Source organism: Hydrogenophaga pseudoflava (assembly GCF_031020795.1).
GTDB classification, from domain to species: Bacteria; Pseudomonadota; Gammaproteobacteria; order Burkholderiales; family Burkholderiaceae_C; genus Hydrogenophaga; species Hydrogenophaga pseudoflava_A.
Map to the genome: position 1 here is coordinate 108315 of NZ_JAVHJP010000007.1, position 55322 is coordinate 163636.

At 68.1% G+C, this 55322-nt stretch carries 52 protein-coding genes (2 of these 52 cut by a window edge); 27 read left to right on the forward strand and 25 right to left on the reverse strand.

The window, feature by feature from the left end:
• Positions 1 to 267 carry the 5' portion of a sigma-54-dependent transcriptional regulator gene (locus tag RCO38_RS20690; RefSeq protein ID WP_308330335.1) on the reverse strand. 1143 nt of this gene lie to the left of the window's left edge, so 267 of the gene's 1410 nt are visible here — the first part of the coding sequence; its start codon is at positions 265 to 267; its stop codon lies off the left edge, out of view.
• A 452-nt stretch (positions 268 to 719) separates the two neighbouring features.
• On the opposite strand from RCO38_RS20690, the gene RCO38_RS20695 reads away from it, so the two are divergent.
• From RCO38_RS20695 to RCO38_RS20740, 10 genes are all read left to right on the forward strand, one after another.
• Positions 720 to 938, forward strand: coding sequence for a formate dehydrogenase (locus tag RCO38_RS20695; RefSeq protein ID WP_308330336.1), 219 nt, complete (start codon positions 720 to 722; stop codon positions 936 to 938).
• Between the two features lie 17 nt (positions 939 to 955).
• Entirely contained in the window at positions 956 to 3916 is a 2961-nt protein-coding gene (locus RCO38_RS20700) for a formate dehydrogenase subunit alpha (protein ID WP_308330337.1), read from the forward strand.
• An 11-nt stretch (positions 3917 to 3927) separates the two neighbouring features.
• On the forward strand, positions 3928 to 4533 hold the full coding sequence (fdh3B, locus tag RCO38_RS20705) for a formate dehydrogenase FDH3 subunit beta (protein WP_308330338.1): 606 nt from the start codon (positions 3928 to 3930) through the stop codon (positions 4531 to 4533).
• The gene (locus RCO38_RS20710) at positions 4533 to 4772 is read left to right on the forward strand and encodes a hypothetical protein (RefSeq protein WP_308330339.1); all 240 of its coding nucleotides are present in this window, start codon (positions 4533 to 4535) and stop codon (positions 4770 to 4772) included. Before fdh3B ends, RCO38_RS20710 begins: the two co-directional genes overlap by 1 nt.
• Before the next feature lie 10 nt (positions 4773 to 4782).
• Positions 4783 to 5991 (forward strand): formate dehydrogenase subunit gamma, encoded by a 1209-nt coding sequence (locus RCO38_RS20715; protein WP_308330340.1) that lies wholly within the window; start codon positions 4783 to 4785, stop codon positions 5989 to 5991.
• A gap of 16 nt (positions 5992 to 6007) precedes the next feature.
• On the forward strand, positions 6008 to 6361 hold the full coding sequence (locus RCO38_RS20720; RefSeq protein WP_308330341.1) for a hypothetical protein: 354 nt from the start codon (positions 6008 to 6010) through the stop codon (positions 6359 to 6361).
• Between the two features lie 39 nt (positions 6362 to 6400).
• A complete protein-coding gene (locus RCO38_RS20725; RefSeq protein ID WP_308330342.1) occupies positions 6401 to 7279 on the forward strand; it encodes a formate dehydrogenase accessory sulfurtransferase FdhD in 879 nt (292 codons plus the stop codon).
• 58 nt (positions 7280 to 7337) lie between these two features.
• The gene (gene upp, locus RCO38_RS20730) at positions 7338 to 7970 is read left to right on the forward strand and encodes a uracil phosphoribosyltransferase (RefSeq protein WP_308330343.1); all 633 of its coding nucleotides are present in this window, start codon (positions 7338 to 7340) and stop codon (positions 7968 to 7970) included.
• 182 nt (positions 7971 to 8152) lie between these two features.
• Positions 8153 to 10696 (forward strand): ABC transporter permease, encoded by a 2544-nt coding sequence (locus RCO38_RS20735; protein ID WP_308330344.1) that lies wholly within the window; start codon positions 8153 to 8155, stop codon positions 10694 to 10696.
• A gap of 11 nt (positions 10697 to 10707) precedes the next feature.
• Entirely contained in the window at positions 10708 to 11115 is a 408-nt protein-coding gene (locus RCO38_RS20740; RefSeq protein WP_308330345.1) for a group II truncated hemoglobin, read from the forward strand.
• 12 nt (positions 11116 to 11127) lie between these two features.
• Here RCO38_RS20740 and RCO38_RS20745 read toward each other — a convergent pair whose 3' ends face one another.
• Complete coding sequence (locus RCO38_RS20745) at positions 11128 to 11769, reverse strand: Smr/MutS family protein (protein ID WP_308330346.1); 642 nt, start codon at positions 11767 to 11769, stop codon at positions 11128 to 11130.
• Between the two features lie 34 nt (positions 11770 to 11803).
• Complete coding sequence (gene radC / locus RCO38_RS20750; RefSeq protein WP_308330347.1) at positions 11804 to 12496, reverse strand: RadC family protein; 693 nt, start codon at positions 12494 to 12496, stop codon at positions 11804 to 11806.
• 132 nt (positions 12497 to 12628) lie between these two features.
• Between radC and RCO38_RS20755 the strand changes: the two genes are divergently transcribed.
• The 3 genes from RCO38_RS20755 to serS are packed head-to-tail and all read left to right on the forward strand — an operon-like array spanning position 12629 to position 15373.
• Positions 12629 to 13078 carry an FKBP-type peptidyl-prolyl cis-trans isomerase gene (locus tag RCO38_RS20755; RefSeq protein ID WP_066149701.1) on the forward strand — a complete coding sequence of 150 codons (450 nt, stop codon included), beginning with the start codon at positions 12629 to 12631 and terminating at the stop codon, positions 13076 to 13078.
• On the forward strand, positions 13078 to 14034 hold the full coding sequence (ispH, locus tag RCO38_RS20760; RefSeq protein WP_308330348.1) for a 4-hydroxy-3-methylbut-2-enyl diphosphate reductase: 957 nt from the start codon (positions 13078 to 13080) through the stop codon (positions 14032 to 14034). Before RCO38_RS20755 ends, ispH begins: the two co-directional genes overlap by 1 nt.
• Before the next feature lie 22 nt (positions 14035 to 14056).
• Complete coding sequence (gene serS / locus RCO38_RS20765; protein ID WP_308330349.1) at positions 14057 to 15373, forward strand: serine--tRNA ligase; 1317 nt, start codon at positions 14057 to 14059, stop codon at positions 15371 to 15373.
• A gap of 85 nt (positions 15374 to 15458) precedes the next feature.
• Here serS and RCO38_RS20770 read toward each other — a convergent pair whose 3' ends face one another.
• From RCO38_RS20770 to RCO38_RS20785, 4 genes are all read right to left on the reverse strand, one after another.
• Positions 15459 to 15674 (reverse strand): hypothetical protein, encoded by a 216-nt coding sequence (locus RCO38_RS20770; protein ID WP_308330350.1) that lies wholly within the window; start codon positions 15672 to 15674, stop codon positions 15459 to 15461.
• A 96-nt stretch (positions 15675 to 15770) separates the two neighbouring features.
• Positions 15771 to 16634 carry a peptidoglycan DD-metalloendopeptidase family protein gene (locus RCO38_RS20775; protein WP_374694567.1) on the reverse strand — a complete coding sequence of 288 codons (864 nt, stop codon included), beginning with the start codon at positions 16632 to 16634 and terminating at the stop codon, positions 15771 to 15773.
• The gene (locus tag RCO38_RS20780) at positions 16631 to 17794 is read right to left on the reverse strand and encodes a Gfo/Idh/MocA family protein (protein WP_308330351.1); all 1164 of its coding nucleotides are present in this window, start codon (positions 17792 to 17794) and stop codon (positions 16631 to 16633) included. Before RCO38_RS20780 ends, RCO38_RS20775 begins: the two co-directional genes overlap by 4 nt.
• The gene (locus RCO38_RS20785) at positions 17791 to 18327 is read right to left on the reverse strand and encodes a DUF4399 domain-containing protein (RefSeq protein ID WP_308330352.1); all 537 of its coding nucleotides are present in this window, start codon (positions 18325 to 18327) and stop codon (positions 17791 to 17793) included. Before RCO38_RS20785 ends, RCO38_RS20780 begins: the two co-directional genes overlap by 4 nt.
• A 217-nt stretch (positions 18328 to 18544) precedes the next feature.
• Between RCO38_RS20785 and RCO38_RS20790 the strand changes: the two genes are divergently transcribed.
• Positions 18545 to 20665 carry an alpha/beta hydrolase family protein gene (locus RCO38_RS20790; RefSeq protein WP_308330353.1) on the forward strand — a complete coding sequence of 707 codons (2121 nt, stop codon included), beginning with the start codon at positions 18545 to 18547 and terminating at the stop codon, positions 20663 to 20665.
• 18 nt (positions 20666 to 20683) lie between these two features.
• Here the strand turns inward: RCO38_RS20790 and RCO38_RS20795 are convergent, their stop codons facing one another.
• Entirely contained in the window at positions 20684 to 21316 is a 633-nt protein-coding gene (locus RCO38_RS20795) for an MSMEG_1061 family FMN-dependent PPOX-type flavoprotein (RefSeq protein ID WP_308330354.1), read from the reverse strand.
• A gap of 23 nt (positions 21317 to 21339) precedes the next feature.
• On the opposite strand from RCO38_RS20795, the gene RCO38_RS20800 reads away from it, so the two are divergent.
• A complete protein-coding gene (locus RCO38_RS20800) occupies positions 21340 to 22131 on the forward strand; it encodes a tRNA-uridine aminocarboxypropyltransferase (RefSeq protein WP_308330355.1) in 792 nt (263 codons plus the stop codon).
• On the opposite strand, the gene RCO38_RS20805 is transcribed toward RCO38_RS20800, so the two are convergent.
• The 14 genes from RCO38_RS20805 to RCO38_RS20870 all read right to left on the reverse strand — a co-directional run bounded on the left by RCO38_RS20805 (position 22101) and on the right by RCO38_RS20870 (position 34961).
• Positions 22101 to 22547, reverse strand: a complete 447-nt coding sequence (locus tag RCO38_RS20805; RefSeq protein ID WP_308330356.1) for an SRPBCC family protein — start codon at positions 22545 to 22547, stop codon at positions 22101 to 22103. The genes RCO38_RS20800 and RCO38_RS20805 overlap by 31 nt on opposite strands.
• Positions 22548 to 22648: 101 nt before the next feature.
• Positions 22649 to 24136: a protein adenylyltransferase SelO gene (locus RCO38_RS20810; RefSeq protein WP_308330357.1), complete on the reverse strand. Its 1488-nt coding sequence runs from the start codon at positions 24134 to 24136 to the stop codon at positions 22649 to 22651.
• A gap of 180 nt (positions 24137 to 24316) precedes the next feature.
• On the reverse strand, positions 24317 to 25384 hold the full coding sequence (leuB, locus tag RCO38_RS20815; RefSeq protein WP_308330358.1) for a 3-isopropylmalate dehydrogenase: 1068 nt from the start codon (positions 25382 to 25384) through the stop codon (positions 24317 to 24319).
• A gap of 110 nt (positions 25385 to 25494) precedes the next feature.
• Positions 25495 to 26142 (reverse strand): 3-isopropylmalate dehydratase small subunit, encoded by a 648-nt coding sequence (gene leuD / locus RCO38_RS20820; RefSeq protein WP_308330359.1) that lies wholly within the window; start codon positions 26140 to 26142, stop codon positions 25495 to 25497.
• A gap of 11 nt (positions 26143 to 26153) precedes the next feature.
• Entirely contained in the window at positions 26154 to 26408 is a 255-nt protein-coding gene (locus RCO38_RS20825; RefSeq protein ID WP_308330360.1) for a hypothetical protein, read from the reverse strand.
• Between the two features lie 37 nt (positions 26409 to 26445).
• A complete protein-coding gene (leuC, locus tag RCO38_RS20830; protein WP_308330361.1) occupies positions 26446 to 27867 on the reverse strand; it encodes a 3-isopropylmalate dehydratase large subunit in 1422 nt (473 codons plus the stop codon).
• Between the two features lie 31 nt (positions 27868 to 27898).
• The gene (locus RCO38_RS20835; RefSeq protein WP_308330362.1) at positions 27899 to 28837 is read right to left on the reverse strand and encodes a LysR substrate-binding domain-containing protein; all 939 of its coding nucleotides are present in this window, start codon (positions 28835 to 28837) and stop codon (positions 27899 to 27901) included.
• A gap of 135 nt (positions 28838 to 28972) precedes the next feature.
• Positions 28973 to 30283 (reverse strand): citrate synthase, encoded by a 1311-nt coding sequence (locus tag RCO38_RS20840; protein WP_308330363.1) that lies wholly within the window; start codon positions 30281 to 30283, stop codon positions 28973 to 28975.
• 18 nt (positions 30284 to 30301) lie between these two features.
• Positions 30302 to 30592, reverse strand: a complete 291-nt coding sequence (locus RCO38_RS20845; protein WP_308330364.1) for an FAD assembly factor SdhE — start codon at positions 30590 to 30592, stop codon at positions 30302 to 30304.
• Positions 30593 to 30609: 17 nt separating this feature from the next.
• A complete protein-coding gene (locus tag RCO38_RS20850) occupies positions 30610 to 31314 on the reverse strand; it encodes a succinate dehydrogenase iron-sulfur subunit (protein WP_308330365.1) in 705 nt (234 codons plus the stop codon).
• 31 nt (positions 31315 to 31345) lie between these two features.
• The gene (gene sdhA / locus RCO38_RS20855; protein WP_308330366.1) at positions 31346 to 33157 is read right to left on the reverse strand and encodes a succinate dehydrogenase flavoprotein subunit; all 1812 of its coding nucleotides are present in this window, start codon (positions 33155 to 33157) and stop codon (positions 31346 to 31348) included.
• 3 nt (positions 33158 to 33160) lie between these two features.
• On the reverse strand, positions 33161 to 33526 hold the full coding sequence (sdhD, locus tag RCO38_RS20860; protein ID WP_308330367.1) for a succinate dehydrogenase, hydrophobic membrane anchor protein: 366 nt from the start codon (positions 33524 to 33526) through the stop codon (positions 33161 to 33163).
• A 24-nt stretch (positions 33527 to 33550) separates the two neighbouring features.
• The gene (gene sdhC, locus RCO38_RS20865) at positions 33551 to 33982 is read right to left on the reverse strand and encodes a succinate dehydrogenase, cytochrome b556 subunit (protein WP_308330368.1); all 432 of its coding nucleotides are present in this window, start codon (positions 33980 to 33982) and stop codon (positions 33551 to 33553) included.
• Positions 33983 to 34133: 151 nt separating this feature from the next.
• Positions 34134 to 34961, reverse strand: a complete 828-nt coding sequence (locus tag RCO38_RS20870; protein WP_374694568.1) for a GntR family transcriptional regulator — start codon at positions 34959 to 34961, stop codon at positions 34134 to 34136.
• Between the two features lie 188 nt (positions 34962 to 35149).
• Between RCO38_RS20870 and RCO38_RS20875 the strand changes: the two genes are divergently transcribed.
• From RCO38_RS20875 to RCO38_RS20895, 5 genes are all read left to right on the forward strand, one after another.
• Entirely contained in the window at positions 35150 to 36136 is a 987-nt protein-coding gene (locus tag RCO38_RS20875) for a malate dehydrogenase (protein WP_308330369.1), read from the forward strand.
• Positions 36137 to 36159: 23 nt separating this feature from the next.
• Entirely contained in the window at positions 36160 to 37143 is a 984-nt protein-coding gene (locus tag RCO38_RS20880) for an HpcH/HpaI aldolase/citrate lyase family protein (protein WP_308330370.1), read from the forward strand.
• Between the two features lie 43 nt (positions 37144 to 37186).
• A complete protein-coding gene (gene acnB, locus RCO38_RS20885) occupies positions 37187 to 39784 on the forward strand; it encodes a bifunctional aconitate hydratase 2/2-methylisocitrate dehydratase (RefSeq protein ID WP_308330371.1) in 2598 nt (865 codons plus the stop codon).
• A gap of 178 nt (positions 39785 to 39962) precedes the next feature.
• On the forward strand, positions 39963 to 42779 hold the full coding sequence (locus RCO38_RS20890) for a hypothetical protein (protein WP_308330372.1): 2817 nt from the start codon (positions 39963 to 39965) through the stop codon (positions 42777 to 42779).
• 183 nt (positions 42780 to 42962) lie between these two features.
• On the forward strand, positions 42963 to 43559 hold the full coding sequence (locus RCO38_RS20895) for a hypothetical protein (RefSeq protein ID WP_308330373.1): 597 nt from the start codon (positions 42963 to 42965) through the stop codon (positions 43557 to 43559).
• Between the two features lie 13 nt (positions 43560 to 43572).
• Here RCO38_RS20895 and RCO38_RS20900 read toward each other — a convergent pair whose 3' ends face one another.
• Together RCO38_RS20900 and RCO38_RS20905 are read right to left on the reverse strand one after the other, a co-directional pair.
• On the reverse strand, positions 43573 to 44454 hold the full coding sequence (locus RCO38_RS20900; protein ID WP_308330374.1) for a Rossmann-like domain-containing protein: 882 nt from the start codon (positions 44452 to 44454) through the stop codon (positions 43573 to 43575).
• Positions 44451 to 45278 carry a helix-turn-helix domain-containing protein gene (locus tag RCO38_RS20905; protein WP_308330375.1) on the reverse strand — a complete coding sequence of 276 codons (828 nt, stop codon included), beginning with the start codon at positions 45276 to 45278 and terminating at the stop codon, positions 44451 to 44453. Before RCO38_RS20905 ends, RCO38_RS20900 begins: the two co-directional genes overlap by 4 nt.
• A gap of 112 nt (positions 45279 to 45390) precedes the next feature.
• Here RCO38_RS20905 and RCO38_RS20910 point away from each other — a divergent pair, with 112 nt between their 5' ends.
• From RCO38_RS20910 to RCO38_RS20920, 3 genes are all read left to right on the forward strand, one after another.
• Positions 45391 to 45792 carry a hypothetical protein gene (locus RCO38_RS20910; protein WP_308330376.1) on the forward strand — a complete coding sequence of 134 codons (402 nt, stop codon included), beginning with the start codon at positions 45391 to 45393 and terminating at the stop codon, positions 45790 to 45792.
• Positions 45793 to 45894: 102 nt separating this feature from the next.
• Complete coding sequence (locus RCO38_RS20915; protein ID WP_308330377.1) at positions 45895 to 47058, forward strand: YjgN family protein; 1164 nt, start codon at positions 45895 to 45897, stop codon at positions 47056 to 47058.
• A 12-nt stretch (positions 47059 to 47070) separates the two neighbouring features.
• A complete protein-coding gene (locus RCO38_RS20920; protein ID WP_308330378.1) occupies positions 47071 to 48216 on the forward strand; it encodes a M48 family metallopeptidase in 1146 nt (381 codons plus the stop codon).
• Between the two features lie 7 nt (positions 48217 to 48223).
• Here RCO38_RS20920 and trhP read toward each other — a convergent pair whose 3' ends face one another.
• The gene (gene trhP, locus RCO38_RS20925; RefSeq protein ID WP_308330379.1) at positions 48224 to 49603 is read right to left on the reverse strand and encodes a prephenate-dependent tRNA uridine(34) hydroxylase TrhP; all 1380 of its coding nucleotides are present in this window, start codon (positions 49601 to 49603) and stop codon (positions 48224 to 48226) included.
• Between the two features lie 84 nt (positions 49604 to 49687).
• Here trhP and RCO38_RS20930 point away from each other — a divergent pair, with 84 nt between their 5' ends.
• The 4 genes from RCO38_RS20930 to RCO38_RS20945 form a co-directional block, all read left to right on the forward strand.
• Entirely contained in the window at positions 49688 to 52618 is a 2931-nt protein-coding gene (locus RCO38_RS20930; protein WP_374694569.1) for an aconitate hydratase, read from the forward strand.
• A gap of 65 nt (positions 52619 to 52683) precedes the next feature.
• Positions 52684 to 53625, forward strand: coding sequence for a S1C family serine protease (locus tag RCO38_RS20935; RefSeq protein WP_308330381.1), 942 nt, complete (start codon positions 52684 to 52686; stop codon positions 53623 to 53625).
• A gap of 16 nt (positions 53626 to 53641) precedes the next feature.
• Entirely contained in the window at positions 53642 to 54643 is a 1002-nt protein-coding gene (locus tag RCO38_RS20940; protein WP_308330382.1) for an AAA family ATPase, read from the forward strand.
• Positions 54644 to 54656: 13 nt separating this feature from the next.
• Positions 54657 to 55322, forward strand: the 5' portion of a protein-coding gene (locus RCO38_RS20945; RefSeq protein WP_308330383.1) for a DUF58 domain-containing protein. Its footprint extends 414 nt past the window's final position; only the first 666 of its 1080 coding nucleotides appear in the window; the start codon lies at positions 54657 to 54659; its stop codon lies beyond the right edge, outside the window.

A 55322-nucleotide genomic window follows, 5' to 3' on the forward strand; every position in this document is an offset into this window, starting at 1 on the left:
CTGTTCGCGCAACTCCTTGAGCCAGACCACACCGCTCTTGCCCGGCAGCGAGATGTCGAGAATGACCAGGTCCGCATGGTGGCCGCGCAGCCAGTCGGCGCCTTCTTCGGCGCTCGTGGCGCTCATCACGAAATGGCAGCGCGGAGCCAGCGTCTTGACCAGGAAGTTGAGCATGCCCTGTTCGTCGTCGACGACCAGGATGGACCAGTCGGGCCAGCCTTCGAGGCCTTTGTCGGGGGAGGGGATGGGCGCGGGGGAGGTGTCCACCCGGCCGCATTCTACGGAGGAGCTGGAGCAATTCACTCGGATATTGGCGCCGATCCGACACCGCGAGCCGGAGAAGCGACGGTGACAGGAGGTTTCGCGTCGCGACAATTTGTCGCGATGGGTGTCGACAGCTTGTCGCAGTGGAGGCGTGTGGGGGGGGCCTCTGTTGGGGTATTCCCTCGAAAACACCGACCGTACGGGTGAATCGGCCAGCGGTGCATCCCATCGGTCCATGTGCCCGGGCTGGCACGCTTCTGGCTGTCCCTTGGCCATGATCGGAGGTGGCGAGGCCGTGATCGCGGCCCCTGCTGTCAAGCGGTGGCGAGAAGGATGGAACGCGCGCGGATCCGGCTTGCGCCGTCACAGGGCCTTGGATAGATTCCACTTATGCAAAAAGCCCACAAGGTGTGTTCGTGCATGCCTTCCGGGTGTTGTTCCCACAGGAGACACGCATGAGCAAGCCCCAACCCGAATCCCGCGGCCGTCTGAGCCGCCGCACCCTGTTTGCGGGCGCCGGCACCGCCGGTGCGCTGGCCGCGGCGGCCAGTCTGCTGCCCGCCGCGCCGGACACCACCGAACCCGAGGCTGCTGCCCGGCCCACCCCCGAGCGGGGCGGCGGCTACACCCTGAGCGATCACGTCCAGCAGTACTACAAGACCACCCGGATCTGACCCCGAGGAGCCCCACGATGTTGCTCACCAAAAAATCCCCGGGCGCGGCCGCCGCTGGCCGCAGCCACGCCTTTGTTCACAGCCTGCAGCGCGGCCTGGCCTCGGCGCTGCCCACCATGGACCGCCGGGCCTTCCTGCGCCGTTCGGGTCTGGGCGTGGGCGTCGGCATCGCCGCCACGCAGCTGACCCTGGTCAAGAAGGCCAAGGCCGCCTCGGGCGGCTCCATCGATGGCACCGGCAAGATCGAAGTCCGCCGCACGGTCTGCACCCACTGCTCGGTGGGCTGCGCGACCGACGCCATCGTCGAGAACGGCGTCTGGGTGCGTCAGGAGCCGGTGTTCGATTCCCCCATCAACCTGGGGTCGCACTGCGCCAAGGGCGCGGCCCTGCGCGAACACGGCCACGGCGAGTACCGCCTGCGCTATCCGATGAAGCTGGTCAACGGCAAGTACCAGAAGATCAGCTGGGACCAGGCGCTGGACGAGATCACCGCCAAGATGAAGGCGCTCAAGCAGGTCAGCGGCCCCGACTCGGTGTATTTCATCGGCTCGTCCAAGCACAACAACGAACAGGCCTACCTGTTGCGCAAGTTCGTGAGCTTCTGGGGCAGCAACAACTGCGACCACCAGGCACGCATCTGCCACTCCACCACGGTGGCCGGTGTCGCGAACACCTGGGGCTATGGTGCGATGACCAACTCGTACAACGACATGCAGAACAGCAAGTGCGCGTTGTACATCGGCTCCAACGCCGCCGAGGCGCACCCGGTGTCGATGCTGCACATGCTGCACGCCAAGGAGAATGGCTGCAAGATGATCGTGGTGGACCCGCGCTTCACCCGCACCGCGGCCAAGGCCGACGAGTACGTGCGCATCCGCTCGGGCACCGACATCCCGTTCCTGTTCGGCCTGCTGCACCACATCTTCAAGAACGGCTGGGAAGACAAGAAGTACATCAACGACCGCGTCTATGGCATGGACAAGGTGCGTGAAGAAGTGCTGGCCAAGTGGACGCCTGCGGCCGTGGAAGAGGCCTGCGGTGTCAAGGAAGAGCAGATGGCCAAGGTGGCCAAGATGCTGGCCGAGGCCAAGCCCGCCACCATCGTCTGGTGCATGGGCCAGACGCAGCACACCATTGGCAACGCCATGGTGCGCGCCTCCTGCATCCTGCAGCTGGCGCTGGGCAACGTGGGCAAGAGCGGTGGCGGCACCAACATCTTCCGCGGCCACGACAACGTGCAGGGCGCCACCGATGTGGGCCCCAACCCCGACTCGCTGCCGGGCTACTACGGCCTGGCCGCGGGTTCGTGGAAGCACTTCGCGGCCACCTGGGGCGTGGACTACGACTGGATCAAGGCCCAGTACGCCGAGGGCATGATGGAGAAGCCCGGCATCACGGTGTCCCGCTGGATCGACGGTGTGCTGGAGAAGAACGAGCTGATCGACCAGGGCCCCAACCTGCGCGGCGTGTTCTTCTGGGGCCATGCGCCCAACTCGCAGACCCGTGGTCTGGAGATGAAGCGCGCGATGGACAAGCTGGACCTGCTGGTCGTGGTCGACCCGTATCCGTCGGCCACCGCGGCCATGGCGGCCATGCCTGGCAAGCCCGAAGACCTGAATCCCGACCGCGCGGTCTACCTGCTGCCGGCCGCCACGCAGTTCGAGACCAGCGGCTCGTGCACCGCGTCCAACCGCTCCATCCAGTGGCGCGAGAAGGTGATCGAGCCGCTGTGGGAGAGCCGCACCGACCACATGATCATGTACCAGTTCGCGCAGAAGCTGGGCTTCGACAAGGAACTGGTCAAGAACTACAAGATGCAGCAGGTCAAGGGCATGGACGAGCCCGTGCCCGAGGACATCCTGCGCGAGATCAACAAGTCGGTCTGGACCATTGGCTACACCGGCCAGAGCCCCGAGCGCCTGAAGGCCCACATGCGCAACATGGGTGCCTTCGACGTGAAGACGCTCAAGTGCAAGGGCAAGGTGGTGGACAAGGAAACTGGCTACGACATGTCCGGCGACTACTTCGGTCTGCCCTGGCCCTGCTACGGCACGGCCGAGATCAAGCACCCGGGTTCGCCCAACCTGTACGACACCTCCAAGCACGTGATGGACGGCGGCGGCAATTTCCGCGCGAACTTCGGTGTGGAGAAGGACGGCGTGAGCCTGCTGGCCGAGGACGGCTCGCACTCGCTGGGCGCCGAGATCACCACCGGCTACCCCGAGTTCGACCACCTGCTGCTCAAGAAGCTGGGCTGGTGGGACGACCTGAGCGACGCCGAGAAGGCCAAGGCCGAAGGCAAGAACTGGAAGACCGACCCGACCGGCGCCATCATCCGCGTGGCCATGGCCCACGGCTGCCACCCGTTCGGCAATGCCAAGGCCCGCGCCATCGTCTGGAACTTCCCCGACGGCATCCCGCAGCACCGCGAGCCGATCTACGGCATCCGCCCCGACCTGGTCGCCAAGTACCCCAGCCACGACGACCAGAAGAACCGCTGGCGCCTGCCCATCCTCTACAAGTCGCTGCAGCAGAAGAACGTGGACGAGAAGGTCCACGAGAAATTCCCGCTGATCATGACCTCGGGTCGGCTGGTCGAGTACGAGGGCGGCGGCGAAGAGACCCGTTCGAACCCCTGGCTGGCCGAACTGCAGCAGGAGATGTTCATCGAGCTCAACCCGGCCGCTGCGGCGGCGCGCGGTATCCGCAACGGCGAGCGTGTCTGGGTCAGCACCCCCACGGGGGCCCGCCTGAACGTGCAGGCCTTGGTGACGGAGCGGGTGGACGAGCACACGGTGTTCATGCCTTTCCACTTCTCGGGTCGCTGGCAGGGCGAGGACATGAAGGCCTATTACCCGTCCGGCGCCCTGCCGGTGGTGCGTGGTGAGGCCATCAACACCTCGACCACCTACGGTTACGACATCGTGACCATGATGCAAGAAACCAAGACGACGGTCTGCAACGTCGAGAAAGCATAAGGAGACGCGCGATGGCACGAATGAAATTCATCTGTGACGCCGAGCGCTGCATCGAGTGCAACGGCTGCGTCACCGCCTGCAAGAACGAGCACGAGGTGCCCTGGGGCGTGAACCGCCGCCGTGTGGTCACGCTCAACGACGGCGTGCCCGGCGAGAAGTCGATCTCGGTGGCCTGCATGCACTGCAGCGACGCGCCGTGCATGGCCGTCTGCCCGGTCAACTGCTTCTACCGCACCGACGAAGGCGTGGTGCTGCACGACAAGGATGTGTGCATCGGCTGCGGCTACTGCAGCTACGCCTGCCCCTTCGGTGCACCCCAGTTCCCCAGCCAGGGCACCTTCGGTGTGCGCGGCAAGATGGACAAGTGCACTTTCTGCGCCGGTGGCCCGGAGGAACACGGCAGCCAGTCCGAGTTCGAGAAGTACGGCCGCAACCGTCTGGCCGAAGGCAAGCTGCCGGCCTGTGCCGAGCAGTGCTCGACCAAGGCCCTGCTGGCCGGTGACGGTGACGTGGTGGCCGACATCTTCCGCAGCCGCGTGCTGCGCCGTGGCAAGGGCGCCGAAGTCTGGGGCTGGGGCACGGCCTATGGCACCGCCCAGGGAGGGACCAAGTCGTGATGCGCAAGACCCTGATGATCTTCGGGCTGGTGGCGACCGCCGCAGCCCTCACCGCCTGTGGCGAGAAGCCGCAGGAAACCACCCGCGTGCGCCAGGACACCGCGCCCTACACCGGTGTTGGCAAGAGCCAGTACCAGCAGCCGGGCTGGACGGTGGGCGACAAGGCCAGCTGGGAACAGCAGCTCAAGGCGCGCGCCCAGTACGGCATGAACGACTACACCCGCGTCAGCACCCAGTGAGGAACCGCGCATGAGCCAACCTACCTTCGCACGACTGCGTGGCTGGGGCGTGGCGCTGTCGCTGGCCGGCACGCTGGGCCTGGCCCACGCACAGGCCACCAGCAGCCCCCCGCCCGACGACCCCGCGCCGCCCGCCGCCCAGGCGGCCCCGGCCGTCGGTGGCGTCAAGAGCGCCAACATTTTCGAGATCGCGCCCGACGCCAGCACCGACCCGAACTACGCCAGCCAGACCAACGCCCAGCGCAAGCAGGTGCAGCCCGGCAACAACGCGCCCATGTGGCGCGATGTGGGCAAGGGTGTGACCGGCTACAGCAGCCTGCCGGTGACGCAGGCGCCCGAGGCCGGCAACCTGATCCAGCCCTTCGCGCAGTACCCGGGCTCCCGCCTCACGACTGCAGGCGAGGCCTGGCGCCAGGTGCGCAACGACTGGCTGATCCCCTACGGCGGCGCGCTGCTGTTCATCGTGCTGCTCACGCTGGCGATCTTCTACAAGACCAAGGGTCCGCTGGGTGGCCACCTGCCCGACACCGGCCGCAAGATCGAGCGCTTCACCCCGTTCGAACGCGCGGCCCACTGGTCCAACGCCGGGGCCTTCGTTGCGCTGGCGGTCTCGGGCATCGTGATGGCCTTCGGCAAGTTCTTCCTGCTGCCGGTGATCGGCAGCACGCTGTTCGGCTGGCTGACCTTTGCGCTGAAGAACGTGCACAACTTCGTGGGCCCGCTGTTCGCGGTGTCGCTGCTGATCATCGTGATCACCTTCATCAAGGACAACATCGCCAACGCGGCCGACTTCGTCTGGCTCAGCAAGGCCGGCGGCATGCTGGGCGACAAGGAAGTGCCTTCGCACCGCTTCAACGCGGGCGAGAAGGGCCTTTTCTGGTGGGGTGTCACCATTCCCGGCATCGTGGTGGTGGGCTCGGGCCTGTTCCTGGACAAGCTGCTGCCAGGCATGCTGTACCTGCGTGGCGACATGCAGATCGCCCACATGCTGCACCTGGTGTGCGCGCTGCTGATGATGACGCTGATCATGGGCCACATCTACATGGGCACGGTCGGCGTGAAGGGCGCGTATGGCGCCATGAAGACCGGCTACGTGGACGAGGCCTGGGCCAAGGAGCACCACGAACTCTGGTACGACGACATCAAGGCCGGCAAGATCCCCGCCCAGCGCAGCAAGACCGGCCCGGACGCGCCGCTGCAGGCGCCCGCCAAGGCCTGACCTCGAGGACCCTTTCATGAAGAAGACATTCCTGCTGATGGCGCTGGCCGCCGTGTCCACGGCCGCGCTCTCGAAGTTGCCCGCCCCCGTGCTCGACGACGCTGCCAAGGCCAAGGCCGAAGAGGCCAAGGCCAAGACCGCGCACACGGGCAAGGTGGACGCCTACAAGCTCTGCCTGTCGATGGACAAGGCGGCGGCCAACCACCAGAAGACCCTGGCCGCAGCGGGCAAGACCGCCAAGCCGGCGACGGCCACGCCGCCCTGCGCCGATCCCGGTCCCTTCGTCTGGCCAGCTCCTGCCTCTGCCGCCGCGCCTGCCGCACCGGCGGCGCCCGCACCCACGGCGGTGGCCCCGGCCAAGAAGTCCTGAGGGCTGCGGCCGCCTGTGCGGCGGCGTATCCTTGACCGCATGAACCTGGCCGATCTGCCCCACGCCGTTGCCCCCGACCCCGCTGCTGTCCAGCGGCCGCGCCTGACCCAGGCCCGCGCCGACCTCACCCGCGAGGTGTCGGTGGTGGATGAGTCCGGCCAGACGCGCGCCATCCGCATTCCGGCCGAGCGCGACCTCACGGTCTACGTCGACAAGCGCGAGCTGGTCACGCTCATGACCCTGGGCGCCCATCCCGAATGGCTGGTGCTGGGCTACCTGCTCAACCAGCGGCTGGTGGGTGGCGTGCACGACATCGAGTCCATCACCGTGGACTGGGACGTGGGCGCGGCGGCGGTGGTGACGCGCGCCGGCATCGACCGCATCGAGGAGCGCACCGCACGCCGCGTGGTCACCACCGGCTGTGGCCAGGGCAGTGTGTTCGGCGGCCTGATGGACGATGTGGACCGCATCGTGCTGCCGCCGCAGGCCACGCTGCGTCAGTCGCAGCTGTACGACATCGTCAACACCATCCGCCTGCACGACAGCACCTACAAGACCGCCGGTTCGGTGCATGCCTGCGCCCTGTTCGTCAACGAAGACCTGCAGCTGTTCGTGGAAGACGTGGGCCGCCACAACGCGGTGGACACCATCGCGGGCTGGATGGCCCTGCAGCGGCCGCTGCCTGCGGGCGAAAAGGTGTTCTACACCACCGGCCGGCTGACCAGCGAGATGGTCATCAAGTCGGCCCAGATGGGCGTGCCGGTGGTGATCTCGCGCAGCGGCATCACCGAAATGGGGCTGCACGTGGCCCAGCGCGTGGGGCTGTGCGCCGTGGGCCGGGCCACGCACCGGCGCTTCCTGTGCTTCTCGCACCCGCAGCGCATCGTCTTCGACGACCCGCCACCCCCCGCCGCATAAACTTGCGGCAGCGCCAGCCCCCGGGCGGCTGGCCGTTCATTTTTTCGAGTCCCCGTTCATGAGCCGCGACGTTCACATCATCGATCACCCCCTGGTCCAGCACAAACTCACGCTGATGCGCAAGAAGGACACCAGCACCAAGAGCTTCCGCGAGCTGGTGCACGAGCTGTCCGCGCTGCTGGCCTACGAACTCACGCGCGACATGCCGATGCAGGAGGTGGAGATCGAGACCCCGCTGGAGAAGACGACGTCCCGCGTCATCGATGGCAAGAAGATCGTGCTGGCGTCCATCCTGCGCGCAGGGAACGGCTTTCTGGACGGCATGCTGCAGGTGATCCCCGGCGCGCGCGTGGGCCACATCGGCCTGTACCGGGACCCCGCTACGCTCCAGGCGGTGGAGTACTACTTCAAGATGCCCAGCGGCATGGAAGAGCGCGACGTGATCGTGCTGGACCCCATGCTGGCCACCGGCAACTCGGCCGTGGCCGCGGTGGACCGGCTCAAGGCGACCAAGCCGCGTTCGATCCGTTTCGTGTGCCTGGTCACCTGCCCGCAGGGCATCAAGACCTTCCACGACGCCCACCCCGACGTGCCGATCTACACCCCGGCCGTGGACCGCGAACTCAACGACCACGGTTACATCGTGCCGGGGTTGGGCGACGCGGGCGACCGGATCTTCGGCACGAAGTAAGACCCACCCCCATCGCCGGCTCACTGCGTGTAGCCGGCTCCGCCCCTCAAGGGGCAACGCCTGTGGGCCGGCGCAGCCGGACCCACGGCGTTCTCGAACAAGACACGCGCCCCGGGTCGGTGCTGAGCGGCTTCAAACCGCAGTGTTCTGCGCGGTTGATGCGGTTGCGGTAAGGTCGCCGGATGGCTGCTGCTCCTGATTCACTTCCGGTGTCGTTCTGGTCCCTGGGCTGGCGCTCGCTCTGGCGCGACTGGAGGGCGGGGGAATTGAGGCTGCTGCTGGTGGCGGTGACGCTGGCGGTGGCGGCGCTGACGGCGGTGGCGTTTTTCGCCGACCGGCTGCAGGGCGGTCTGCAGCGCGATGCGCGGGCGCTGATCGGTGGCGACGCGGTGATCCAGAGCGACCGGCTGGCGCCCCCGGCATTTGCCGCCAAGGCCGCCGATCTCGGCCTGCAGACCGTCCAGACCCTGAGTTTTCCGACCATGGGTCGGGCGCGCGAAGAAGATGGCGGGGCCGCGCGGCTGGTGGCACTCAAGGTGGTGGCGCCCGGGTATCCGCTGCGTGGCGGCCTGCGCGTGGCCGATGGACCCGAAGCGGCCGATGCGCCCACCCGCGACATTCCGGCGCCCGGCACGGCCTGGGTCGACGCCGCCCTGCTGTCGGCGCTGCAACTCAAGGTCGGCCAGCCGCTGCTGCTGGGGGATGCGAGCCTCACGCTGGCCAAGGTGATCGTGGTGGAGACCGACCGAGGCGCCGGCTTCATGAGCTTCGCGCCGCGGGTGATGATCAACGCCGCCGACCTGCCCGCCACCGGCCTGGTGCAGCCGGCCAGCCGCGTCGGCTACCGCCTCGCGGTGGCGGGCGCCGACCCCGCGGTGAAACAGTACGTGGCCTGGGCCGAAGCCGAACTCAAGAAACCCGAGATCCGCGGCCTGCGACTGGAGTCGCTGGAAGGCGGCCGGCCCGAGATGCAGCAGACGCTGGCGCGCGCTGAAAAATTCCTCAACCTGGTGGCGCTGCTGGCGGCGCTGCTGTCGGCGGTGGCCGTGGCCATCGCGGCGCGCGGCTTCGCCCAGCGCCACCTGGACGACTGCGCCATGATGCGCGTGCTCGGACTGTCCCAGGGCGCCATGGCGCGCGCCTACGCCTTCGAGTTCGCCGTGGTCGGTGTGGTCGCCAGTGGCCTGGGGGTGCTGGCGGGCTATGGCCTGCATTACGTGTTCGTGCTGCTGCTCTCGGGGCTGGTCGAGTCGGCGTTGCCGGCCGCCAGCGTCTGGCCGGTGCTGCTGGGGCTGGGCATGGGCCTGACGCTGATGATGGCCTTCGGCCTGCCGCCGGTGCTGCAGCTGGCGCAGGTGCCGCCGCTGCGCGTGATCCGGCGCGACGTCGGGCAGCTCAAGCCCGCGACACTCGCAGTGCTCGGTTTGGGCGTGGCCGGTTTTGCTGTGCTGTTGCTGGCCGCCAGCCGCGACCTCCAGCTCGGTGGTATCGCGGTCGGTGGTTTTGCCGCCGCGGTGGCGGTGTTTGCGCTGGTGAGCTGGGCCGCGGTCTGGCTGCTGCGCCGCAGCGTCAACGAGAGCACCGCGCCGCGCGCGCTGGTGCTGGCCACGCGCCAGCTCTCGGCACGGCCGGCCTATGCCGTGGTACAGATCAGTGCGCTCGCGGTGGGCCTGCTGGCCCTGGTGCTGCTGGTGCTGCTGCGCACCGACCTCATCGCCAGCTGGCGCAACGCCACGCCGCCCGACGCGCCCAACCGCTTCGTCATCAACATTCAGCCCGAGCAGGGCGAGCCGTTCAGACAGGCGCTGGGCGACGGTGGCATTGCCAAGTACGACTGGTACCCCATGATCCGCGGCCGCCTCGTGAGTGTGAACGGCACCGCGGTGCAACCGGAGAACTTCGAGAGCGACCGCGCCCAGCGCCTCGTGGAGCGCGAGTTCAACCTCTCGCACACCGCCCAGCCGCCCGCCCACAACGACATCGTCGCCGGCCGCTGGACGGCCGAGGAGACAGACGGGCTGAGCGTGGAGGAGGGCCTGGCCAAAGAGCTGGGTCTGAAGCTGGGAGACCGGCTCGGCTTCGAGATGGCGGGCATTCCGGTCGAGGGCCGCATCACCAGCCTGCGCAAGGTCGACTGGGGTTCCATGCGGGTGAACTTCTTCGTGCTGTTCCCCGTGTCGCAGCTGCCCGACCTGCCGACCACCTACATCAGCGCCTACCGGGTGCCGGACGCCAACAAGACCTTCGACAATGCCCTGGTGCGGCAGTTTCCGAACATCACCAACGTCGACATGAGCCAGACCATCGCGCAGGTGCAGCGCGTGCTGGGCCAGGTGATCCGCGCGGTGGAATTTCTGTTCGGGTTCGCGCTGGCGGCCGGGCTGGTGGTGCTGCTGGCGACCATCACCGCCACGCGCGGCGAGCGCGAGCGCGAGTTCGCCGTGCTGCGCGCGGTGGGCGCGGGTTCGAAGCTGCTGCGCGACGTGCAGCGGGTCGAATTGCTCGGTGTGGGCCTGCTGGCGGGTGTGCTGGCCTCGGTGGTGGCGATGGCGGTCGGCTGGGCGCTGGCAAAGTACGCCTTCGAGTTCAGCTGGCAGCCGTCGCCCTGGGTGCCGCTGGCCGGGGGTCTGGCGGGTGGCTTGCTGGCGCTGGCCGCTGGTTGGTGGGGCCTGCGCAGCGTATTGCGCACGCCGGTGGTCGAAACCTTGCGCCGCGCGGCGGTCTGAGTCTGGACAACATGGAAGAAACACAAGTTCCGGTGGCGCCTGCCACACCCTTCGAATGGATCGGCGGCGAAGCCCGCGTGCGCGCCCTGGTCGACCGCTTCTACGACCTGATGGACATCGAGCCGGGCTACCACGAGCTTCGAGTGGCGCACGGCAGCACGCTGGACGACGCTCGGCAGAAGCTGTTCTGGTTCCTCTGCGGCTGGCTGGGCGGCCCTTCGCACTACGAAGACCGCTTCGGCCACCCGCGCCTGCGCATGCGGCACATGCCGTTCAAGATCGGCATCGTCGAGCGCGACCAGTGGCTGGCCTGCATGGACCAGGCGATGGGCGAAACCGGCGTACCCGAAGACCTGCGGGTGCGCCTCAAGGACAGCTTCTTCAAGACGGCCGACTGGATGCGGAACACGCCGCAGTGAGTCGGCGGGGCCTCAGCGCCCCACCGGCTTGAGCAGCACCACCAGCGCCCCGGCGCCGCCCTCGGCTGGCCGTGCCTGCACGAAGGCCAGCACTTCCTTCTTCTGCACCAGCCAGCGCTGCACCCGGCCCTTGAGCACCGGCGTGCGGCCCGGCGAGCCCAGACCCTTGCCGTGCACCACGCGCACGCAGCGCAGCCCCAGCTGGTGCGCCTCGCGGATGAAGCGGCCCAGTGCCTCGCGCGCCTCGTCGGTGCGCAGACCGTGCAGGTCGATGTGCTTCTGGATGCTCCAGTGGCCTTCGCGCAGCTTGCGCGTCACGTCCGGCCCCAGACCCGGTCGGCGGTAGCTCAGCGCCTCGTCGGTGTGCAGCAGGGTTTCGACATCGAACTCGTCCGACAGCGCCTCGCGCATCACCGCGTGCTCGTCGAGCTGGCGCTGCCGGGGTTCGGTCGACACCGGCACAAGCGGATGGACCACGCGCCGGTGGTGGGGCAGGGGACGCACCGGGCCCACCGCCAGTTCGAACAGGCGCTTTTCGCGCTCGACACGCAGCGCGTGCAGGCGCTCGGCCTCGCGCGTCGCAGCCTCGGCGGCGGCCCGCTGGGCGATCACTTTCTGCAGCGTCTTGAGGTCGGCGAGGGCGCGCACTTTCATGGTGTCGCGATTCTCGCCCAGGGTGCATGACCTTTCAGACCAGGCCCATTTCGGCCATGGAGGCTGCGGCGTCGCGCGTGACGATGAAATGGTCCAGCACCCGCACGTCCACCAGCGCCAGCGAGGCCTTGAGCGACTGGGTGAGCGATTCGTCGGCGCGCGAGGGCCGGGCTTCGCCACTCGGGTGGTTGTGCGCCAGCACCACGGCGGCGGCGTGGTGGTGCAGGGCGCGCAGCACCACTTCGCGCGGATAGACCGAGGTCTGCGAGAGCGTGCCGCGGAACAGCTCCTCCAGCGCCAGCAACCGGTTCTGGCTGTCCAGGAACAGCACGCAGAACACCTCGTGCGCGCGGGCACCCAGCTGCAGCTGCAGGTAGTCGCGCACGGCCTTCGGGCTGTCGAACAGCGGCCGCTGCTGCAGCTCCTGCGCCAGCGCCCGGCGGGCCAGTTCCAGCACCGCCACCACCTCGGCGCGTTTGGCTGGCCCCAGGCCCTTGATGACCTTGAGCGCGCTGGCGTCGGTGTGCAGCAGGCCGCCGATGCCGCCGAAGCGGTCCAGCAGTTCCTGCGCCAGCTGCATCACGTGTTTGCCGGCCATGCCGGTGCGCAGCAGCAGCGCCAGCAGCTCGGCGTCGCCCAGCGCGCCGGGGCCCCGGCTGAGCAGCTTTTCGCGCGGGCGCGCGTCGGCGGGCAGGCTTTTGAGCCCGGTGGCGGCGAGACCATTCATCGTTGTGTACTCCCTGAAGCCGCCGGGGCGGTCGCCGGTTTTTACAATAGCGGCCTGTGCTCGGCGGCGTCGCCCGGGCCGTTCCGACCGCGCCGCGCGCGCCGCACCCCCTGTTTCATCCCCCATTTGTCCATGACACACGTCCAAGAAGGTTCTTTTCTCACCCTGCACTACCGCCTCTCCGGCCCGCAGGGCAAGGTGGTGATCGACACCTTCGAGCAGGGCCAGCCCGCCACGCTGAGCCTGGGCGCTGGCGAGCTCTCGCCCGCGATCGAACAGCGCCTGATCGGTCTGGAGGAGGGCACCACCACGGTGATCGACCTGGCGGCCGGCGAAGCCTTCGGCGAGCGCCAGCCCGAGATGGTGCAGTGGGTGGCGCGCAAGCTGCTCAACGAGCTGGGCGACCCGCACGAGAAATACACCGCGGGCGACGTGGTGCAGTTCCCCACACCCGACGGCCTGGGCCAGTACGCCGGCTCGGTGGTCGAGGTGCGCGAGGACGGTGCGGTGCTGTTCGACTTCAACCACCCGCTGGCGGGCCAGCCGGTGAAGTTTGAAGTCCAGCTGATCGGAGTGCTGTGATGTCTGAAATCCTGCTCGCAGAGCCCAGGGGCTTCTGCGCCGGCGTGGACCGCGCCATCGAAATCGTCGAGCGCGCGCTGGCCAAGTTCGGCCGGCCCATCTACGTGCGCCACGAGATCGTGCACAACACCTACGTGGTCAACGACCTCAAGGACAAGGGCGCGATCTTCATCGAGGAGCTGGACGAGGTGCCGCCCGGCGCCACCCTGGTGTTCTCCGCCCACGGGGTGAGCCAGGCGGTGCAGCAGGAAGCCGAACGCCGCGGCTTCCGCATCTTCGATGCCACCTGTCCGCTGGTGACCAAGGTGCACGTCGAGGTCGCCAAGCTGTTCAAGGAAGGCTACGAGTTCCTCATGATCGGCCACAAGGGGCACCCGGAGGTGGAGGGCACCATGGGCCAGCTCAGCGAGGGCATCCACCTGGTCGAGGACATCGACGGCGTCGCCAGGGTGCAGCCGAAGCAGACCGATCTGCTGGCGGTGGTGACGCAGACCACGCTGAGCGTGGACGACACGGCCGGCATCCTGGCCGCGGTGAAGGCGCGCTTTCCCAAGGTGCGGGAACCCAAGCAGCAGGACATCTGCTACGCCACGCAGAACCGGCAGGACGCGGTGAAGTTGCTGAGCCCGCAGGTGGACATCGTCATCGTTGTCGGCAGCCCGACCAGCTCCAACAGCAACCGCCTGCGCGAGGTGGCCCACCGCCTGGGCACCGAGGCCTACATGGTCGACAACGCCAGCGAGCTGAAGGCCGAATGGTTCGACGGCAAGCAGCGCGTGGGCCTGACCGCCGGCGCCTCGGCGCCCGACATCCTGGTGCAGCAGGTGATCGACCGCCTGCGCGAACTCGGCGCGATCTCGGTGCGCAAGCTCGACGGCATCACGGAGACCATCAAGTTCCCGCTGCCCAAGGGGCTGAAGATCGATGGCGAGGGTGCCATCGACCATCTGCACTGAAGCCGAAACCTACAATCGACAGATGCTAGACATCCTCCACCTCCGCAAAGACCTGGACGCCGTCGTCGCGCGCCTGGAAACCCGCAAGAACCCCCAGCCCTACCTCGACGTGTCCGCCTACCAGGCGCTGGAACACGAGCGCAAGGCACTGCAGACCCGCACCGAAGCCTTGCAGGCGCAGCGCAACAGCCTGAGCAAGCAGATCGGCATGCTCAAGGGCAAGGGCCAGCACGCCGAAGCCGATGCGGTGATGGCCCAGGTCGGCGAGATGAAGGCCGAGCTGGAAGCCTCGGCCGCCCGGCTGGACGTGATCCAGGGCGAGCTGCAGAACCTGCTGCTGGCGGTGCCTAACCTGCCGCACGAGAGCGTGCCCGTCGGCGCGAGCGAGGAGGGCAACGTGGTGGTGCGCCAGTGGGGCACGCCGCGCAGCTTCGACTTCGAGGTGCGCGACCATGTGGACATTGGCGAGAAGCTGGGCCTGGACTTCGACACCGGCACCAAGCTGGCCGGTTCGCGCTTCACCTTCATGCGCGGGCCGATTGCCCGCCTGCACCGCGCGCTCGCCCAGTTCATGCTGGACACGCAGACGCAGCAGCACGGCTACACCGAGTGCTACACGCCCTACATCGTCAACGCCGGCACCCTGCGCGGCACCGGCCAGCTGCCCAAGTTCGAGGCCGACCTGTTCGCGGCCAACAAGGGCGGCCAGGAGGGCGCGGACGAGAACCAGGCGCTGTACCTGATTCCGACCAGCGAAGTGACGCTGACCAACGTGGTGCGCGACACCGTGCTGGCCGAAGCCGAGCTGCCGATCAAGATGACGGCCCACACGCCCTGCTTCCGTTCCGAAGCCGGCAGCGCCGGGCGCGACACACGCGGCATGATCCGCCAGCACCAGTTCGACAAGGTCGAGATGGTGCAGATCGTGCACCCCGAGAAGAGCTACGAGGCGCTGGAAGAGATGACCGGCCACGCCGAGGCCATCCTGCAGGCGCTCGGCCTGCCCTACCGCGTGATGAGCCTGTGCACGGGCGACATGGGTTTTGGCGCGAGCAAGACCTACGACCTGGAAGTCTGGGTGCCGGCGCAGGGCACCTACCGCGAGATCAGCTCGGTCTCCAACTGCGAAGCCTTCCAGGCCCGCCGTCTGCAGGCGCGCTTCAAGAACGCCCAGGGCAAGAACGAACTGGTGCACACCCTCAACGGCTCCGGCCTGGCCGTGGGCCGTGCCCTGGTGGCGGTGCTGGAGAACAACCAGAACGCCGACGGCAGCGTGACCGTGCCCGAGGTGCTGCGCCCCTACATGGGTGGCGCAGAGCGCATAGGCGGCGCTGTCTGATTCGAGGATGCCGCGGAACCGGCTCCGCCGGGCCGCAGGCATCGCCCCCTGGAGGGGGTGACGCCGCAGGCGGCGCGGGGGTGGGCTAATTCAGCCGGAAACCCTTCGCCTGCATGCAGTGGCGGACCAGTTCCTCGGCTTGGTCCCCCTTGATTTTCGCCAGACCGGTCTGGAACTTGCACTCCGACTCCACGTTGGCGGTGTCGAAGGCACTCACCCCTTCCTTCTGCCATTGCCGCTTGGTGGACGAACACGCCGCCAGGACGATGAGGATGGCAATGGCGAGCGGCAAACGGTACACAGGGCCTCCGGGGCGGACATTCGGGCGACAAGGGGGAGCGCGCATTGTGCCTGCGGCGCTCCGGCCGGCCGCCATTCCCCGCCCCAGAAAACGGGATCAAGCGTGAATAAACAACGCCGGATCGACCGCGGTCCGGTTGAGCAGCACGCTCCAGTGAAGGTGCGGGCCGGTGACGCGGCCGGTGGCGCCCACCGCGCCCAGGACCTGGCCGGCCGCCAGCACATCGCCCACCCGCACCTCGATGCGGCTGAGGTGGCACAGCATGGACAGCAGCCCACCGCCGTGGTCCAGCCAGACCGTCTGGCCGTTGAAGAAGTAGTCGCCCGTGTCGACCACCCGGGCTGCGAGCGGGGCCCGCACCGGCGTGCCAGTCGCCGCCGCGATGTCCATGCCGCTGTGAGGCTGGCGCGCCTGCCCGTTGAACACACGCCGCAGTCCGAACGAGCTGGAGCGGCGCCCGTCCACCGGCGCCAGCATGCGCAGCCCGTCCGGCAGCGGTTCGCTGAACCGGGCCATGACCGCCTGCTGGTGGCTGCGCTCGCGCTCGTGCCGGGCCAGGTCCTCGGGCGAGAGTTCGACCGTGCGCGGGGCGACTTTCAGTCGCTGCTCGGCGTAGGCCTTGGGCCCGATGCGGTAGGGCAGGGCGCGCCGGGTTCCGCCGTCGGTCTCGACCTCGATCTGTGCGTCCCCGGGCACGGCCGACAGCGGAATGCCGACCAGCGCGGTCCAGCCGGCTGGGGCACCCAGCACCAGCAGGGGCACCCCTTCTGACCAGGCCCGGGGCCGGTCCGTGGCGGTTTCCAGCGCCAGCCGGGCGACACCGCCGGGCACGGCCGATGCCAGTGGCCAGTCGGTGGGTTGCAGGTCTGCGGCCTCGGCCCGGTCCGCGCTGAGCGCACCCAGACCCATGGCGGCCAGGGCGCCGAGCACCTGGCGGCGGGAGCGCGTGGGCAGCGTCATGCCGCGGTCCAGGCGCCGCCGGCCTGTGCCGAGCGGATCACCGCGTCGACAAAGCGCATGCCCATCCAGCCGTCGTGCGCGTTGGGGAAGTGCAGGGCCAGCGGGTCGGGGCTCTGGCCGGCGCGCCGCGCCGCGATGGCCTCGGCCGCGTCCGAATAGAGGTTGGCGAAGGCCTCGGGAAAGCCCTCCGGATGGCCGGCGGCCACGCGGGTGCTGCGCAACGCCAGCGGCAGGGCGCCCGGGCCGCGTGGGGTCAGGCGCTGGGCGGGCGCGTCCAGCGGCTTGAAGTCCAGCACCTGCGGATGCTCCTGCTGCCACTCGACCGTGCCGAGTGAGCCGCTGACGCGAATGCGCAGTCCGTTCTCGACCCCTGCCGCGGCCTGTGTCACCCAGAAGCTGCCGCGCGCACCACCGGGCATGCGCAGCAGCACACCGGCAAAGTCGTGCGCTTCGCGTTCGGGCACCACGCAGCCCAGCTCGGCCGCCAGTTCCGCCACCTCCAGCCCGCTGATGAAGCGCAGCAGCTGGTGGGCGTGGGTGCCGATGTCGCCCATGACCAGCGAAGGCCCGCCGCGCGCCGGATCGGCCTTCCAGGCGACGCGGCCCGGGCCGGGCTTGGCTCGCCCGCCCTGCACGTACTCCACCTGCACCAGACGGATGTCGCCGAGCTGGCCCTCGGCCACCATGGCGCGCGCCTGCCGCACCATGGGGTAGCCGCTGTAGTTGTGGGTCAGGCAGAACACCCGGCCGCTGGCCTGGACCTTCTCGTGCAGCGTCTGCGCCTCGGCCAGGGTGTTGGTCATCGGCTTGTCGCAGATCACGTCGAAGCCGTGGTCCAGCGCCGCCATCGCAGCGGGGAAGTGGCCGTCGTTGGGCGTCATGACCGCCACCGCGTCGATGCCGTCGGGGCGCTGCGATTCGGTGGCCAGCAGGGTGGCCAGGTCGGGGTGACAGCGTTCCGGCGCCAGACCCAGAGCCAGGCCGGCCGCCACCGAGCGCTGCGGGTCGGACGAAAGCACGCCGGCCACGATCTGATAGCGGTCGTCCAGCCGGGCCGCCATGCGGTGGATCGGCCCGATGAAGGAGCCCGGGCCACCGCCGATCACGGCGAGGCGGAGGCGGCGCCCGAGCAGGGCGATGACGGGGTTGAGCGCGTTCATCGGACGGTGATGGTGATGCGGTCGCTCATCACGACCGGGTGGTGGGGAATGTGGTTCTGGTCGCCCAGCACCAGCTGCAGCGTGTGCTGGCCCGGCTTGAGGTCCAGCGACACCTCGGTCTGGCCGGCGCCGAAGTGGCGGAAGTTGTCGTTGGCGGGCAGTGGCGCATTGGCGTCCCATTCGTTCACGTTCACCAGCAGGTGGTGGTGGCCGGTGCCGGCCTTCTCGACGCCGGCCGGTGCCACGCCCATGCCGCTGAGGCCGAACACGACCTTGACCGGGCTGCCCACCGTCGCACCGTCGGACAGGTTGACGAAGTACAGCCGGGCGCCCGCCGGCGCCTCGGCCTTCTTGTAGCCTCCTGCCAGCACGGGAGTGCTGGCCGTGACTTTGGGCGCTGTGGTGGCGCCCGCCGGGGAATGCACGGCGCTGTGCATGCCGCCGTGGTGGGCACGCATGGAGGCGCTGCAGGCGGACAGTGCAAGGACCGCGGCGGCGGCGCCTGCGAGGGCGAGGCGGGAAGTCAGGGACATGGGTCTCTCCTCGTGGTTGGGAGGCCAGAGCATACGCAGTTGACCACCGGGCCCGCAGGCGTTACCTGCGGATACAGGCGGCGCAGGGTTCCCGCACGGGACTCAGGGAAAACGCCCGGAACGCTGGCGCCCGGCCCTGCAGCGGCGTACAAGGGTGTGCGGTCCATCACAAACAAGGCCTCCCGGCGCCCTGGGTGGTCGCCATCAGGAGACACCCATGACGCCTTTTCATGCCCGCCCGGTCGCGGTCGTCCTGTCGCTCGCGCTGATCGCTGTTGCCGCCGGGGCGCAGACCGTGTCGGTGCGCGACGACGACACGGCCAGCCCGTTCCCGAGCAACCGCCACACGGTGCTCGACTTCGGCAACGCGACCTTCCGCCGCGTCCACCTGCCCAGGCCCGACTGTGCGGTGCGGGTGAGCGACTGCCAGGACATCGACGTCATCAACACGCTCGACGGCTTCTCGACCCAGCCGCGCATCACGGTGCCGTTCACCGGCGACATCGATGTGAACTCGGTCAGCAGCGAGACAGTGTTCCTGTTCAACCTGGGCGACACGCAGAGCCTGCGCGGCTTCGGCCAGAAGGTGGGCATCAACCAGGTGCTGTGGGACCCGGCCACGCGCACGCTGGTGTTCGAGCCCGACGAGCTGCTGACCGAGCGTTCGCGCTATGTGCTGGTGGTGACCAACGGCGTGCGCGACGCCCGGGGCCGGCGCATCGTGCCCGGCGCCGCGCAGGGTGGTGGGCGCGACGGCGCGGAGCACCACCGCGAGATGCGCGAGGGCGCGTCGGCGGCGCGGGTGGGGCGCGGGCTGGCCGTGGCGGCCGCCTCGGTGTTCACCACGCAGAGCGCCACCGGGGACCTGGTGAAGGTGATGCGCCGCATCAAGTCGACGACCCCTGCGCCGGTGGATTTCATGATCGGAAGCGCCAGTGGGGCGCCGGTGCGCGCGGTGTTTCCGCTGGCCGGCATCGCGGCGGTCGACCTGCAGCGCCAGGTCGGGGCCGCCCCGGGAGCCCTGGTGCCCCAGGCCGTGCCGCTGGCGGCGCTGTTCGCGGCGGGGAACACCGTCGGCCAGCTGGCCTACGGCCGCTTCCAGTCGCCCAACTACCTGGCCGCCGGCCAGTACATCCCGCCGACGCCGACGCTGCTGGGCCGGCCCCAGCCGCAGGGGACGAACGAGCTGGTGTTCCAGCTCTTCCTGCCGGCCGGTGCGAAACCCGCGGCGGGCTGGCCGGTGGCGATCTTCGGCCACGGCTTCACCGACAGCATGTTCGGCGCACCGTGGACCGTGGCCTCGGTGCTGGCCTCGCGCGGCATCGCGACGCTGTCGATCAACGTGGTGGGCCACGGGGGCGGTGCGGCCGGCGTGCTGAACCTGAGCACCGCGGGCGGTGTGGTGTCGGTGCCGGCGGGCGGCCGGGGCTTCGACCAGGACGGCAACGGCGCCATCGACAGCACCGAGGGGTCCAGCGCCGCACCGCCGCGCTCCGCCATCTCCAGCCGCGACGGCCTGCGCCAGACCGCCATCGACCTGATGCAGCTGGTGCGCCAGATCGAAACGGGTGTGGACGTGGACGGGGACGGCAGCGCCGACCTCGACGCCCAGCGCATCTATTACGCCGGCCAGTCCTTCGGCGGCATCTACGGCACCCTTCTGCTGGGCGTGGAGCCGTCCATCCAGGCGGGTGTGCCCAATGTGCCGGGCGGCTCCATCGCCGAGGTCGCACGGCTGGGCGCGTTCCGCGGCCTGACCGGCTTCGCGCTGGCCACCCGGGTGCCGCAGCTGCTGAACCTGCCGCCGTCGACCAGTCTGCCGGTGCCCTTCAACTTCTTCGAAAACATGCCGCTGCGCGACCAGCCACCGGGGGTGAACAACGTGCCGGGAGCGATGGAGATCGCACAGGTGATCGACCGCTGGGAATGGGTGCAGCAGGCGGGCAACCCGGTGTCCTACGCCCACCTGATCCGCCAGCAGCCGCTGCCCGGCAGTGCGGCCAAGCCGGTGATCCTGCAGATGGCCAAGGGCGACCAGACGGTGCCCAACCCGACCTCCACCGCTATCGTGCGCGCCGGTGGCCTGCAGGCCCAGACCACCTATTTCCGCAACGACCTGGCGGTCGCCGCGAACCCGGCGGTGCCGAAGAACCCGCACACCTTCCTGACCGGGCTGGCGAGCCCGGCGGGACCGACGATCGCGGTGCTGGCGCAGGTGCAGATTGCGGAGTTCTTCCGCAGCGGGGGCAGCCTGGTGATCGACCCCGACGGGCCCGGCCCGCTGTTCGAGGTGCCGCTGGTGCCGCCGCTGCCCGAGGGCCTGAACTTCCTGCCCTGAGGTGCGGCGGGAACGCCGTCAGAGCGTCTGGCGGTAGCGCTCGAGCATCTGCTCCTGCGTTTCCGCGGCGACCTCCTCGCCGCGGAATTCGCGGATCTGGTCACGCATCATCTCGGCCATGCTGGGCAGTGCGGACCGGTCGACCTGGTGGCCCGCGTCCCACAGGTGCGAGCGCATCAGCGCCTTGGCGCAGTGCAGGTAGCAGGCCTGCACTGTCACCCGGATCGCCAGCTTGGGGCTGCGTCCGGGCTCGGCGCAGCGCTGCAGTTCACCCGGATCGACGCTGAGCACGGCGCGGCCGTTCACGCGCAGGGTTTCGTCCACGCCGGGGATCAGGAACAGCAGCCCGACCGGCGCGCCCGCCTCGCCGCCGCGCACGATGTTCTCCAGCGTGTCCAGCCGGTTGTTGCCCGGTGCGTCGGGGATGAGCAGGGTGTGGGCGTCCGGCGCATGCACGAAGCCCGGTGCACCGCCGCGTGGCGAGGTGTCCAGACCGTGCGGGTCATCGCCGCTGCCGATCACCACGAAGGGCGAGAGGCCGATGAAGCGGCGCGCGTGCGCGTCGAGTTGCGGCATCTCTTTCTTGGACGAGCGCTCGCGCACCGGGTCGTAGAGCGCGCGCAGGGTGTCGATGGCGGTCAGGATGTGCATCGCAGGAAGCATACATTTGACGGATGTCCCCTGCCACCCCGGAACCCTTCGCCCTCTCCACACCCCACGCGGTCGCGCGCCAGCGCGCCCTGCGCCTGGCGGCCGCCAGCAAACCCTATGTCGCCCGCGGTGCCGGCCTGGTGCGCTGCAGCGGCTGCCGCCTGCCCGAGACCCACTGCATCTGCGCCCTGCGGCCGGTGGTGCCGTCGAACGCGGGCTTCTGCCTGCTGCTGGGCGACATCGAGGCGCTCAAGCCCACCAACACCGGCTGGCTGATCGCCGACGTGGTGCCCGACACCTGGGCCTTCGGCTGGTCGCGCACCGAGGTCGACCCGGCGCTGCTGGCCTTGCTGGCCAACCCGCAGTGGCGGCCACACGTGGTGTTCCCGACCGAGTACGCCGCGCCCTCGCGCGCGGTGACGGCGCCGGTGACGGACGACGGGCGCCGGCCGCTGTTCGTGCTGCTGGACGGCACCTGGTCCGAGGCGCGCAAGATGTTCCGCAAGAGCCCGTGGCTGGACAGTTCGCCCGTGCTGGGGCTGCAGCCGGCGCACGCCTCGCGCTACCGGCTGCGGCGCTCGGCGCAGGACCACCACTTCTGCACCGCCGAGGTTGCGGCGATGTGCCTGGACCTGGCCGGTGATGCCGCCGCCGCCGAGGCGCTGGACGCCTGGTTCGGCCTGTTCAGCGAACGCTACCTGAGCGCAAGGGGCCACCAGCCGCTGTCGGCGGGCAGCGAGGCGGAGCAGCGTGTGCGTGCGCTGACCTCAGCGTGGGGGCCTGTTCAACCCGGGATGTCGGGTTCGACCAGCTGAGCCAGCAGCGCCAGCGTCTCCTGCCAGCCGAGGTAACACATCTCCACCGGGATGGCCGCGGGAATGCCTTCCTGCACCGCGGTCAGCTCGGTGCCGCAGGAGACGGCCTTGAGGCCGATGGTGGTGATCATCTGGCCGGGCAGGTTGGGGTCGTCGAAGATGTCGGTGTTGACGATCTTCTCGTTCGGAACCAGTTCCAGGTACTTACCGCCGAAGGCGTGCGTCTGGCCGTTGCTGAAGTTGGTGAACTGCATGCGGTAGACGCCGCCGACGCGCGCGTCCATCTCCAGCACGCGGCCGGTGAAGCCGTGCGGCGGCAGGAATTTGGCCATCGCATCGGGGTCGAGGAAGGCGCGGTAGACGCGCTCGGGCGGTGCCTTGAGGACACGGTGGAAGCGGACGGTGCCGGTGCTCATGGGAGGTCTCCTTTCAGGATCGGACAGTGTGGTCGAAGTCGGGACCGCCGGGGTCCTGACAGCACGACGAAGCAGGACCGGCGTTTTCGACAACCGCCGCGTCAGGTGCCGCAGAAAGTGCGGTAGCCCTGGGTCTGTTCGGGAGTGCCGGGCAGGGCGGCCGGAGCGTCGTCGCTGCGTTCGGTGTACGGGTCGGTCACGATGGTCAGCAGGCGTTCGAAGGCCCGCAGGTCGCCTGATTCGGTGGCGGCCTCCAGCGCATTCTCGACCAGGTGGTTGCGCGGGATGAACAGCGGGTTGGTGGCGTCCATGCGCGCGGCCACGTCGTGCGCCGGCTCGCCCTGGGCGTCCACACGCTGTTGCCAGCGCGCCAGCCAGTCGCCCGTCGCTGCGTGCTGATCGCCCCAGAGCGCGAGCCAGTCCTGCAATGCGCCGCGCAGCACCGACGACAGGCGGCGGAAGCCGAGCGTGAAGTCGGCGCGGTGCCCGTGCATGAGTTGCAGCAGACTGTTGACCAGGGCGCGGTCGGCCTCGTCGTCGGCCGCATCGCCGCGCAGCCCCAGCTTGAGGCGGTGCAGGTTCAGCCAGTGCCGGTCGAAATGTCCAGCGAAGCCCTCGAGCGCTCGGGTGGCGGCGGCCAGCGCCTGTTCTTCGTCGGCGTGGAACAGCGGCAGCAGGGTTTCGGCCAGCCGCGCGAGGTTCCACTGCGCGATGCCCGGCTGGTTGCCGAAGGCGTAGCGGCCGTGGGTGTCGATGGAGCTGAAGACGGTCTGCGGGTCGTAGGGCTCCAGGAAGGCACAGGGACCGTAGTCGATGGTCTCGCCCGAGACGGTCATGTTGTCGGTGTTCATCACGCCGTGAATGAAGCCGACCGACATCCACTGCGCGACCAGCCGGGCCTGGCGCTGCACCACGGCCTCGTAGAAGGCGAGGAAACGGTCTTCACGGCCGACCAGCGCCGGGTCGTGGCGGCCGATGGCGTGGTCCGCCAGCAGGCGCACCCGTTCGGTGTCGCTGCGCGCCGCGAAGAACTGGAAGGTTCCGACACGGATGTGGCTGGCCGCGACGCGTGTGAGGACCGCACCGGGCAGCGGACGTTCGCGGCGGATGGTTTCGCCGGTCGCCACCGCCGCCAGCGCACGCGTGGTCGGGATGCCCAGCGCGTGCATGGCCTCGCTGATCAGCACCTCGCGCAGCACCGGCCCCACGGCCGCCTTGCCGTCGCCGCCGCGCGAGAACGGCGTGCGGCCCGAACCCTTGAACGCGATGTCGCGGCGCCGGCCCTGGCGGTCGATGACTTCGCCCAGCAGCAGGGCGCGGCCGTCGCCGAGCTGCGGCGAAAAGCCGCCGAACTGGTGGCCCGCGTAGGCCTGCGCCACGGGCTGGGCGCCTTCGGGCACACGGTTGCCCGCGAACACCGCCAGACCGTCGTCCGACGCCAGGGCCTCGGCATCGAGCCCGAGTTCATCGGCCAGGCCACGGTTGAGGTGCAGCCAGCGCGGCGCCGGCACCGCCGCCGGCTGCCAGGGCACGGACAGGCCGTCCAGCCGCGCGTAGGCGTTGTCGAAGGGGAAGAGGGGAGAGGACACGGAGAGGGTCTGGAGCGAGGAAGCGCCCATTGTGGGCGTGCACCAAAGACCTTGAGGAACGCGTGTCTCCGGCCGGAGCACCCGTGGAACCGGCTCCGCCGGGCCACAGGGTGCGTCCCCCCTCCCAGCGCCGCAGGCGCGCCAGAGAGGGGGGAAGCCGCGCAGCGGCGCAGGGGGGAGTTACAGAGCCCTTACCACCGCATCGCCCATCTCCACGGTGCCGACCTTGGTCGTGCCCTCGCTCCAGATGTCGCCGGTGCGCAGGCCCTGGGCCAGCACCTTCTGCACCGCAGTTTCAATGCGCTGGGCGGCTTCCTCCTGGTTGAGCGAGAAGCGCAGCATCATCGCGGCCGACAGGATGGTCGCCAGCGGGTTGGCGATGCCCTTGCCCGCGATGTCGGGCGCGCTGCCATGGCTGGGCTCGTACAGGCCCTGGTTCCGGCTGTTGAGCGAGGCCGAGGGCAGCATGCCGATGGAGCCGGTCAGCATCGAGGCTTCGTCGGACAGGATGTCGCCGAACATGTTGCCGGTGACCACCACGTCGAACGCCTTGGGGTTCTTCACCAGCTGCATGGCGGCGTTGTCCACGTACATGTGCTCCAGCGCCACGTCGGGGTACTGGGCGTGCACCTCGATCACGGTGTCCTTCCAGAACTGGAAGGTTTCCAGCACGTTGGCCTTGTCGACCGAGGTCACCTTCTTGTTGCGCTTGCGTGCGGCCTGGAAGGCGACGTGCGCGATGCGCTCGATCTCGGGCTTCGAGTAGCGCATGGTGTCGAAGGCTTCGGGCGCGCCCTTGAACTCGCCGTCCGGTGCCTCGCGGCGGCCGCGCGGCTGGCCGAAGTAGATGTCGCCGGTCAGCTCGCGGATGATCAGGATGTCCAGGCCCGCCACCAGCTCGGGCTTGAGGCTGGAGGCGCCGACCAGCTGCTCGTAGCAGATCGCGGGGCGGAAGTTGGCGAACAGGCCCAGGTTCTTGCGCAGGCCCAGGATCGCCTGCTCGGGGCGCAGCGGGCGGTCCAGCTTGTCGTACTTCCAGTCGCCGACGGCGCCGAACAGGATGGCGTCCGCCTCCTTGGCCAGCTTGAGCGTGGACTCGGGCAGCGGGTGGCCATGCGCGTCGTAGGCGGCGCCGCCCACCAGGGCCGATTCCATCTCGAACTTCAGGTCAAGTGCGTCGAGGACCTTGACCGCTTCGGCGACGATTTCGGTGCCGATGCCGTCACCGGGGAGAACTGCGATTTTCATGAGAGAGCTTCAGTGTGGGTTGGTTTGTTCGAGGTTGCCGTGGAACCGGCTTTGCCGGGCCACTGGCAACGCCCCCTTGAGGGGGTGACGCCGCAGGCGGCGCGGGGGTGTTACATCGTTTTTGCCAGCCAGGGCTTGGTCGCCAGACGCTCTTTCTCGAACGCCTCGATCTTGTCCTTGTGGCGCAGGGTCAGGCCGATGTCGTCCAGGCCGTTGATCAGGCAGTACTTGCGGAAGGCGTTGACCTCGAAGGGGATCTCCTCGCCCTGCGGCTTGACGATCACCTGGCGCTCCAGGTCGATGGTCAGTTGGTAGCCGGGGAACGCGAACACTTCGTTGAACAGCTGGTCTACCTGCGCCTCGCTCAGCACGATGGGCAGCAAGCCGTTCTTGAAGCAGTTGTTGAAGAAGATGTCGGCATAACTGGGCGCGATGATGGCGCGGAAGCCGTACTGGTCGATGGCCCAGGGCGCGTGCTCGCGGCTGGAGCCGCAGCCGAAGTTGCGGCGCGTGAGCAGCACCGAGGCACCCTTGTACCGCGGCTGGTTCAGCACGAAGTCGGGGTTGGGCTTGCGCTGGCTCTCGGGCACGCCGGGTTCGCCCGGCTGGTCCAGATAGCGCCACTCGTCGAACAGGTTGGGGCCGAAGCCGGTCTTGCGGATGGACTTGAGAAACTGCTTGGGGATGATGGCGTCGGTGTCGACGTTCTCACGGTCCATGGGGGCCACGAGGCCCTGGTGAATGGTGAATGTCTGCATGGTGTGGGTGTTCAGTTGGTCGCGCCCTTGACGGCTTCGCCGGCTTTCTCCAGCCCGGAGCCGACCGCCTGGCCGGCGGACTTGCCGCCTTCGACGGCTTTGTCCTTGATCTCGATGGCCTTGTCGACCACCACGTCCTTGACCTCGATGGCTTTGTCCTTGACGACGTGGGCGTCCTGCTTGACGCCTTGCACGGTGTTGGAGCTGCAGGCGGCCAGGGACATCAGGGCGATGGTGACGAGCAGGGTCTTGAACGAAGAAGACATGGCGGGCTCCTTGGGAAAGTGCACGGAAAACAGACCTTCAGGCAATGGTGCGGATGTCGATGAAATGGCCGTGGATCGCGGCGGCGGCGGCCATCGCGGGCGAGACCAGGTGGGTGCGGCCACCGGCGCCCTGGCGGCCCTCGAAATTGCGGTTGCTGGTGCTGGCGCAGCGCTCGCCCGGCTCCAGCCGGTCGGCGTTCATGGCCAGGCACATGGAGCAGCCGGGCTCGCGCCATTCGAAGCCGGCGGCCTTGAAGATCTCGTGCAGGCCTTCGCGCTCGGCCTGTTCCTTCACCAGGCCCGAACCCGGCACGACCATGGCCAGCTTGATGTTTTTTGCCACCTTCTGGCCCAGCTTCTTCACGACCGCAGCGGCCTCGCGCATGTCCTCGATGCGGCTGTTGGTGCAGGAACCGATGAAGACCTTGTCGACGAAGATGTCGGCCAGCGGCTTGCCGGGTTCGAGCGCCATGTAAGTCAGCGCGCGTTCCATCGCACCGCGCTTGCTGGCGTCCTTTTCCTTCTCGGGATCGGGGACGCGTGCGTCCACGCCCAGCACCATCTCGGGCGAGGTGCCCCAGGTGACCTGCGGCAGGATCTGCGTGGCGTCGAGCTCGACCACGGCGTCGAAGTGCGCGCCGTCGTCGGAGTGCAGCGTCTTCCAGTAGGCGACGGCCTGGTCCCACTCCACGCCGGTGGGCGCCAGCGGACGGCCTTTGACGTACTCGATGGTCTTCTCGTCCACGGCCACCAGACCGGCGCGCGCGCCGCCTTCGATGGCCATGTTGCAGACCGTCATGCGGCCTTCCATGGACAGCGAACGGATGGCGCTGCCGGCGAACTCGATGGTGTAGCCGGTGCCGCCGGCGGTGCCGATCTTGCCGATGATGGCCAGCACGATGTCCTTGGCGGTCACGCCCTTGGCCAGCTGGCCCTCGACCTTGACCAGCATGTTCTTCGCCTTCTTGGCCAGCAGAGTCTGCGTGGCCATCACGTGCTCGACCTCGGAGGTGCCGATGCCGTGCGCCAGTGCGCCGAAGGCGCCGTGGGTGGACGTGTGCGAATCGCCGCAGACCACGGTCATGCCGGGCAGGGTGGCACCGTTCTCGGGGCCGATCACGTGCACGATGCCCTGGCGCCTGGACATGAAGGGAAAGAAGGCCGCAGCGCCGAACTCCTTGATGTTGCTGTCCAGCGTGGTGATCTGTTCCTTGCTGATCGGGTCGGTGATGCCGTCGTAGCCCAGTTCCCAGCCGGTGGTGGGGGTGTTGTGGTCGGCGGTGGCGACCACCGAACTCACTCGCCAGACCTTGCGGCCGGCCTGGCGCAGGCCTTCGAAGGCCTGCGGGCTGGTGACTTCGTGCACCAGGTGGCGGTCGATGTAGAGCACGGACGTGCCATCTTCTTCGGTGTGGACGACGTGTTCGTCCCAGATCTTGTCGTAGAGCGTGCGGGCCATGGGGTGGGGTTCTCCTGTGGGGCTTGAAATTCTAGGTCGGGGTGGCGGACATGGCGGCCTGTGTGGACAGGTGGTCCACCAGCAGCCGGGCACTGACGGGGAGGCTGGAAAAGTCGCGTGCGACGAGGTCGATGTGGCGCGTGGCCCATTCGTCGGTGAGTTCGACCGCCTGCAGGTCGCCGACCCCCTGCATCAGTTCGAAGGCGCGGCGCGGCATCAGCCCGACGCCCAGGCCGTTGTGGATCATGCGGCACATGGCGTCCAGGCCCGAGACGCGGATGCGCAGGCGGATGTTGCGGCCCGTGGCGGTGGCGGCCGCGTGCATGGCGCGGTAAATGGAGCTGTTGGCGTGCAGGCCGACATGGTCCCAGTCGAGGCTGTCGGCGAAGGCCATGGCGGCGTGGCCGCTCAGCGGGTGCCGGCCGGGCACGATCAGCACCAGCCGGTCCTGGCGGTAGGGCTGGGTCTGCAGACCCAGGGCCTGTTCGTCACCGACATGGCAGATGCCCAGGTCGGCCGCGCCTTCCTGCACCGCCCGCAGCACCTCGGTCGAGAGGTGTTCTTCCAGGTCGATCTTGATGGCGTCGTGCGCGCGGATGAAACCGCCCAGGTCTTCGGGCAGGAACTGGACCGTGGCCGAGATGTTGGCGTGCACCCGAACATGGCCACGCACGCCGTCGGCGTACTCCGAGAGTTCGCCCTGCATCTTGTCGAGGCTGAACAGCACCGAGCGGGCGTGGTGCAGCAGGCTCTGGCCAGCCGGGGTGGGCGTGACGCCGCGCGCGTGGCGCATCAACAGGGGCGTGCCGACGGTGGATTCCAGGTCGGAGAGCCGTTTGCTGACCGCGGATGGCGCCATGAACTCGGTCTCGGCCGCTTTGCCGATGCTGCCGCGCTCGCACACCGCCACGAACAGCTGCAGCGTGGTGAGGTCGAGTCGGCGGGTGAAGGCGCGGTCGGGGGTGTTCATGGAAAAGTCATCGCATATCAAGATGACTCTTCGTATTTTCCCTTGTTTGAGTGGGGTACGGCATCGTGGTTGGCGATGTCAGGCCCCGCAAAAAACAAAACCCGCCAGAGGCGGGTTTTGTGGAACAAGGCTGGATCAGCGCTTGAAGGTTGCTGGCACGTCGCGACGGGCCGAGCCGGTGAACAGCTGGCGCGGACGGCCGATCTTGTACTCGGGGTCGGCCAGCATTTCGTTGAGCTGGGCGATCCAGCCCACGGTGCGGGCCAGCGCGAAGATACCGGTGAACAGGCTGACCGGGATGCCGATGGCGCGCTGCACGATGCCGGAGTAGAAGTCGACGTTCGGGTAGAGCTTGCGCTGCACGAAGTAGTCGTCTTCCAGGGCGATCTTTTCCAGTTCCTTGGCCAGCTTGAACAGCGGGTCGTTTTCCAGGCCCAGCTCGGCCAGCACCTCGTTGCAGGTTTCCTGCATCAGCTTGGCGCGCGGGTCGTAGTTCTTGTACACGCGGTGACCGAAGCCCATCAGCTTGACGCCGCTGTTCTTGTCCTTGACCTTCTCCATGAACTCGCCGACCTTGGCCACGCCACCCTGGCGCTGAATGTCTTCCAGCATGTTCAGGCAGGCCTCGTTGGCGCCGCCGTGGGCGGGGCCCCACAGACAGGCCACACCGGCGGCAATGGCGGCGAAGGGGTTGGTGCCCGACGAGCCGCACAGGCGGACGGTGGAGGTGGAGGCGTTCTGCTCGTGGTCGGCGTGCAGGATGAAGATGCGGTCCAGCGCCTTCTCCAGCACCGGGTTGACCTTGTAGTCCTCACAAGGCGTGCCGAACATCATGCGCAGGAAGTTGCCCGAGTAGCTCAGCTCGTTGCGCGGGTACATGTAGGGCTGGCCCACACCGTACTTGTAGGACATGGCCACCAGCGTGGGCATCTTGGCGATCAGGCGGATCGCGGCGATGCGGCGGTGCTCGGGATTGTTGATGTCGGTGCTGTCGTGATAGAAGGCCGACAGGGCGCCGATCAGGCCGGTGAGCACGGCCATGGGGTGGGCGTCGCGGCGGAAGCCGCGCAGGAAGAACTGCATCTGCTCGTTGACCATGGTGTGGTTGGTCACGAGCTTGTGGAAATCGCCGCGCTCCTTCTCATTGGGCAGTTCGCCGTTGAGCAGCAGGAAGCAGGTGTCGAGGTAGTCGGCCTGGGTGGCCAGCTGCTCGATCGGGTAGCCGCGGTACAGCAGCTCGCCCTTGTCGCCGTCGATGTAGGTGATGGCGGACTGGCAGGAGGCTGTGGACAGGAAGCCGGGGTCGTAGGTGAACATCCCGGTCTGTGCGTACAGCTTGCGGATGTCGATCACATCCGGACCGATGCTGCCGCCGTACACCGGCATCTCGACGCTGGGGCTGCCGTTGGAGAACGACAGGGTGGCTTTGTTGTCTACGAGTTTCATGCGGTTTCCTGGTAGAGGTTAATCGGGTCGTCGGGCCGCGCGCAGCATGCCCAGCACCTGAGTGACTTCGTCACGGGCCTGTTCGCCCTCGGGGTTCTTTCGGCCTAGCAACAGATCGAGCAGATCGTTGTCGGACAGGTCCATTAGAACCCCCAGAGCTTCGGCTTGCCTGACAGTCAAGCCAGACTCATGCCTGGCAAAGAACTGCTCGATGAACAGGTCGTTCTCGAGCAGTCCACGGCGGCAGCGCCAGCGCAGCTTGCTCAATGCCGGGGCATCGAGCACGGCGTCACAGGGGCTGGCATTCATGGTCATAAATGGCGGGGTCAGACGGCGCGGCGCACCATCAGTTCCTTGATCTTGCCAATGGCCTTCGTCGGGTTCAGGCTCTTGGGGCAGACGTCCACACAGTTCATGATGGTGTGGCAGCGGAACAGCCGGTACGGGTCTTCCAGGTTGTCCAGACGTTCGCTGGTGGCCTGGTCGCGGCTGTCGGCGATGAAGCGGTAGGCCTGCAGCAGGCCGGCGGGACCAACGAACTTGTCTGGGTTCCACCAGAAGCTGGGGCAGCTGGTCGAGCAGCTGGCGCACAGGATGCACTCGTACAGCCCGTTGAGCTCTTCGCGTTCTTCGGGGCTCTGCAGGCGCTCGCGCTCGGGCGCCGGCGTCTCGTTGATCAGGTAGGGCTTGATCGAGTGGTACTGCTTGAAGAACAGCGTCATGTCCACGATCAGGTCGCGCACCACCGGCAGGCCGGGAAGCGGCTTGAGCACGATGTCGCCCTTGAGCGTGTTCAGGTTGGTCAGGCAGGCCAGGCCGTTCTTGCCGTTGATGTTCATCGCATCCGAGCCGCACACGCCTTCGCGGCAGGAGCGGCGGAACGACAGGGTGGGGTCGACGGCCTTGAGCTTGACCAAGGCGTCGAGCAGCATGCGCTCGGTGCCATCCAGTTCGACCTGGATGGTCTGCATGTTCGGCTTGGCGTCCTTGTCCGGGTCGTAGCGGTAGATCTTGAAAGTGCGTTGTGCCATTTTTCAGTGTCCTTGTGTTCGCTGATTCCGGTCAGAAGGTGCGGGGCTTGGGCGGCACCGTCTCGGCCGTGAGCGGCTTCATGCGCACCGGCTTGTAGTCCAGCTTGTTGCCGTCCTGGTACCAGAGGGTGTGCTTCATCCACTCGGCGTCGTTGCGGCCCAGCGGGCAGGTCGGGTGGTTGACGTCGTGTTCGTAGTCGCGCACCAGGTGGGCGCCACGGCACTCCTTGCGCGCGGCGGCGCTGGTCATGGTGGCCTGGGCGGCTTCCATCAGGTTCTCGACTTCCAGCGCCTCGATGCGCGCGGTGTTGAACACCTTGGAGTTGTCCTTCAGGCCGATGGCCCCGACGCGCTCGCGCAGGGCATTGATCTTCTGGACACCGGCGTCCATCGATTCCTGGCTCCGGAACACGCCGGCATGCGTCTGCATGATGGCGCGCATGTCGTTGGCAACGTCCTGGGCGTACTCGCCGTTCTTGGCGCTGTCCAGGCGGGCCAGGCGGGCCAGGCGGGCCAGGGTCTTGTCGGCCGCGTCCTTGGGCAGGTCCTTGTGTTCCTGTTTGGGATTGACGTTGGCGATGATGTGGTTGCCGGCGGCCTTGCCGAACACCAGCAGGTCCAACAGCGAGTTGGTGCCCAGGCGGTTGGCGCCGTGCACCGACACGCAGGAACATTCGCCCACCGCGTACAGGCCGTTGACCGGGCGGTCTTCACCGCCCACGCGCTCCACCACCTGACCATGGATGTTGGTCGGGATGCCGCCCATCTGGTAGTGGATGGTGGGCACGACCGGGATGGGCTCGCGCGTCACATCGACGTTGGCGAAGTTCACGCCGATCTCGTACACGGAAGGCAGGCGCTTGTGGATGGTGTCGGCACCCAGGTGGTCCAGCTTCATGTGGATGTAGTCCTTGTTGGGACCACAGCCACGGCCTTCCAGGATTTCCTGGCCCATGCAGCGGGACACGAAGTCGCGCGGCGCCAGATCCTTCAGCGTGGGCGCATAGCGCTCCATGAAGCGCTCGCCGTTGCTGTTGAGCAGGATGGCGCCTTCACCGCGGCAGCCTTCGGTCAGCAGCACGCCTGCACCGGCCACGCCGGTGGGGTGGAACTGCCAGAACTCCATGTCCTGCAGCGCGATGCCGGCGCGGGCGGCCATGCCCAGGCCGTCGCCGGTGTTGATGAAGGCGTTGGTCGACGACTGGAAGATGCGGCCGGCGCCACCGGTGGCCAGCAGCACGGTCTTGGCTTCGAGCACGTAGGTGTCGCCGGTTTCCATCTCCAGCGCGGTCACGCCCACCACGTCGCCGCTGGCGTCGCGGATCAGGTCCAGCGCCATCCACTCCACGAAGAAGGTGGTGCGGGCCGACACATTGGCCTGGTACAGCGTGTGCAGCATGGCGTGGCCGGTGCGGTCGGCCGCAGCGCAGGCGCGCTGCACCGGCTTCTCGCCGTAGTTGGCGGTGTGGCCACCGAACGGGCGCTGGTAGATCGTGCCGTCGGGGTTGCGGTCGAACGGCATGCCGAAGTGTTCGAGCTCGTACACGACCTTCGGCGCTTCGCGGCACATGAACTCGATGGCGTCCTGGTCACCGAGCCAGTCGGAGCCCTTGACGGTGTCGTAGAAGTGGTATTCCCAGCTGTCTTCGCTCATGTTGCCCAGCGAGGCGGACACGCCGCCCTGAGCCGCCACGGTGTGCGAGCGGGTGGGAAAGACCTTGGAGAGCACGGCCACCTTGAGGCCGGCGCGGGCCAGCTGCAGCGAGGCACGCATGCCGGAGCCGCCGGCTCCGACGATGACCACGTCGAACTTGCGCTTGGAAAGGGATGCGGTGGTGGTCATGGATCAGAGTCTCCAGAGAACTTGAACAGCCCAGCCCAGGCAGGCGACGAGCCAGACGATGGTGAACACATGCAGGACGAGACGGATGCCCGCGGGCTTGATGTAGTCCATCCAGATATCGCGCATGCCGATCCAGATGTGATAGGCGATGGCGATGAAGACGGCGAAGGTCAGTGCCTTCATCCACTGCGGGGTGAAGATGCCGGCCCAGCCCTCGTAGCCCAGGGGGCCGCTGGTGAACAGCACCTTGGCCAGGACGATGAGGGTCAGCAGGGCGAAGAGAGCGCCGGTGATGCGCTGGGCGAGCCAGTCGCGCAGGCCATAGCGGGCGCCGGTGACGACGCGTTTGGAACCGTAATTGACGGACATGTTGTTTTCCTTCTTTCGCGCAGATCAGTACAGGCCGAACAGCTTGGCGCCGAGGATCAGCGTCAGTCCGATCGACAGCACCAGTGTCACGATGGCGGAGGACTTGCCGAACTCCTTGCTCACGGCGTGGTTGACGTCCATGTAGAGATGGCGCAGGCCGGCGATCAGGTGATGCAGGTAGGCCCAGATGAGGGCCAGCACCACCAGCTTGAACAGCCAGCCGGGAACAAAGCCGAGGCCGCCCGAGAAGGCTGCGCTGAAGCGTTCGTAGGAAATTTCGGACGACACCGAGGTGTCGAACAGCCAGACGATCAGGGGCAGCAGGATGAACATCAGGCCGCCGCTGGCGCGGTGCAGGATCGACACCCAGCCGGCCAGGGGGAGGCGGTAGGTGGTCAGGTCCTTGAAGGCGTTGATGTTGCGGAACTCGGGCCGCTTCTTGGTCAACTCGGTCATGGTGGGGACTTTCTTCCGTGGGGTTCGGGGTTGGAAGGGGGCTTGTAACTCGGTGGTAACCCGGATTACAAACCTTCAAATTCTATTGCAACGCAGCATACCCAAGCCTGACATTCGGCCATCCGGTGTCGGGCTCCGGCGCGTTGGCGACTCAGTTCAGTTCGTTGTGGTAATGCCGGGTTTCGGTGCGGTAGAGGCCGCGTCGCAGTTCCATGGGAACGTCGTTGTAGGTGTACGCCAGCCGCTCCACGCTCAGCAGCGGGTGCCCCACTTCGACGCCCAGCAACACCGCTGCATCGGCATCGGCGGCCACGGCCTTGAGCTTCTCCGTCGCGCGCACCATGCGCACGCCGAACTGCGCTTCGAACAGTGCGTACATCGGGCCCTTGTCGCTGGAAAGGGTTTCCAGGCTCAGGCCCTTGAACGGTGCGCCGGGCAGCCAGATGTCTTCGAGGATCGCGGGTGTACCCGAGAACGAAAGCACGCGCCGCACCTGCACCAGCGAGTCGCCGCCCTTGAGGTCGAGCTGCCGCGCCACTTCGGCGGGGCCTCGCAGGCGGCGGCATTCGATGATGCGGCGCTCGGCCGGACCCTGTGCCTCGGGGGCGCTCGCATCGGGGAGCACGCGCAGGAAGCGGTACTGGATGTGCTGTTCGGCGTGGGTGGCCACGAAGGTGCCCTTGCCCTGGCGGCGCACCAGCAGGTTGTCGGTGGCGAGCTCGTCGATGGCCTTGCGCACCGTGCCCTGGCTGACGCGGAAACGGGCGGCCAAGTCGAACTCGCTGGGGATCATGTCGCCCGGCTTCCACTCGCCCGCCTGCAGGCTGCGCAGGATCAGCGACTTGATCTGCTGGTACAGGGGGCTGAAGGCGGGGGTGGGAGCCAGCAGTGGCGCAGCCGGGTCGGCGCCCGCCATGTCGGCGGGCGCGCGCGAGTCCTCCGGGGACAAGTCGGGCTGCGAAGGGTGAGCGGAGGCCATGGTGTCGATGGATGAGCGGGCGAGTGACCCAGCGCCGTGGCCCGCTGTTGGATGCGCAATCATATCTTATATAAGACATAAGACAAATTGACGCATACGGGTTTACGCGGGTACACTCGCGGGCTGTCCAAGGGGTCACGCCCCGCCGATTTTTTCAACTTCCCAACGTCCCTTCTGGAGTTTTCACCATGAGCAAGAAGCCCGTCCGTGTTGCCGTCACCGGCGCCGCAGGTCAGATCGGTTACGCCCTGCTGTTCCGCATCGCCTCCGGCGAAATGCTGGGCAAGGACCAGCCCGTGATCCTGCAGCTGCTGGAAATTCCGGACGAAAAGGCCCAGAACGCTCTGAAGGGCGTGATCATGGAACTCGAAGACTGTGCCTTCCCGCTGCTGGCAGGAATCGAAGCCCACAGCGACCCGATGACCGCCTTCAAGGACACCGACTACGCCCTGCTGGTCGGCGCCCGTCCCCGTGGCCCCGGCATGGAGCGCGCCGACCTGCTGGCCGCCAACGCCCAGATCTTCACGGCCCAGGGCAAGGCCCTGAACGCGGTGGCCTCGCGCAACGTGAAGGTGCTGGTGGTCGGCAACCCCGCCAACACCAACGCCTACATCGCCATGAAGTCGGCCCCGGATCTGCCGGCCAAGAACTTCACCGCCATGCTGCGCCTGGACCACAACCGCGCCGCTTCCCAGATCGCCGCCAAGATCGGCTGCGCCGTGGGCGACATCGAGAAGCTGGCCGTGTGGGGCAACCACTCGCCCACCATGTACGCCGACTACCGTTTTGCCACCGTGAACGGCAAGTCGGTCAAGGACACCATCAACGACCACGACTGGAACGCCAACACCTTCCTGCCCACCGTGGGCAAGCGCGGCGCCGCCATCATCGCCGCCCGAGGCCTGTCGTCGGCCGCGTCGGCCGCCAATGCTGCCATCGACCACATGCGCGACTGGGCCCTGGGCACCAACGGCAAGTGGGTCACCATGGGCATCCCGTCCAAGGGCGAGTACGGCATTCCTGCTGAAGTCATGTTCGGCTACCCGGTCACCTGCGAAGGCGGCGAGTACAAGATCGTCGAAGGCCTGCCCATCGACGCCTTCTCGCAGGAGTGCATCAACAAGACCCTGGCCGAGCTCGAAGGCGAGAAGGACGGCGTCAAGCACCTGCTGTGAGTTGGTAACCGCTTGGTAACTCTGTGAAACCTCACCCGCGCGAGATCCTTGCTGGGGCCCAGGCCGGTGCATTTGCGCTGCCGGTCTGTGACCACTACAGCGGTGTCGAGGCGCGGATGAAAAAAAGCCTGCAGCTGCAGGCCGAACTGAGTGCCGAGTTCGGCGCCTGTGTCTTCGACGTCACGCTGGACTGCGAAGACGGTGCGCCCGTCGGTGGCGAGGCCGAACACGCGGCCCTGGTCACCGAACTGGTGTTGGGCGCGCCCGCAGGCGCCCGTGTTGCCGCCCGGGTCCACCCGGTCGACCACGCCCAGTTCGATGCCGATGTGGCCACCATCGCGGGCCGTGCCGGTGCGCGCCTGTGCCACCTCATGGTGCCCAAGGTCGAGTCGGTCGCCGATGTGGAGCGCGCCGTGGCCGCGATGAACGCTGCCGGCGCCACCGCGCTGCCGCTGCATGTGCTGATCGAGTCGCCCGCGGCGGTGCACCGGGCTTTCGACATCGCGGCACACCCGCGTGTGGCCTCGCTGAGCTTCGGCCTGATGGATTTTGTCTCGGCCCATGGGGGCGCGATTCCGGCGTCGGCCATGACGCTGGCGGGCCAGTTCAGCCACCCGCACGTGCTGCGGGCCAAGGTTGAGATGGCAGCGGCCTGCCACGCGCATGGCAAGGTGCCTTCGCACAACGTGGTGACCGAGTTCAGGGACCTGGCCGCGCTGCAGAACGCCGCGCGGCAGGCCGCGACCGAGCTGGGCTACACCCGCATGTGGAGCATCCATCCGGACCAGATCCGGACCATCGTCACGGCCTTTTCACCGACCGAGGCGGAAATCGAGACCGCGCTGGCCATCGTCGAGCGTGCCGCGGCCGCCGACTGGGCGCCGGTGCAGCACGAAGGGCGGCTGCATGACCGCGCCAGCTACCGCTATTACTGGCAAGTGATCGAACGCGCGCACCAGACCGGGCATGCCCTGCCCGAGACCGTGCGTGGCTGGTTTCTTGCATGATTTTTTCGAACACCAACCATCACCCACCCCACCGGAGAACGCCATGTCGACCTTCCTGACCGACTACCGCGCCCACGTCGCTGAACGCGCCGCCCTGGGCATTCCCCCGCTGCCGCTCGATGCCAAGCAGGTCGCCGCCCTGATCGAACTGATCAAGAACCCGCCCGCCGGTGAAGACGCCTTCCTGCTGGACCTGCTGACGCACCGCGTGCCGCCGGGCGTGGACGATGCGGCCAAGGTGAAAGCCTCTTTCCTGGCCGCCGTCGCCCACGGTGACGAGAAGGTGGCGCTGATCTCCAAGGCCAAGGCCACGGAGCTGCTGGGCACCATGGTGGGCGGCTACAACGTGCATCCGCTGATCGAGCTGCTGGACGACGCCGAAGTCGCGGGCGTCGCCGCCGACGGCCTGAAGAAGACCCTGCTGATGTTCGACTTCTTCAACGACGTCGCCGATAAGGCCAAGGCCGGCAACACCAAGGCCAAGGAAGTCATGCAGTCCTGGGCCGACGCCGAGTGGTTCACCACCCGCCCCGAAGTGCCCAAGAGCATCACCGTCACCGTCTTCAAGGTGCCCGGCGAGACCAACACCGACGACCTGTCGCCCGCACCCGATGCCTGGAGCCGTCCGGACATCCCGATGCACTACCTGGCGATGCTCAAGAACACCCGCCCCGACGCGGCCTTCAAGCCCGAGGAAGACGGCAAGCGTGGTCCGATGCAGTTCATCGAGGACCTGAAGAAGAAGGGCCATCTCGTGGCCTACGTGGGCGACGTGGTGGGCACCGGCTCCAGCCGCAAGTCGGCCACCAACTCGGTGATCTGGGCCACGGGCCAGGACATTCCCTTCGTGCCGAACAAGCGCTTCGGCGGCGTCACGCTGGGCGGCAAGATCGCCCCGATCTTCTTCAACACGCAGGAAGACTCCGGCGCGCTGCCGATCGAAGTGGACGTGTCCAAGCTGGAAATGGGCGATGTCATCGAGGTCATGCCCTACGACGGAAAGATCGTCAAGAACGGCGAGACCGTCACCGAGTTCAAGCTGCGCAGCGATGTGCTGTTCGACGAAGTGCGCGCCGGCGGCCGCATCAACCTGATCATCGGCCGCTCGCTGACCGCCAAGGCCCGCGAGTTCCTGGGCCTGCCCGCCTCGACCCTGTTCCGCCTGCCCACTGCACCGGTGGCCACCAAGGCCGGCTTCACGCTGGCACAGAAGATGGTCGGCCGTGCCGTCGGCCTGCCGGAAGGCCAGGGCGTGCGCCCGGGCACCTACTGCGAGCCGAAGATGACGACCGTGGGTTCGCAGGACACCACCGGCCCGATGACCCGCGACGAGCTGAAGGACCTGGCCTGCCTGGGCTTCTCGGCCGATCTGGTGATGCAGTCCTTCTGCCACACCGCGGCGTACCCGAAGCCGGTCGACGTCAAGACCCACCGCGAACTGCCCGCCTTCATCAGCAGCCGCGGCGGCGTGTCCCTGCGCCCGGGCGACGGCGTGATCCACAGCTGGCTCAACCGCCTGCTGCTGCCCGACACCGTGGGCACCGGCGGTGACTCGCACACCCGCTTCCCGATCGGCATTTCCTTCCCGGCCGGCTCCGGCCTGGTGGCCTTCGGTGCCGCCACCGGCGTGATGCCGCTGGACATGCCCGAGTCGGTGCTGGTGCGCTTCAAGGGCCAGATGCAGCCCGGCGTCACCCTGCGTGACCTGGTGCATGCCATCCCCCTGTACGCGATCAAGGCTGGCCTGTTGACGGTCGCCAAGGCCGGCAAGAAGAACATCTTCTCGGGCCGCATCCTGGAAATCGAAGGTCTGCCCGACCTGAAGGTGGAACAGGCCTTCGAGTTGTCCGACGCTTCCGCCGAGCGCTCGGCCGCCGGCTGCACGATCAAGCTCAACAAGGAGCCGGTGGCCGAGTACCTGAAGTCGAACGTGGTTCTGATGAAGAACATGATCGCCGACGGTTACGCCGACGCCAAGACCCTGGCCCGCCGCATTGAGAAGGTCGAGGCCTGGCTGGCCAAGCCCGAGCTGCTCGAAGCCGACAAGGACGCCGAATACGCCGCCGTGATCGAGATCGACCTGGCCGAGATCACCGAGCCCATCGTCTGCTGCCCGAACGACCCGGACGACGCCAAGTTCCTGTCCGAAGTTGCCGGCACCAAGATCGATGAGGCCTTCATCGGCTCGTGCATGACCAACATCGGCCACTTCCGTGCGGCAGCCACCGTGCTGGGCGGCGCGCGCGACATCCCGGTCAAGCTGTGGGTCGCCCCGCCGACCAAGATGGACGCAGCCGAGCTGACCAAGGAAGGCCACTACGCCAACTTCGGCGCCGCCGGTGCCCGCACCGAAATGCCCGGCTGCTCGCTGTGCATGGGCAACCAGGCGCAGGTGCGCGAAGGCGCGACGGTGATCTCCACCTCGACTCGCAACTTCCCGAACCGTCTGGGCAAGAACACCAACGTGTTCCTGGGCTCGGCCGAGCTGGCCGCCGTGGCGTCCAAGCTGGGCAAGCTGCCGACCAAGGAGGAGTACCTGGCCGCCACCGGCGTGGTCACCGCCAAGGCCGACCAGATCTACAAGTACATGAACTTCGACCAGATCGAAGAGTACGTGGAGACCGCGAAGACGGTGGCCTGAGCGTCATCTCTTCGATGAATGAAAGACGGCCCTTCGGGGCCGTTTTTTTTGGGGCTTCTATGATCGGGCGGAGCCGGTGAACAGGGGATGCGCAGTGATGCGGAACAGATTCATGAGGGTGGTTGTTGTTTGGGTGGTTGTGTTACCCCTGTTGTGGGCTGCGAGCACCGGAGTGGCCTTGGCCAAGGCGGTCATTCCGGGCGGTGTTGGCCACTCTTTGGCACTGGAGGGAGCGGGAGCTGCGCGATCGGGTGTGACCGAACACCAGATTCGCCAACTGCTCGCGGCGTCGCCCGACGCGCAGGAAGTGCTGTTGGCGGCGATGGCACGCCAGATCCACACCAACCTGGGTCGTCTGAAACCGTCAAGATGGGCGGTTCCTGAATCGCTGCTCGTCGGGTGGCTGAACTCCTTGCTCAAGAACAGGGTGGCTCCGGGATACTGGGCGCAGCATCTGGAAGAACGCGTTCTGTTGCATGCGGAACTTCGGCAGCGGATGGCCTCGATCGTGTCGCGTCGCGTGGGTGTCGATGACCCGCTGATTCGCGCCAATGAGGCGATCACATCGGGTGAACTCGGACGCGCCTCGGCGCTGCTGGATGGATCCGCACTGGTGGCGGTGGATCCAAACAGGCCCAGGGCCGCAAACCTGAATCTGGACAGGGCGTCACTGCTGGCTGCACGGGGGCTTGTCTTGGCGTTGCAGGAAGAGGTCGAAGGAGCCAAACGCCTGCTGCTCGAGGCGGCGGACTTGCTGGCCGTGGACGATCGGGAGAAGCCTCGCCTCTTGTTGCTGGCCGGTTCGGTGGTGGCGATCAGCCCGGCCAAACATGATCTGGCGGCGGTGTCCCGTTTGATTCAAACGCAGGCAGAGGCCGCGTTGCAGCGTCGCCCAATGGATTCGTCGTGGCGTCGGGCGCTCTGGATCGCTCACCTGTGGACAGGGATGGAAGCGGCGAGCCGCGAAGACTGGCTGGGCGCTCGACGTGCGTTTTTCGATGCGGTCCGCATTGTGCCGACCGATGACGACCGCCTGCCGGGGGATTGGGGTGGCATCTGGGTGAGCCGCTATGTGCTGGCCGTCGTGCCCGAAAGCGCAGCCTCTGCGGAACACCACACGGATGTCGCCGAGGCGCTGCGTGTGAGCCGACGCATGACCGATCTCCGGCCCGACTGGGTCGTCGGCTGGCGCTGTCGCGCGTTGTCGGACGTTGCCGCTGCCATAAGTGCCATGAACCGGGGGGAGCTTGCGTCCAGTGCGCCGTTCCTGCTGGATGCCATGCAGTCGCTTGACCGGCTCAAGACCATGGGTGACGACAGCACGGTGGCGCAGGAAACGCGACTTCAGGCGCTGATGCTCATGCAGATGGAGCAACTCGAGCGAGATGATGAAGTCCAGTACAGGCAGTTGTCTGCGGCCATTGCCGAGCTTGTGTCCGAGTTGCAGGGGCGAGGGCTCAGTGTTGCCGATGCCTCCTATGCCGGCCTGGCCTTCGCGTTGAAGCTTCAGGAGTCGGAGTACTTTCGCAAGAGGGAACAATGGGATCGTGTCGTGAAGGTTCTGTCCGAAGCGCTGCCTCTGGTGGAGCGCAATGTGGGCAAGGACCATGAGCAGCGCGAATTCTGGGAGGTGGAGGGCTGGCACATTCACGTCTTGCTGGCGGACGCAACGGAGAACGCCGGGTCGGCACGGACGGCCTTGCTGCACCGCCGCAAGGCACTGGAGAAAGCCGATCAGGCGCTTGCCCGAGAGCCCGGAGCAGAGTGGCAGGTCAGGCAGTGGGAGAGCCTTGAGGCGCTGGCCCACACTCTGAGCGCCATGGGGCTCCTGGACGAAGCCTCGCGCCTGAACGAGCAGGTACTGCCACTTGCACGGCGTCAGGTGGCCGTGGAAGGGCCAGGGTCTGATTGGGCTCGTCGGCTGCTGCGTGCCCTGATGACTTCAGCGGAGACGCTGCACGAGCGCGGTGATGGGTTGTCGGCCCGGGCCAGGCTCGAAGATGCCGAGAAGGTGGCTTGGGAGCGGTATCGCGCGAGCCCAAAGGCGAGCCAGGCGGCACAGGATCTGTGGCTGGTCAAGAACGCCATCGGCGAAGAAGAACTCAAGCTTGGAAGGCACGAGCTTTCCGCAGAGGCTCACCGCGAGGCCTTGAAGTTGGCGGATGCCCGTTTGCGGGAGGAGGTTGCCTCGGACGATTGGCTGGACCGGGCGGCTACGAGTCACACCGGTTTGGCAGAGGTCGCTGAATCCAGACAGGACCGGCCACTTGAAGCGATGCACCGGCGCGCGTCCGTGGAGCTGTCCTCCAAGCGCAGCATCGCGAACCGGAGCTCTTCCTACGATCAAAGCGTCCACTGGCTGCGCTTGTATCACCACGGGCTGAGCCTCAGGGCGACTAAGCGCCTGGACCTGGCCGAGAAAGCGCTGACCGAAGCCAGGGACTTGGCCAGACGCTTCGCGTCCCAGCTCCCGGGCGACCGGGATTGGCAGGAATATCTGTGGTATTCGGAGAATACCGTCGGGACCTTGATGGCCGAACGGGGTGAGCTTGCATCCGCGGAAGCGGCGTTGCTGGCGGCAACCGCGGTCGCCGAATCCATGGTGGCAAACGGCGGTGACCAAAGACTCTGGTGGGACCATGCGGCCGACAGTCTGGAGGCTCTGGCTCAGGTGCGTGCTCAAGGGGGGCAGGAAGTTGAAGGACGACGAGCGACGCAGCGCGCAAGCGACTTCCGCTCCAGGCTTTACGCCCTGGAAAGGGAGGAGCGGGTCAGGGCTGATGTGAAGGGACAACTCGCCGGTCTCGTCAACGTGCTCGGGTTGTCGGAGGCAGACATGGAGAGGCTGTCCAAGAAGGATCTCTTGACTCGGTTGGAAACCGCCATAGACCGGACCACGGGCTGGGTTCAAGCGAATGGAATGAGCAGCGACTCCGCCGAACGCTTGCGCCTCCTGAGAAACACCTTGTTTGCGGTGAGGCAGTTGCCGGACTGACGGCCCGATGCTGCGGCAGAGACGGTGCCTTGAGTGCCATCCCCTCGATGAATGAAAGACGGCCCTTCGGGGCCGTTTTTTGTTGCAGGCGCGGAATGGCTTCCCGGCGACCGCCGCTAACATCCGGCCCGGACGTGGCGGAGCGTTTGGCCACGCCTTTCAATACATCAGGAGGAACATTCAATGAACAAGCAAATTCTCAGCTCCGCGCTGACCCGTCGCCAGCTGGGCCTGGGTCTTTTGTCTGGCATCGGGCTGGTGCTCGCCGGTTGTGGCGGTGGTGACGATGGGGATGACCAGCCACTCTATGCCGCCTTCAACGACCTGCGCGCCGGCATGACCCGGGAAGACGTGCAGCGCCTGGTCAACCGGCCGCCGTTGTCGGGTACCTCGGCTTCGGTGCTGCGCTGGGAGACGGACACCGAAATCCTGGAAGTGACGTTCTCCGGCGACCGGATCGCCGCGGCCCGCTGGACCGACCGCAGCACCGGGCGCTCCTACCTGCGCACCTTCCGCTTCGCGGGCAATGGCGGCGGTGGCACGGGCACGCTCTACCAGGCCTTCCTGGCCCTGCGCCCCGGCATGACGCGGTCGGAGGTGATCCAGCGCGTGCCCGTGGCCGTCTCGCAGGGCGCCACCACCAGCCAGGTGCTGTGGATCGACGGCGAGGAGGCGCTGGGCGTGCGCTTCAATGGCTCCTCCGACGGTTCCACCATCACCTTTGCGCAGTGGGGTCTGTCCATCGCTGCGGGCAGCCGCAACGAAACGCGCACCTTCTGACCGGGCGCCGGATTCAGGCCGGGCCGCCCGCGAGGGCCGTCCACCCGGGCCAGCCGCCGCGCGCAATCGCGAACTTGCGGCTGGCCGCGCTCCACGAGGCGCCGGTCGCCATGGCCTGGGCAAAGGCCTTGCCGTCGACGACCTGCGTGCCTCCCAGCAGCGTGACGCCTCGCTCGAACAGCGCGTCGGGCCAGAGGCCGGCCGAGGGGCCGATGACGGCGAAGCGCGAAGCGTTCGGCGCCGCCACCAGCATCGCGTCGAGCGAATCGTTGAGCAGCATGGTGGAGGTGCCGACCACGGTGTTGCAGTGCGCGAGCGCTGCGCGGTCGAGCGTGATGTGCACTCTTGGGAAGCGCTCTCGTTGCCGCGCCACCATTTCTGCGTTCATCTCCACCACGGTCAGGCGCCCGCCGGCTTCGTCGACTCGCCGCACCAGCGGCGGGAAGAAGCCGATCATGCCCAGGTGGTCCTCCGAACCGAGCACCACATCGCCCAGCGAATTGCCCGCGGGCGGCGGCGTGTAGCCGACGCGGCGCCAGACCGAGTCCGTCAGGGCGTTGACCGCGGCCAGCGCGACCGCGCGTTCCACCTCGTCACCCCCCGCCAGGCGCTGCGCCAGTGCCATCGGGTCGGCGCCGGCCAGCGCGTCGTGGCGGTCGCTGCCGTGCCGGGCGAGCAGGCGGTCGAGCGTGCCGCCCAGCAGGATGTAGGACAGGCCGAAGGTGCCGTCCTCCAGCTCGATGGCGCAGAACTCGGCATCGTGTTCGCCCGCGTCGCCGGGGCGCTGCGGGATGTGCAGTCGCCGGACCCCGGGGCTCGGCCACCGGGTGGCGATGGCGGCGAGCTGTTGCAGCAGGGCGGTGGCGATCGGTGGTGGCGTGCGGGTCGGGCTCATGCGGGCATGGTAGCCGCGAGCGCCTGCAGGGCCTGCGCCGTGGCCTCGTCACCAGGGAAGAAGGTTTCCAGCGCCAGCTCCTGCAGGGTGATGTCGGCGGGGGAGCCGAACACGGTGGTGGTGCTGATCAGGTGCAGCACGCCGGCCGGCGTGTGCACCAGGAACGGCATCAGCACGCCCGGGTGTTCGCCGTCCAGACGCGCCGCCGATCCCGGCGCCTGGCCGGGGTAGCTGCGCAGTTCGGCCAGCAGGTCGGCCAGTCCCTCGTCGCCGGTGGCGCGCATCTGCTGCTGCAGCCGCGCGAACAGGTGCTCGCGCCACTGGTCGAGGTTGGCGATGCGCGGCGCCAAGCCGCCCGGGTGCAGGCTCACCCGCAGCAGGTTGACCGGCGGCTGCAGCAGCGCCGGGTCGATGTCGGTCAGCAGCGGCGCGACCATGCGGTTGGACAGCACCATGTGCCAGTGGCGGTCGAAGGCCACGGCGGGCCAGGGCTCGTGGCGGTCGAGGATGTGCTGCACCGCGCGCCGCGCAGCGTCCATCGCCGGATCGTCCAGCCGCTGTTCGCGGTACATGGGGGCGTAGCCGGCCGCGACCAGCCAGGCGTTGCGCTCGCGCAGCGGCACCGCCAGCCGTTCGCACAGGCGCAGCACCAGCTCGCGGCTGGGGCTGGCCTTGCCGGTTTCCACGCAGCTCAGGTGCCGGGTCGATAGCTCGGCGTCGAGGGCGAGGTCCTGCTGGCTGAGGTGGCGCAGCTGGCGCCAGTGGCGCAGGTGGTCGCCGACCGACAGGCGGCGGCTGGCGTGGGGAAGGGCGGCGTTCGGCATGGGCACATGGTAGGCCCGCACGCCGTGCGAACCATGACCTGCGAGGTCATGGACGCCATGCCCTGCGGCGCCGAGCATCGGGCTCCCATCGTTCCAACTCAAGGAGTCCACCATGTTCACCATCTCTGCTTCCACACTGCGCCGCGTGCTCTGGCTCGATGCCGCCAGCGGCTTCGGCATGGGCCTGTCCCACCTGGCGCTGGCCGGGCCGCTGTCCGGCTGGACCGGCATTCCCGCCGCCTGGCTGCAGGTGGCGGCGCTGGTCGTGTTCGGGGCCGCGTCGCTGGCCGCCTGGCTCGCCACCCGCGGCGACCTGCCGTCCGGCGGCGTCAGGCTGCTGGCGGCGGGCAACTTCGCCTGGGTCGCGGCCAGCCTATGGCTGGCCTTCGGTGCGGGCCTGTCGCTGACCACGCTGGGCCTGGGCTGGGTGCTGGCGCAGGCGCTGGTGGTGCTGGTCATGGCCGAGCTGGAATGGGCCGGCGCGCGCCGGGCGCACCGCCTGGCGATGGCCTGAGACCTCGGCCCGCCGGGCGGGTTGCGGGGGCCGACAGCCGCGGCGGGACGTGGGTGGCGGGCGGGCACAATGCCGCGTCTGTCACCACTGTTCCGCTCCTACATGTCCTTCAACGAACAACGCGCCGACGCTCCGGTCGAGGCCACCGTCCGCCGCCTGCACATCGAATTCACAGGCTCCGGCAGCGAATACTTCCGCATCTGGATCGTCAACGTGCTGCTGCTGATGGTCACGCTCGGCTTCTACTGGCCCTGGGCCAAGGTCCGGCGGCAGCGCTACTTCTGGGGCAACACCCTGGTCGATGGCGATCCACTGGGCTTCCATGGCGACCCGAAGCAGATGTTCAAGGGCTGGGCGCTGGTCGCGGTGTTGTTCGCCATGTACAACGTGGCCAGCAATGCGTCCGCTGTTGCAAGCCTGGTGGCTTTCATCGCCCTGGCCGCGCTGTGGCCCGCGCTGTGGCGTTCGTCGATTCGGTTCCGCATGGCCAACACCAGCTGGCGCGGCCTGCGCTTCCGCTTTGTGGGCTCGCTGCGCGATGCGTATCTGGCGCACCTGCCGCCGTTTGTGGTGGCGCTGCCGATGGTGCTGTTGTCGATCGCGATTCCTGAGGATCCGGAGCAGGCCCCGCCCGAGTGGGTCATGGCGTCCTTCGGTGGGGCGTTTGTGCTGTTGCTGCTGACGCTGCCGTGGCTGTTGTGGCGCATGAAGGCCTACCAGCACCGGCATTACGCGCTGGGGCCGCTGCAGACCGATTTTCGCGCCAGCGTGCGCTCGTTCTACCTGCTCGCGATCAAGCCGTTTCTGTTGTTTGCCGCCGTTTTCGCCATGGTCGTCTGGCTGGTCTGGAGCCTGGTGGGGGAGGGCGAGCCGCGGTCCGACATGGCGGTACTGTTGATAGGGGCGGCACCACTGGTCTTTCTTGCTTTTTGGGTGTTTCTGTTCCTTGGCATCGGCCCCTGGATCACCACGCGCCTGCAGAACCTGGTCTGGACCAAGACCGGCAATGGGCAGATGCGCTTCATCAGCCAGCTGCGCTTTCGCGACATGTTCTGGCTCAGCCTCAAGAACGCGCTGCTGATCGGCATCACCCTGGGGCTGTACTGGCCGTTTGCCAAGGTCGCGATGGCGCGCCTGCGGCTGGAGGCGGTGCACGTGCGCACCATCACCGACATGCAGGCCCTGCTGGCGGCCGGGCAGGAGCGGCCCCAGGAGGCGGCGGGTGACGCGGCCGGCGACTTCTTCGGGCTGGACGTGGGCCTCTGAGGTTCTGTACCCATGGACACCGCCCCGCCGCCGGTTCACCCGGGTCTTCCGGTCCGCTACTTCGATGGCCGCAGCAGCCGCCCGCGCGAGGTGCAGGCTGCACTCGCTGATGGACAGCTGCATCTGACGGGCCCGGATGTGGACCGGGTGGTCGAGGCGCGGCGGGTGCAGTGGCCCGAGCGCACCCGGCGCGGGCCGCGCATCGCCCAGCTGCCCGGTGGCGGCAGCATCCAGACCGACGACGCGGCGGCCTGGGATGCCTGGGTCCGTGGCGCGGGCCACGGCGAGTCGGTGGTGGTGCGGCTGCAGCAAAGCTGGCGCGGCGTGCTGGTCAGCCTGTTCCTGCTGGTGGCGGTGACCGCGGCGGGCTACGTGTGGGGCCTGCCCTGGGCGGCACGGGCGGTGGCCGATCGCTTCCCGGACGGTGTCGAGCAGCAGATCGGCGACACCGTGCTGGACCAGGTCGACGATTTTGTGAAACCCAGCCAGTTGAGCGCCCAGGAACAGCAGGCCATCGAGCAGGCCTGGCAACAGGCGCTGCGCGCGCACACGGCGGCCCAGGCGGCGCGCGGCGTGGTGGTGCGACCCTCGCGGCTGCTGATCCGTCACAGCGAAGACATCGGCCCCAACGCGCTGGCGCTGCCGGGTGGCACCATGCTGCTGACCGACGACATGGCGCGGCTGCTGCAGCACGACACCGACGTGATCGCGGGTGTGCTGGCACACGAACTGGGCCACGTGCAGCACCGGCACGGTGTGCGCATGCTGGTGCAGGTCGGCGTGCTGGGCTTTGTCACCTCCACGCTCTGGGGCGACTACAGCGGCGTGCTGGCCACGGTGCCGCTCTGGCTGGGTCAGGCCCACTACTCGCGCGAGGCCGAGCGCGAGGCCGACGCCTACAGCGTGACGGTGCTGCGCGACGCGGGCCTGTCGCCGGCGGTGATGACCCGGCTGTTCGAGCGTTTCGCGCTGTTCAAACGCTGCGGCGACGAGGTGCTCAAGCCTGCGCCGGCCGGCAGTGCGTCAGCGTGCAAGACAGAACCAGGCACTGGTGCCGACGACGACGATGAGGAGAAGCACGGCTTCTGGGGCCTGGGCTTTGCCTCGCACCCGGCCGACGAGGACCGCATCGCCTTCTTCCGCGACGCGGCGCGCTGAAAGCCGTTCAGGCGATCAGTCTGGCGATCAGCGCGCCTTCGCTGGGCGCCGCCAGCGGCACCCAGACCTTGACCGGGCTGCCCTGGGCGACGGCGATGGCTTCGCCGTCCTGGTTCTGCATGGCGTCCAGCTGCACGATGCGGTTGCCGCTGGGGTGTATGACCTCCAGCCGGTCGCCCACTGCGAACCGGTTTTTGGTTTCCACCTCGGCCCAGCCGTCTTCGCGCACCTGCAGCACCTCGCCCACGAACTGGCTGCGGTGGCTTTCGCTGTGGCCGGTGATGTAGTTCTGGTAGTCCTGCGCCGGGCGGCGCTCCATCAGGCCGCCGGTGTAGCCGCGGTTGGACAGGCCTTCGAGTTCGAGCAGCAGTTCGGGGTTGAAGGGCTTGCCGGCGACCGCGTCGTCGATGGCGCGGCGGTAGACCTGGGCGGTGCGCGCCACGTAGTAGTGGCTCTTGGTGCGGCCCTCGATCTTCAGCGAGTCGACGCCCATGGCGGCGAGCTTGCCCACGTGCTCGACGGCGCGCAGGTCCTTGCTGTTCATGATGTAGGTGCCGTGCTCGTCTTCCATGATGGGCATCAGCTCGCCGGGTCGGCCGGCTTCTTCGATCAGCCAGACCTTGTTGGCCTCGGGGTGGCGCTGGCCGCTGCCGGTGGTCGAGAAGGCGCTGGCCGCTTCTTCGTCTTCCTGCGCGAAGTTGAAGCCGTCGAGCTTGGCGAGCGGGGCGGCGTCGCCGGTGTCGGTGTCGGTGGTGGCGGCCTGGGTCTTGTACTCCCAGCGGCAGGCGTTGGTGCAGGTGCCCTGGTTGGGGTCGCGGCGGTTGAAATAGCCGCTGAGCAGGCAGCGGCCCGAATAGGCGATGCACAGCGCACCGTGCACGAAGACCTCCAGTTCGATGTCCGGGCAGTCGTTGCGGATCGCCGCCACCTCGTCCAGGCTCAGCTCGCGGCTGAGGATGATGCGGCTGACGCCCTGTTTCTGCCAGAACTTCACCGCCGCACTGTTGGTGGTGTTGGCCTGCACCGAGAGGTGGATCGGCACCTCGGGCCAGAGGCCTTTGTCCATCTGCTCGCGCACCAGCATGATCAGGCCGGCGTCGGCCATGATGAGCGCGTCGGGCCGCAGTTCCACCACCGGCTGCAGGTCGCGCAGGTAGGTGCGCAGCTTGTCGTTGTGGGCGATGAGGTTGCTGGTGACGAAGAACTTCTTGCCGCGCTGGTGGGCCTCGCCAATGCCTTCGGCGATCTGTTCAAGGCGGAATTCGTTGTTGCGTGCGCGCAGGGAATAGCGCGGCTGGCCGGCGTAGACGGCGTCGGCGCCGAAGTTGTAGGCGGCGCGCATGCGGTGCAGCGAGCCGGCGGGCAGGAGCAGTTCGGGGGCTTTCATCAGGGGCTGGATTGTCCCGCATCGCCCGGTTTCGCGCTCGCCGGGATAACCGCGCGCCGCGCACAGGCATTCACCCTGAACACAATGGGTCGGGTGTCTCAAGGAGAAGCCCCTGTGCCGACCACCCGCTTCAAGCACCCGTTTTCCAGCACCGTCAAGACGTTTCGTTCCGCGCCGGGAAAGCTGAGCCGCTTCTATTCGCTGCCCGCCCTGGCCCAGCAGTTCCCCAATGTGAGCCGCCTGCCGGTGTCGCTGCGCGTCGTGCTGGAGAGCGTGCTGCGCCACTGCGACGGCGAGAAAGTGCTGCCCGAGCAGGTGGCGCAGCTGGCCAACTGGCAGCCCAACGCCCCGCGCACGGAGGAGATCCCGTTCATGGTGGCGCGCGTGGTGCTGCAGGACTTCACTGGTGTGCCGCTGCTGGCCGACCTGGCGGCCATGCGCAGCACCGCCCAGCGCCTGGGCCACGACCCCCAGCGCATCGAGCCGCTGGTTCCGGTGGACCTGGTGGTGGACCACTCGGTGATGGTGGACCACTACGGCACGAAGAACGCGCTGGACCTGAACATGAAGCTGGAGTTCCAGCGCAACCAGGAGCGCTACCAGTTCCTCAAGTGGGGCATGCAGGCCTTCGAGACCTTCGGCGTGGTGCCGCCGGGCTTCGGCATCGTGCACCAGGTCAACCTGGAGCACCTGGCGCGCGGCGTGCATCTCAAGGGCGGGCTCTACTACCCCGACACGCTCGTGGGCACCGACAGCCACACCACCATGATCAACGGCATCGGCGTGGTCGGCTGGGGCGTGGGCGGCATCGAGGCCGAGGCGGCCATGCTGGGCCAGCCGGTGGCCTTCCTCACGCCGGATGTGGTGGGCTTCGAGCTGACCGGCCGCCTGCGCGAGGGCTGCACCGCCACCGACCTGGTGCTCACCGTCACCGAGATCCTGCGCCGCCACAAGGTGGTGGGCAAGTTCGTCGAGTTCTTCGGCGAGGGCACGGCCTCGCTCTCGCTGCCCGACCGCGCCACCATCGCCAACATGGCGCCCGAGTACGGCGCCACCATGGGCTTCTTCCCGGTCGACGGCAAGACCATCGACTACTTCCGCGGCACCGGCCGCAGCAGCGCCGAGATCGAGGCCTTCGAGGCCTACTTCCGCGCCCAGGGCCTGTTCGGGGTGCCCGGGGCCGCAGGCGCTTCGCAAGCGGCGGGCGAGATCCACTACTCGCAGGTGGTCCGGCTGGACCTGGGCCAGGTGACGCCCAGCCTGGCCGGCCCCAAGCGCCCGCAGGACCGCATCGAACTCGGGCGGGTGGCGCAGCAGTTCGCCGAGCTGTTCAGCCGGCCCGCAGCAGAGAACGGCTTCAACCAGCCGGCCGCACTGCTGCACACGCGCCACCAGCCCGAACTGGGCGAGCCGGCCGACACCCTGGCACCCGAGAAAGCGACGCCCACTCCCCCGGGCGCACCGCGCTTCGTGGCCGAGATGGAGGCCAACAAGCCCGCGCGCGACACCGCCCACGGCCCGGCCGATCCGCCGTCTCAGGCCGTTCAGAAGAAGCTGACCATCGGCAACGGCGATGTGCTGATCGCCGCCATCACCAGCTGCACCAACACCAGCAATCCCAGCGTGATGCTGGCCGCCGGCCTGCTGGCCAAAAAGGCGGTCGAGGCCGGGCTGCGGGTGCAGCCGCACATCAAGACCTCGCTGGCGCCGGGCTCGCGCGTGGTCACCGAGTACCTCACCCGCACCGGCCTGCTGCCCTATCTGGAACAGCTGGGCTTCGCGCTGGCCGGCTACGGCTGCACCACCTGCATCGGCAACGCGGGCGACCTGCGGCCCGAGATCGGCGAGGCCATTGCCCAGAACGACCTGGTCTGCGCCGCCGTGCTCTCGGGCAACCGCAATTTCGAGGCGCGCATCCACCCGCGGCTCAAGGCCAACTTCCTGGCCAGCCCGCCGCTGGTGGTGGCCTACGCCATCGCCGGCAGCGTGCTGCGCGACCTCATGACCGAGCCGGTCGGCGTGGGCGCCGGAGGCCGGGCGGTGTACCTGGGCGACATCTGGCCGTCCAGCGACGAGGTGCAGGCGCTGATGAAGGCCGCGATGCACGGCAAGGCCTACCGCGACAACTACGAGCGCATCGCCACCGAGCCGGGGGCGCTGTGGGAACGCATCCGCGGCGTGGACGGCCTGGCCTACACCTGGCCCCGCAGCACCTACATCGCCGAGCCGCCGTTCTTCGAGGGCTTCGCGCTGCAGGCGCCGGAACAGACCGACCCGGGCGTGCGCGCCGCCTGCATCATGGCGCTGTTCGGTGATTCGATCACCACCGACCACATCTCGCCCGCGGGCTCGATCGCCGAGGCCTCGCCGGCCGGCCAGTGGCTGCTGGCCCACGGCGTGCAGAAGGCCGATTTCAACAGCTACGGCGCGCGCCGCGGCCACCACGAGGTGATGATCCGCGGCACCTTCGCCAACGTGCGCATCAAGAACCTCATGCTGCCCGCCGGCCCCGATGGTTCGCGCCAGGAAGGCGGCTGGACGATCTACCAGCACGGCGGCCCGGACCAGGGCCGGAAGATGAGCATCTACGACGCGGCCATGCGCTACCGCGCGGCGAGCGTGCCGACGGTGGTGTTCGCGGGCGAAGAGTACGGCACCGGCTCCAGCCGCGACTGGGCCGCCAAGGGCACGCAGCTGCTGGGCATCCGGGCCGTTGTCGCACGCAGCTTCGAGCGCATCCACCGCAGCAACCTGGTGGGCATGGGCGTGCTGCCGCTGCAGTTCGCACCCGGCGATTCCTGGGAGTCGCTGGGCCTGCGTGGCGACGAGCAGATCGATGTGCTGCCCCGGCCCGACCTGCAACCGCTGAGCGAGGCCACCCTGGTGGTGATCCGCGCCGACGGCACACGACTGACCCGTCCATTGGTACTGCGCATCGACACACCGGTGGAAGTGAACCAATTCCGTGCCGGCGGCATCCTTCCCTATGTGTTGAGGCAGTTGCTGGGCGCTTGAGCCCGGCGCCGCAAACCGGCATCATCTGTTCACCGTGCCCGCCCCGGGCGCCCGAGGAGTCCGCCATGCGCCAGACCCCGCTCTACAGCCGATCGGCCCGCCACGGCCCAGCGCCGGAGGCGGCGCGGGTGGCAGGCGAGACGACCCCGGACCTGGCCCCTGCGGCCGCCCCGACATCACCCCCCGCGGCCACCCGGCCGCGCTGGCGCCAGCGGCTGGGCAGCGCCGTGCGGGACCACCGCCTGATCTGGAGCGCCTGGCTGCTGGTGCTGGCCCTGCTGGGGGGTGTCTGGTGGCAGCAGTCGGCGCTCGCACCCAGGGCCCTGACGCAGAAGGACATCGACGCCGCGGTGCTGCGCACCCTCAGCACCCAGAACCTGCCCTCGCGCGCGGCACGTGCGGCCGAGAAGATCCGCCCCGCCGTGGTGCGCGTCGTGGCCTACGACAAGGACAAGAAGGGTGAGGAGGTGGAGCAGGGCGTGGGCACCGGTGTGGTGATCCAGGACAAGGGCATCATCCTGACCAACCTGCACGTGGTGCAGTCCGCCCAGGCAATCAAGCTGACCTTCGCCGACGGCAGCGAGTCCCGGGCCAGCGTGGCGGGCGTGCAGGCCCAGCACGACCTGGCGGTGCTGCAGGCCCACACCATTCCCGACGACCTGCACGCCGCCACGCTGCGCAGCACGGCCGACCTCGCACCCGGCGACGAGGTGGTGGCGGTCGGCTTTCCCTTCGGCATCGGTCCGTCCACCTCGGCCGGCGTGGTTTCCGGTCTGGGCCGCTCGTTCAAGTCGCCCGAGGGCACGCAGGAGATCGGCAACCTGATCCAGTTCGACGCCGCGGCCAACCCCGGCAACTCCGGCGGCCCGCTGGTCACCATGGACGGCGAGGTGGTCGGTGTGGTCACCGGCATCCTCAATCCGACCCGCGCCCGGACCTTCCTGGGCATCGGTTTTGCCGTGCCCATCGAGAGCGCCGCATCGGCCGCCGGACTTCCCCCCTTCTGAACCCAAGGAGCCCTTCATGAGCGAGAACACCAGCCCCGACACCGCCCAGCTCATGGAGCAGATCCTCTACGAGGTCAAGCGCGTGGTGGTGGGGCAGGACCGGTTCCTGGAGCGTGTCATGGTGGCGCTGCTGGCGGGCGGGCACCTGCTGGTTGAGGGCGTGCCCGGACTGGCCAAGACGCTGACCGTCAAGACCCTGGCCAACGTGGTGCAGGGACGCTTCAAGCGCATCCAGTTCACGCCCGACCTGGTGCCGGCCGACCTGGTGGGCACGCGCATCTACAACCAGAAGACCGGCGACTTCTCCACCGCGCTCGGCCCGGTGTTCGCCAACCTGCTGCTGGCCGACGAGATCAACCGTGCACCGGCCAAGGTGCAGAGCGCGCTGCTGGAGGTGATGCAGGAGCGGCAGGTGACGATCGCCGGCGAGACGCACCGCGTGCCCGAGCCCTTCCTCGTGATGGCGACGCAGAACCCCATCGAGACCGAGGGCACCTACCCGCTGCCCGAGGCGCAGGTGGACCGTTTCATGATGAAGGTGCTGGTGGATTACCCGACCGACGAGGAGGAGTACGTGATCGTCGAGCGCGTCACCGGGCCGGCAGTGCAGGTCAACGCCGTGGCCACCACCGACCAGCTGTCGGCGCTGCAGGCCCAGTGCCGCGAGGTCTATGTGGACCCCTCGCTGGTGCAGTACGCGGTCAAGCTGGTGTCGGCCACGCGCACGCCCGACAGGCACGGCCTGAAGGACGCGGCCCGCCTGATCACCTACGGCGCCAGCCCGCGTGCCACCATCGGTCTGGTGGAAGGGGCGCGGGCCCTGGCCCTGCTGCGCGGGCGCAGCTATGCGCTGCCCGAAGACATGATCGACCTGGTGCCCGACGTGCTGCGTCACCGCGTGGTGCTGTCCTACGAAGGCCTGTCCGAAGGGCTGACCAGCGACGCGCTGATCGGTCGCATCATGAAGGCGGTGCCGGCGCCGGCCCGGCCGCTGGAGCACGAGAAAAAAGCCGCCTGACCGGAGCCCCGCCATGTTGCTGAGCCTGTTCAAGCGAACGCGTGAGGCCGGACCCGCCGCCGGGCCGCCCCAAGGCGGGGACAGCCCCCTTGGGGGGCAGCGACCCGCGCAGCGGCGGAGCGTGGGGGCGTCGGGCACAGAAGCGCTGTTGCGACGGCTCGAATGGACCGTGCTCAAGCGGCTCGACGGCCTGCTGCAGGGCGACCACCGCACGCTGATGCGCGGCACCGGCCTGGACCTGGCCGATCTGCGCGAATACCAGCACCACGACGACGTGCGCCACATCGACTGGAACGTCACCGCGCGCCTGCAGACGCCGCACGTGCGCGTGTTCACCGAAGACCGCGAGATGGCGGCCTGGTTCCTGCTGGACCTCAGCCCCTCGGTCGATTTCGGTTCGGGCGAGCAGCGCAAGCGCGAGCTGCTGCAGGGCTTTGTGGGTGTGCTGGCCCGCCTGATCAGCCGCCACGGCAACCGCGTCGGCGCGATGCTCTATGGCGCGCGCGGCGGGGCGGCGGTCGACACCGTGCTGCCCGCCCGCGGCGGTCGCCTGCAGGTGCTGCGCCTGCTGCAGCTCATCGGCGCCGATGCCGCGGCGCCGCCGCCGCGCGGTGCAAAGGAGGCCGGTGCCACCCGCCTGGCCGACCTGCTGCACGCCGCCACGCTCAGCGTGCGGCAG

What these genes read in the sequence shown, in the direction of transcription:
- RCO38_RS20695 (WP_308330336.1), top strand. Translation starts at nt 720, where the DNA reads ATGAGCAAGCCCCAACCCGAATCCCGCGGCCGTCTGAGCCGCCGCACC.
- RCO38_RS20700 (WP_308330337.1), top strand. Translation starts at nt 956, where the DNA reads ATGTTGCTCACCAAAAAATCCCCGGGCGCGGCCGCCGCTGGCCGCAGC.
- fdh3B (WP_308330338.1), top strand. Translation starts at nt 3,928, where the DNA reads ATGGCACGAATGAAATTCATCTGTGACGCCGAGCGCTGCATCGAGTGC.
- RCO38_RS20710 (WP_308330339.1), top strand. Translation starts at nt 4,533, where the DNA reads ATGCGCAAGACCCTGATGATCTTCGGGCTGGTGGCGACCGCCGCAGCC.
- RCO38_RS20715 (WP_308330340.1), top strand. Translation starts at nt 4,783, where the DNA reads ATGAGCCAACCTACCTTCGCACGACTGCGTGGCTGGGGCGTGGCGCTG.
- RCO38_RS20720 (WP_308330341.1), top strand. Translation starts at nt 6,008, where the DNA reads ATGAAGAAGACATTCCTGCTGATGGCGCTGGCCGCCGTGTCCACGGCC.
- RCO38_RS20725 (WP_308330342.1), top strand. Translation starts at nt 6,401, where the DNA reads ATGAACCTGGCCGATCTGCCCCACGCCGTTGCCCCCGACCCCGCTGCT.
- upp (WP_308330343.1), top strand. Translation starts at nt 7,338, where the DNA reads ATGAGCCGCGACGTTCACATCATCGATCACCCCCTGGTCCAGCACAAA.
- RCO38_RS20735 (WP_308330344.1), top strand. Translation starts at nt 8,153, where the DNA reads ATGGCTGCTGCTCCTGATTCACTTCCGGTGTCGTTCTGGTCCCTGGGC.
- RCO38_RS20740 (WP_308330345.1), top strand. Translation starts at nt 10,708, where the DNA reads ATGGAAGAAACACAAGTTCCGGTGGCGCCTGCCACACCCTTCGAATGG.
- RCO38_RS20745 (WP_308330346.1), bottom strand. Translation starts at nt 11,769, where the DNA reads ATGAAAGTGCGCGCCCTCGCCGACCTCAAGACGCTGCAGAAAGTGATC.
- radC (WP_308330347.1), bottom strand. Translation starts at nt 12,496, where the DNA reads ATGAATGGTCTCGCCGCCACCGGGCTCAAAAGCCTGCCCGCCGACGCG.
- RCO38_RS20755 (WP_066149701.1), top strand. Translation starts at nt 12,629, where the DNA reads ATGACACACGTCCAAGAAGGTTCTTTTCTCACCCTGCACTACCGCCTC.
- ispH (WP_308330348.1), top strand. Translation starts at nt 13,078, where the DNA reads ATGTCTGAAATCCTGCTCGCAGAGCCCAGGGGCTTCTGCGCCGGCGTG.
- serS (WP_308330349.1), top strand. Translation starts at nt 14,057, where the DNA reads ATGCTAGACATCCTCCACCTCCGCAAAGACCTGGACGCCGTCGTCGCG.
- RCO38_RS20775 (WP_374694567.1), bottom strand. Translation starts at nt 16,634, where the DNA reads ATGACGCTGCCCACGCGCTCCCGCCGCCAGGTGCTCGGCGCCCTGGCC.
- RCO38_RS20780 (WP_308330351.1), bottom strand. Translation starts at nt 17,794, where the DNA reads ATGAACGCGCTCAACCCCGTCATCGCCCTGCTCGGGCGCCGCCTCCGC.
- RCO38_RS20785 (WP_308330352.1), bottom strand. Translation starts at nt 18,327, where the DNA reads ATGTCCCTGACTTCCCGCCTCGCCCTCGCAGGCGCCGCCGCCGCGGTC.
- RCO38_RS20790 (WP_308330353.1), top strand. Translation starts at nt 18,545, where the DNA reads ATGACGCCTTTTCATGCCCGCCCGGTCGCGGTCGTCCTGTCGCTCGCG.
- RCO38_RS20795 (WP_308330354.1), bottom strand. Translation starts at nt 21,316, where the DNA reads ATGCACATCCTGACCGCCATCGACACCCTGCGCGCGCTCTACGACCCG.
- RCO38_RS20800 (WP_308330355.1), top strand. Translation starts at nt 21,340, where the DNA reads ATGTCCCCTGCCACCCCGGAACCCTTCGCCCTCTCCACACCCCACGCG.
- RCO38_RS20805 (WP_308330356.1), bottom strand. Translation starts at nt 22,547, where the DNA reads ATGAGCACCGGCACCGTCCGCTTCCACCGTGTCCTCAAGGCACCGCCC.
- leuB (WP_308330358.1), bottom strand. Translation starts at nt 25,384, where the DNA reads ATGAAAATCGCAGTTCTCCCCGGTGACGGCATCGGCACCGAAATCGTC.
- leuD (WP_308330359.1), bottom strand. Translation starts at nt 26,142, where the DNA reads ATGCAGACATTCACCATTCACCAGGGCCTCGTGGCCCCCATGGACCGT.
- RCO38_RS20825 (WP_308330360.1), bottom strand. Translation starts at nt 26,408, where the DNA reads ATGTCTTCTTCGTTCAAGACCCTGCTCGTCACCATCGCCCTGATGTCC.
- leuC (WP_308330361.1), bottom strand. Translation starts at nt 27,867, where the DNA reads ATGGCCCGCACGCTCTACGACAAGATCTGGGACGAACACGTCGTCCAC.
- RCO38_RS20835 (WP_308330362.1), bottom strand. Translation starts at nt 28,837, where the DNA reads ATGAACACCCCCGACCGCGCCTTCACCCGCCGACTCGACCTCACCACG.
- RCO38_RS20840 (WP_308330363.1), bottom strand. Translation starts at nt 30,283, where the DNA reads ATGAAACTCGTAGACAACAAAGCCACCCTGTCGTTCTCCAACGGCAGC.
- RCO38_RS20845 (WP_308330364.1), bottom strand. Translation starts at nt 30,592, where the DNA reads ATGAATGCCAGCCCCTGTGACGCCGTGCTCGATGCCCCGGCATTGAGC.
- RCO38_RS20850 (WP_308330365.1), bottom strand. Translation starts at nt 31,314, where the DNA reads ATGGCACAACGCACTTTCAAGATCTACCGCTACGACCCGGACAAGGAC.
- sdhA (WP_308330366.1), bottom strand. Translation starts at nt 33,157, where the DNA reads ATGACCACCACCGCATCCCTTTCCAAGCGCAAGTTCGACGTGGTCATC.
- sdhD (WP_308330367.1), bottom strand. Translation starts at nt 33,526, where the DNA reads ATGTCCGTCAATTACGGTTCCAAACGCGTCGTCACCGGCGCCCGCTAT.
- sdhC (WP_308330368.1), bottom strand. Translation starts at nt 33,982, where the DNA reads ATGACCGAGTTGACCAAGAAGCGGCCCGAGTTCCGCAACATCAACGCC.
- RCO38_RS20870 (WP_374694568.1), bottom strand. Translation starts at nt 34,961, where the DNA reads ATGGCCTCCGCTCACCCTTCGCAGCCCGACTTGTCCCCGGAGGACTCG.
- RCO38_RS20875 (WP_308330369.1), top strand. Translation starts at nt 35,150, where the DNA reads ATGAGCAAGAAGCCCGTCCGTGTTGCCGTCACCGGCGCCGCAGGTCAG.
- acnB (WP_308330371.1), top strand. Translation starts at nt 37,187, where the DNA reads ATGTCGACCTTCCTGACCGACTACCGCGCCCACGTCGCTGAACGCGCC.
- RCO38_RS20895 (WP_308330373.1), top strand. Translation starts at nt 42,963, where the DNA reads ATGAACAAGCAAATTCTCAGCTCCGCGCTGACCCGTCGCCAGCTGGGC.
- RCO38_RS20900 (WP_308330374.1), bottom strand. Translation starts at nt 44,454, where the DNA reads ATGAGCCCGACCCGCACGCCACCACCGATCGCCACCGCCCTGCTGCAA.
- RCO38_RS20905 (WP_308330375.1), bottom strand. Translation starts at nt 45,278, where the DNA reads ATGCCGAACGCCGCCCTTCCCCACGCCAGCCGCCGCCTGTCGGTCGGC.
- RCO38_RS20910 (WP_308330376.1), top strand. Translation starts at nt 45,391, where the DNA reads ATGTTCACCATCTCTGCTTCCACACTGCGCCGCGTGCTCTGGCTCGAT.
- RCO38_RS20915 (WP_308330377.1), top strand. Translation starts at nt 45,895, where the DNA reads ATGTCCTTCAACGAACAACGCGCCGACGCTCCGGTCGAGGCCACCGTC.
- RCO38_RS20920 (WP_308330378.1), top strand. Translation starts at nt 47,071, where the DNA reads ATGGACACCGCCCCGCCGCCGGTTCACCCGGGTCTTCCGGTCCGCTAC.
- trhP (WP_308330379.1), bottom strand. Translation starts at nt 49,603, where the DNA reads ATGAAAGCCCCCGAACTGCTCCTGCCCGCCGGCTCGCTGCACCGCATG.
- RCO38_RS20930 (WP_374694569.1), top strand. Translation starts at nt 49,688, where the DNA reads ATGGGTCGGGTGTCTCAAGGAGAAGCCCCTGTGCCGACCACCCGCTTC.
- RCO38_RS20935 (WP_308330381.1), top strand. Translation starts at nt 52,684, where the DNA reads ATGCGCCAGACCCCGCTCTACAGCCGATCGGCCCGCCACGGCCCAGCG.
- RCO38_RS20940 (WP_308330382.1), top strand. Translation starts at nt 53,642, where the DNA reads ATGAGCGAGAACACCAGCCCCGACACCGCCCAGCTCATGGAGCAGATC.